The organism is Kitasatospora sp. NPDC056446 (assembly GCF_042796115.1).
GTDB lineage: Bacteria > Actinomycetota > Actinomycetes > Streptomycetales > Streptomycetaceae > Kitasatospora.
This window is the reverse complement of record NZ_JBHTRF010000026.1, coordinates 1-55,781: the sequence shown is the minus strand read 5'-3', so window position 1 is coordinate 55,781 and position 55,781 is coordinate 1. Positions and strand designations below refer to the sequence as shown.

The window sequence follows — 55,781 nt, the reverse complement described above, 5'->3', positions numbered from 1 at the left end:
GAGGTCGAGCAGCTGCGCCGCCGCCTGGCCGCCGCCGGGATCGGCCCGGGCGACCGGGTGGGCGTGCGGGTGCCCTCCGGCACCAACGACCTGTACGTCTCGATCCTCGCCGTGCTCGCCGCCGGCGCCGCGTACGTCCCGGTGGACGCGGAGGACCCGGACGAACGCGCCGAGCTGGTCTTCGGCGAGGCCGGGGTCGCCGCGGTGCTCGGCGCCGAGCGCGCCCTCACCGCTACCGACGGACGCCCGCCCGCCCCGGACCGCCGCCCGGCCCCCGCCGACGACGCCTGGATCATCTTCACCTCCGGCTCCACCGGGAAGCCCAAGGGCGTCGCCGTCACCCACCGCAACGCCGCCGCCTTCGTCGACGCCGAGGCCGCGCTCTTCCTCCAGGACGAGCCGATCGGCCCCGGCGACCGGGTGATGGCCGGCCTGTCGGTGGCCTTCGACGCCTCCTGCGAGGAGATGTGGCTGGCCTGGCGCTACGGCGCCTGCCTGGTGCCGGTCCCCCGCTCCCAGGTGCGCAGCGGCGCCGACCTCGGGCCCTGGCTCGCCGAGCAGGAGATCACCGTGGTCTCCACCGTCCCGACCCTGGCCGCCCTGTGGCCGGCCGAGGCGCTGAACGAGGTGCGGCTGCTGATCTTCGGCGGCGAGGCCTGCCCGCCCGAGCTGGTGCAGCGCCTGGTCACCGAGGGCCGCGAGGTGTGGAACACCTACGGCCCCACCGAGGCCACCGTGGTCGCCTGCGCCGCGCTGCTGACCGGTGACGGGCCGGTGCGGATCGGTCTGCCGCTGGACGGCTGGGACCTCGCCGTGGTGGACGAGGCCGGCGAGCCGGTCGCCGCCGGCGGCACCGGCCAGCTGGTGATCGGCGGCGTCGGCCTGGCCCGCTACCTCGACCCGGAGAAGGACGCCGAGAAGTACGCGCCGCTCACCTCGCTCGGCTGGGAGCGCGCCTACCGCAGCGGCGACCTGGTCCAGGCCGACCCGGCCGGCCTGCTGTTCCTCGGCCGCACCGACGAGCAGATCAAGCTGGGCGGCCGCCGGATCGAACTCGGCGAGGTCGACGCGGCGCTCCAGGCGCTGCCCGGCGTGGCCGGCGCGGCCGCCGCCGTCCGCACCGCACGCGGCGGCAACCAGCTGCTGGTCGGCTACCTGGTGCTCCAGGACGGCTTCGACCGCGAGCAGGCCGTGCAACGGCTGCGCGCCGAGCTGCCCGCCGCCCTCGTCCCGCTGCTCGCGACCGTCGACGCCCTGCCCACCCGCACCTCCGGCAAGGTCGACCGCAACGCCCTGCCCTGGCCGCTGCCCGACCTGGAGACCGCGGGCCCCGGCGAGGAGCTGTACGGCACCGAGGCCTGGCTCGCCGAGCAGTGGTCGGAGATCCTCGGCATCCGGGTCGGCGGCCCGCGCGACGACTTCTTCGCGATCGGCGGCGGCAGCCTGGCCGCCGCCCGGCTGACCACCCTGCTGCGCACCCGCTACCCGAGCGCGGCCGTGCTGGACATCTACCAGCACCCGACGCTGCGCAAGCTCGCCCGGCACCTGGAGCGCACCGCCGTCGGCAGCGCCGAGGCCCGGACCGTCACGCTGGTGCCGACCAGGGCCAAACTGCTGCAGCTGCTCCTGCTGGTGCCGCTGTTCACCGTCGTCGGGCTGCGCTGGACGGTCGCCCTGCTGGCGGCCGGCAACCTGCTCACCCACCTCGGGGACTACCCGTGGGCGCCGACCGCCTCCTGGTGGTGGGTGGGCGCGGGCGCGCTCGTGCTGTACACCCCGGCCGGCCGCTTGGCGGTCTCGGCGGGCGGCGCCCGGCTGCTGCTGCGCGGCCTGCGCCCCGGCAGCCACCCGCGCGGCGGGGCCGTCCACCTGCGGCTCTGGACCGCCGAACGGCTCGCCGAGCTCACCGGCGCGACGACGCTGTCCGGCGCCTGGCTGGTGCGCTACGCCCGTGCGCTGGGCTGCAAGGTCGCGGCCGACGTGGACCTGCACTCGCTGCCGCCCGTCACCGGGATGCTGAAGCTGGGCCGCGGCTGCGCGGTCGAGGCCGAGGTGGACCTGTGCGGCTACTGGCTGGACGGCGACCGGCTGCTGATCGGCCAGGTCAAGGTCGGCTCCGCCGCCGTGGTCGGCACCCGGTCGACGCTGCTGCCCGGCGCCCGGGTCGGCAAGCGCGCCCAGGTGGTGCCCGGCTCCAGCGTCACCGGCCAGGTGCCGACCGGCCAGCGCTGGGGCGGCGCGCCCGCCGTCAAGCTGGGCCGCACCGAGCGCGCCTGGCCCAAGGAGCGCCCCACCCGCCGGGCCCGCTGGGCCTCGCTGTACGGCGCCAGCGGTGCGGTGCTCGGCCTGCTCCCGGCGCTGCCCGCCCTCGCCGCGCTCGCCGTGCTCTCCCGCTTCGTCCACCAGGGCGACGCGCTCGGCCCGGCGCTCGGCGGCGCGCTGCTCGGCCTGCTGCCCGCGACCCTCGCGTACGGCGCGGTGTACGCGGCGCAGCTGCTGGCGCTCGTGCGGCTGCTGAGCATCGGCCTGGTGCCCGGGGTGCACCCGCTGCACGGGCGGGTCGGCTGGCAGGCGTGGACGGTCACCCAGCTGATGGACCGGGCGCGGGAGGTGCTGTTCCCGCTGTACGCGGGACTGGTCACCCCGCTGTGGCTGCGGGCGCTCGGGATGCGGATCGGCCGCGGCGCCGAGGTGTCGACGGTGCTGGCGCTGCCCAGCCTGACGACGGTCGGCGACGGCGCGTTCCTGGCCGACGACACCCTGATCGCCCCGTACGAGCTGGGCGGCGGCTGGGTGCGGCTCGGCGAGGCGAAGGTCGGCGAGCGGGCCTTCCTCGGGAACTCGGGGATGACCGCACCGGGCCGGTCGGTGCCCAAGCGCGGCCTGGTGGGCGTGCTGTCGGCGACGCCGGCGAAGGCCAAGAAGGGCAGCTCGTACCTGGGCATGCCGCCGGTGCGGCTGCCGCGCGCGGCGGACCGGGCCGACCAGAGCCTCACCTACGAGCCGCCGGCCCGGCTGCTCTGGGCGCGCGGGCTGGTCGAGGTCGCCCGGGTGCTTCCGGTGCTGGCCTCCGGGGCACTGGGCCTGCTGACGGTGGCGGCGCTGTCCTGGCTGGCCGCCGGTTCGCCGCTGATCGCCGCCCTGCTGTCGGGCCTGGTGCTGCTGGCCTCCGGCACGGTCGCCTGCCTGGTCGCGGTGGCGGCGAAGTGGCTGCTGGTCGGGCGGTTCCGGGCGGTGGAGCACCCGCTGTGGAGCGGCTTCGTGTGGCGCAACGAGCTGGCGGACACCTTCGTGGAGATGCTGGCGGTGCCCTGGCTGGTCGGCGCGGTGCCGGGCACGCCGGTGCTGAACCTGTGGCTGCGGGCGCTCGGCGCCAAGGTCGGGCACGGCGTCTGGTGCGAGAGCTACTGGCTGCCGGAGGCGGACCTGGTCACCCTCGGCGACGGGGTCACCATCAACCGGGGCTGCGTGGTGCAGACGCACCTCTTCCACGACCGGATCATGCGGATGGATACTGTGGTCCTCCGCGAGGGCGCCACCCTGGGCCCGGGCGGGATCGTGCTGCCCGGCAGCACGGTGGGCGCGCGCAGCACGCTGGGCCCGGCCTCGCTGGTGATGCGCGCCGAGTCCGTCCCCGCCGACACGCGGTGGCTGGGCAACCCCATCGAGGCGTGGCAGACGACGTCATGACCTCCGCTCATGACCCCATGAGCACCGTGAGCAGCGCTCACGGGCACATGAGCGCCGCTCATGAGCAGCGCACGTCCACCCGTCCCGGCCCGCAGGAAGCGCACGTCCCCGTGAAGCCCAAGCACGTCCCGGCCGCCGCCGGCGCCCCGGACCCGTACTTCCCGACCAGCGGTGACCACCGCTACCGGGTGCACCGCTACGAGCTGACGCTGGACTACCGGCCTGGTCCGAACCGGCTGGCCGGCTCCGCCCGGCTGAGCGCGGTGGCCGACGCGGCGCTGGCGGAGTTCGCGCTCGACCTCGCCGAGTTCCGGATCGGGCGGGTGCTGGTCGACGGCCGCGCCGCCCGCTACACCCACCGCGCCGGCAAGCTCCGCATCCGCCCGGCGAAGCCGCTCGCGGCGGGCGCCGCGTTCACCGTCGAGGTGCACTACACCGGCAACCCGCGCCCGGTGCGCAGCCCGTGGGGCGGCCTGGGCTGGGAGGAGCTGACCGAGGGCGCGCTGGTGGCCAGCCAGCCGATCGGCGCACCGTCCTGGTTCCCCTGCAACGACCGGCCCGCCGACAAGGCGACCTACCAGATCGCGGTCACCACGCCGTCCCCGTTCACGGTGGTGGCGAGCGGCCGGCTGCTGACCCGCACCACCCGGGCGTCCAGCACCACCTGGGTGTACGAGCAGAGCGCGCCGACCCCGACGTACCTGGTGACGGTGTCGATCGGGTACTACCGGCCGGTGCCGCTGGCCGCGCGCCCCGCCGTGCCGCAGACCGGGTACGTGCCGGAGCGGCTGGTCACCGGGTTCGCCCGGGACTTCGCCCGGCAGCCCGAGATGACGGCGTACTTCGGCGAGGTCTTCGGGCCGTACCCGTTCGGCGAGTACGCGGTGGTCCTCGCGGACGAGGAACTGGACGTCCCGGTGGAGGCGCAGGGCGTCGCCACCTTCGGCACCAACCACCTCGGCGGCGGCTGGGAGCGCGAGCGGCTGATCGCGCACGAGCTGGCCCACCAGTGGTTCGGCAACAGCGTGACGATCGCGAACTGGCGGCACATCTGGCTCAACGAGGGCTTCGCCAAGTACGCGGAGTGGCTCTGGTCCGAGCACGCCGGCGGCCCCGCCGCGGCGGTGCACGCCGCCGCCGCCCACCACCTGCTGGCCGGTCTGCCGCAGGACCTGCACCTCGGCGACCCCGGCCGGAAGCTGATGTTCGACGACCGGCTGTACCAGCGCGGCGGACTCGTCGTGCACGCGCTGCGGCGGGCGCTCGGCGACGACGCGTTCTTCGCGATGCTGCGGGACTGGACGAGCATCAACCGGCACGGCGTGGTCGACACCGCCGACCTGCGGGCGCACGCCTCCCGCTACACCACCGCCCCGCTCGGGCCGCTCTTCGAGGCCTGGCTGGAACGCCCGGAGCTGCCGCCGCTGCCGGGCTGAGCCCCCGTCGGCCCGGGTGCCCCTCGGTGACGGGCGCCCGGGCCGGCTCCGCCCCGGCGGCGGAGCGGAAGTGGACTACTGTCCGTCCGTATGTCGATGAGTTCAGAAGCCCACATGACCGACCTTCCCGACGAACTGCTGCCGGCCACCCGCCGAGCCCTGCTGCACCGGCTCGCGGTCGCCCAGTCCGAGGGCCGTTCGCCCTCGATGATCGGCGGCGTGGTGCGGAACGGGCGGCCGGTGTGGAGCGGCGCCCGCAGCATGATCGACGGGCACGCGCCGACCCCTGACGTCCAGTACCGGATCGGCTCGATCAGCAAGACCTTCGTCGCCGTGCTGGTGCTACGGCTGCGCGACGAGGGCCTGCTCGACCTCGCCGACCCGCTCGCCCGCCACCTGCCCGGCACCGCGGCCGACGGCGCGACGGTCGCCCAGCTGCTCTCGCACGGTTCGGGGCTCACCGCCGAGACCCCCGGCCCGTGGTGGGAGCGCACCGAGGGCACACTGCGGCCCGGCCTCGACGACATCCTGGAGACCGAGCGCCCGCTCAAGCACCCGGCCGGACGGCTCTTCCACTACTCCAACCCCGGGTACGCGCTGCTCGGCGCGCTGGTCGAGAAGCTGCGCGGCGAGCCCTGGGGCGAGGTGCTGCGCCGCGAGGTGCTGGCGCCGCTCGGCATGGACCGCACCACGCTGCTGCCCGAGCACCCGCACGCCGGGGGCTTCGCCGTCCACCCGTGGGCCGACGTGATGCTGCCGGAGCCGCTCGCCGACACCGGCCTGATGGCAGCGGCCGGCCAACTCTGGTCCACCGGCGCCGACCTGGCCCGCTGGGCGGCCTTCCTCGCGGCCGGCGACGACACGGTGCTGTCCGCCGCCACCCTCGCCGAGATGCGTCGCCCAGCCGTCGCCCCGGACGACGCCGACTGGACCACCGGGTACGGCCTCGGCCTGCAACTGCGCCGCCACGAGGGCCGGTTGCTGTACGGGCACACCGGTTCGATGCCCGGCTTCACGGCATGCCTGTGGGTCAGCGCGGACGACGGCCTGGCCGCGTTCGCCCTCTCCAACGCCACCAGCGGCTACAGCACCGCGCAGCTCGCCGCCGAGCTGATCACCATCACCGCCGGGCACGAGCCCCGGCTGCCCGAGCCCTGGCGCCCGCTGCCCGAGGTCGACCGGGAACTGCTGGAGCTCACCGGCCCCTGGTACTGGGGCGCCGCGCCGAACACCCTGCGGCTGCGGGCCGACCGCGTCCTGGAGCTCGCCCCGCTCGCGGGCGGCGGCCGGGGCTCGCGCTTCCGCCCCGAGCCGGACGGCACCTGGACCGGCCTGGACAACTACTACGCGGGCGAAACGCTGCGGGTGGTCCGCGCCGCCGACGGCACGGTCGGCCACCTGGACGTCGGCTCCTTCGTCTTCACCCGCGAGCCGTACGGCCCGGCCGACGCCGTCCCCGGCGGCGTCGACCCGGAGGGCTGGCGCGCCATGTGAGCCGGTCCGTCCGGGCCGGGCCGGGTGAGGGTTGCCGCGGGGGCGGGCCGGGTGACGGTTGCTGCGGGGGCGTGCGGTTCAGCCGTACGCCCCCGTTGTCCACCCCGTGCGAACGAGCGCCCGGTGCCGAGCAGATGACCGGCAGGCCACGGGTGGTCCCATTCAACAGGTGCACATCTGCGCTCCGCCGTGCCGCAACGTGGATGCCAACCGACTCGGAGAGACATACCGAGACCGGTTCGCGTCCATGCCCAAACCACCTGCGGACCGGGACGGTGCCCTGGCGATCCACGGCACCGCCGATCGTGCTGCCCTGGAGGGTCCGCCATGACCACCGTCCCCACGTACGCTCCGTCCGCAGTCGCCCCCACCCACGACACCCCGGCGGTCCCCGCCCCGCGCCACCGCCCCGCCCCGGCCGCGGCCCCCACCGAAGCCCCGGCCGCCGCCTACACCGTCTCCCTGGCCCGCGACGAGGACGACGTGCGCGCCGCCCAGCGGCTGCGCCACCAGGTGTTCGCCACCGAACTCGGCGCCGTCCTGCACAGCCCGGTCGCGGGCCTGGACGTCGACCCCTTCGACGAGTACTGCGACCACCTGCTGGTCCGCGAGGGCGAGCACGGCGCCGTCGTCGGCACCTACCGGCTGCTGCGCCCCGAGGCCGCCCGACGGGCCGGCCGGCTGTACTCCGACGGCGAGTTCGACCTGTCCGCCCTGGCGCCCGTCCGCCCCGGCCTGGTCGAGCTCGGACGCTCCTGCATCCGCCCCGACCACCGGGGCAACGGCGCCGTCATCAACCTGATGTGGGGCGGCATCGCCCGCTACCTCGCCGACACCGGGAACACCTGGGTCGGCGGCTGCTGCTCGATCGGCCTGGAGGACGGCGGCGCCACCGCGGCCCGGGTCTGGGACACCGTCAGCGCCAAGTACCTGGCCCCCGCCGAGTACCGGGTCGCGCCGCGCCGCCGCTGGGACGCCACCGGCGTGCCCCGCGCCGAGCGGGGCGCGCTGCCGGCCCTCCTCCGCGGCTACCTGCGGCTCGGCGCCTGGGTCTGCGGCGAGCCCGCGTACGACCCGGACTTCGACTGCGCCGACCTGTACGTGCTGCTCTCCCTGGAGCGCACCGACCCGCGCTACCTGCGGCACTTCCTCTCCGGGCTGCCCGGCCTCGGCTCCGCGTCATGAGCGTCTGGCTGCCCACGGCGACCTGCCGGCCCGAGACCTGCCTGGCCGACCCCTCGCCCGAGGTCTCCCACCCCCGCCGGGCGCTGCGGCTGACGGCCTGTCTGGTGGTCGTCGTGGCGGGCGTCGTGCTCAGCCTGCCGGGCCGGCTGCTCCCGTACGGCGGTCGGGACCGGCTGGTCCGGCTCTGGGCGCGGGTGCTGCTGCGCACCCTCGGGGTGACGGTGCACCTCGCCGGGCCCGGGGCGGTGCCCGGCAACCCGGGCGGCGGCGGGGTGCTCGTGGTGGCCAACCACGTGTCCTGGCTGGACATCCCGCTGCTCGCGGCCGGGCGGCCGGGCCGGTCGCTGGCCAAGACCGAGGTCCGGCAGTGGCCGGTGCTCGGCAGACTGGTCGCCTGGGGCGGCACCGTCTTCCTCGACCGCGACCGGCTGCGGACCCTGCCGGACACCGTGGCGACGGTGGCCGAGGTGCTGCGCGCCGGGAACCCGGTGATCGTCTTCCCGGAGGGCTCGACCTGGTGCGGACGAGAGAGCGGACGGTTCCGGCCCGCGCTGTTCCAGGCCGCGGTGGAGGCGGGAGCCTTCGTCCAGCCGGTGACGATCCGCTACCGGCTGGCGGACGGGCGGCCGACCAGCGTCCCCGCCTTCATCGGCGACGACGGGCTGCTCACCTCGCTCGCCCGGGTGGTCGCGGCCCGCGGTCTGGTCGCCGACGTGACGTTCCTGCCGCCGATCCCGCCGCCCGGCCCCCGGCCCACCCGGGCGGGCGCCCGGCGCGATCTGGCCCGGGCGGCCCAGGCGGCGGTCGAAGGAACCGGCTGACCGGCTGACCGGCCACCACCGCGACGGCACCGGCGCAGGCCGCTGGCCGCTGGCCGCTGGCCGCTGGCCGCTGCCGATGGTGACGGCGACGGCGACGGCGACGGCGACGGCGACGGCCGGTCAGGCTCCTCGGGCCTCGGCCGGCTCCGCCGACCGCACCGGTTCCGCCGAGTCCGCCGGTTCCGCCGGCTGCGGGTGCGGCTGCCCCGCGTCGGCCGGGCCGGCCGCAGCGACCGGGCGGGCCCGGCCGAACAGGACGGCCACCAGGACGGCGGTGACGGCGAGCCCGGCCGCTCCGCAGAGCACGGCGAGGTGGATGCCGTCGATGAACGCCCCGTCCACCGCGTCCTGGACCGGCCCGGGCAGGGCCGCCGCCGAGCCGCCGTGCACCGCACCGACGGGGGCGTCCGCGATCGGGCCGACGGCGTCCGGCGGGACACCGAGCCGCTTCAGCGCGGCGGTCAGGGAGTCGGTCAGGCGGTTGGTCAGGACGGCGCCCAGCACGGCGATCCCGAGGACACCGCCGAGTTCGCGCAGCGTGTTGATGGCCGCCGAGGCCATCCCGGTCTGCGCCGGGGAGACCCGGGTCATCACCGAGATCGACACCGGGGTGAAGGTCAGCCCCATCCCCAGGCCCATCGCGAACAGCGTCCACAGGTACTCCGGGTAGCGGGCGTGGTCGCCGTACAGCGCCAGTCCCCCGAGGCCCGCCGCGCACAGCAGGAGGCCGAGCACCAGCGGCAGCCGGGGGCCGGAGCGGGCCGTCAGCCGCTGGGAGAGCGGCGCGCCGACCACCAGCATCGCGGTCATCGGCAGCCCCGCGTAACCGGCGGCGGCCGGGGACCACCCGAGGGTGCCCTGCATCATCAGCGGCAGGAAGAACAGCGCGCCGAACATCCCGAAGCTGACCATGAAGCCGCTGAGCAGCGCGCCGCCCAGCACCCCGTCACGGAACAGCCGAAGCTCCAGCATCGGCTCGGCGAGGCGCAGTTCGACCAGCAGGAAGACGAGCAGCAGGACGACGCCCCCGGCTCCGCAGCCGAGCACGCGCGGGTCGGTCCAGCCCCGGGACGGGCCCTCGATCAGCGCGTAGACCAGCAGGGCCAGTCCGGCGGCGGACAGCGCGAGGCCGGCCAGGTCGATCCGGCGCGGACGCGGCGGGATGTCCGGGAGGACGCGTGCGGCGAGCAGCAGCCCGGCGACACCGATCGGCACGTTGATCCAGAACACGCTGGCCCAGCCGAGGTGTTCGACCATCGGACCGCCGACCACCGGTCCCACCGAGAGGCCGAGCGCGGAGACGCCGGACCAGGTGGCGATCGCCTTGGCCCGTTCGCCCTCGTCGGTGAAGACGTGCCGGAGCAGGGCGAGGCTGCCCGGGGTGAGCAGCGCGGCGCCGACGCCCTGGAGCATCCGGGCGCCGACCAGCACCCCGATCGTCCCGGCGAGCGCGGCGACGACCGAGCCCAGCGTGAACAGGGCGAGGCCGAGGCGGAACACCCGGGTGCGGCCGTGACGGTCGCCGAGCGCGCCACCGGTCAGCACGAGGGCGGCGTAGACCAGGCTGTAGCCCTCGGCGACCCACTGCAGACCGCTGATCCCGGCATCCAGGTCCTGTCCGATGCGGGGCAGGGCGTTGTTGACGATGACGTTGTCCAGCATGGACATGAACATGGTGACGCAGAGCGTGAGCAGCGCGAGCCGCTGTCGGCGGGTACTCGACCCGTCCATGGTTCCCCTCCCGGGCATGGGCACCTAACAGTGTTAGGGATGGATTCGGCAGCCACAGAGTGCCCCTAACGGTGTTAGATTGCAAGTGGGAACTACCCGACACCACCTGGAGACATCCGCACAGCCATGCCGGAGAACGACACCCCCATACCGGCGGACAGCGCCGCGACACCCGCCCTGACCAGGGAAGCCCTCGCCCAGGCCGCACTCCGGGTGCTGGAGCGGGACGGCCTGGCCGGACTGTCGATGCGCAAGGTCGCCGCCGAGGTCGGCGTGAAGGCGGCCTCGCTCTACTGGCACGTCCGCAACAAGGAAGAACTGCTCGACCTGCTCAACGACGCGATCATGGCCTCCGCCGAGCCGCCGCCCCGCGTCGGCAGCTGGCGCGAGCAGCTCCGCGGGTACTGCTGGCGCTACCGCCGGCTGCTGCACGACAACCGCGACGCCGCCAAGGTCGTCGCCGGCCGGCTCGCCCCCGGACCGCACCTGTTCAGACTGCTCGACGACCAGCTCGACCGGCTGCGCGAAGCCGGCTTCTCCGACACGCACGCCGCCCTGACCACCTACCTGCTGAGCTCCTTCGTCCAGGGCTTCGTCCTCCAGGAGCAGTCGCCGCTCTCCGCCGCCGAGACCGGGGGCACCGACCGCCTCGACATCCTCGCCTCGGTCCGCGACCGCTTCCTCGCCCTGCCCGCCGAGACCTTCCCCAACCTGGTCGACCTGGCCGGGGAACTCACCGAACCGAACCTCGACGTCCGGTTCGAGTTCTGCGTCGAACGCATCATCGACGGCCTCGCGGCGCTCCTGCCGCCGGAACAGCGCTGATCCGGGACCGCCCCGGCGGGTAGGCTCGCCGGGCACCCCGTCCGCCCGACCACCGGAGGAGTCCGCCGATGCCCGACCTGCACCCCCCGTACGACCCGTACGCACAGGGCCTGTTGGACGTCGGAGACGGGCAGCGGATCCACTGGAACACCTCCGGCAACCCGGCCGGGACCCCGGCCGCGGTGGTGCACGGCGGGCCCGGCTCCGGCCACAACCCGGGCGCCCGGCGGTACTTCGACCCCGAGCGCTACCGCGTCGTCCAGTTCGACCAGCGCGGCTGCGGACGGAGCCTGCCGCACGCCGCCGACCCGTCGACCGGACTGGAGCACAACACCACCGAGCACCTCGTCGCCGACATGGAACGGCTGCGCGAACACCTCGGCATCGACACCTGGGTGCTGTACGGCGGCTCATGGGGCTCCACCCTGATCCTCGCGTACGCCCAGGCCCACCCGGAACGCGTCTCCGGGATCGTGATCTGCGGGGTCACCACGACCGACGCCGACGAGATCGACTGGCTCTACCGGGGCGTCAGCCGCCTGATCCCCGGGCCGTGGGAGGACTTCCGCGACTTCCTGCCGCCCGCCGACCGGGACGGCGACCTCCTCGCCGCCTACAGCCGGCTGCTCGACAGCCCCGACGAAACGGTCCGCCGGGCCGCCGCCAACGCCTGGGCCACCTGGGAGGACGCGGTCATCGCACACGAGGCCCTGGGCAAGCCGAACGCGTACACCGACCGGCCCTCCGACGCCCTGATGGCCTTCACCCGGATCACCGCGCACTACTTCTCGCAGCGGGCCTTCCTGGAGGACGGCCAACTGCTGCGCGACGCCGGGCGGCTGGCCGGCATCCCGGCCGAACTGATCCACGGCCGGCTGGACCTCGGCGCACCGCTCGGCACCGCCTGGAAGCTGGCCAAGGCCTGGCCGGACGCCCGGCTGACGGTCATCGACGAGTCCGGGCACACCGGGAGCCCCCGGATGGCGGAGGCGGTCCTGGCCGCGATCGCGCGCTTCGCCTGAGCCGTTCGTCCGGACGGCCCATTCCCGCGAACCCCCTACGATACGACGCATGATCGCCTATGCCCCGGCAGCCCTGTTCTTCCTGTTGTTCGGAATCGGGGTCCTCCGCGACCGCCGCCGGTTCAGCAACGCCGTGCTGCTCGGCATCGCCGTCTCCCTCCTGTCCCTCGCCCTGCTCGCCGAACTCCGCAAGGCACCGACCCTGGTGGTGGAGCTCGCGGCGGCGGTGATCATCCTGCTGCCGGCCGTCGGCACGGTGGCCCTGGTCTGGTTCCTGCTCTCCAACGGCATGACCATGATCCGCAAGGAAGGCCGACGGCCCGCCAACCTGCTGTCCCTGCTCGCCGGACTGGGGATCATCGCCGTCATCGGCCTGCTGCTCGCCGCCCTCGTCACCGGCTCCCGGCAACTGGCGATCCTGGCGGGCACCGCCGTCCTGGTGGTCCTCTACATCTCCTTCCTGTTCGTCTGCTTCGTCGGCTACGCCTTCCTCTACGGCCGCCACCGGCCGCGCCGGGACATGGACTTCGTGGTCGTGCTCGGCTCCGGACTGATCGGCGGCGAGCGCGTCCCGCCGCTGCTGGCCAGCCGGCTGAACCGGGGCCGCGAGGTGTACGAGAAGCAGGCCGCGCGCGGCAATCCGCCGGTGCTGATCACCTCGGGCGGCCAGGGACCGGACGAGAAGCTGCCGGAGTCCCACGCGATGGCCGACTACCTGGTCGAACGCGGCTTCCCCGCCGAGCACATCGAACGGGAGGACCGCTCGCGCACCACGGAGGAGAACCTGCTCTTCAGCAAGGCCATCATGGAGCAGGCCAAGCCCGACTACCGCTGCGTCGTGGTCACCAACAACTTCCACGCCTTCCGCGCGGCACTCCTCGCCCGCAAGACCGGGGTGAACGGACACGTCTTCGGCTCGCCCACCGCCCGGTACTACTGGCCGACGGCGACCATCCGCGAGTTCGCCGCGATCTTCCTGTCCCACAAGCTCGTCAACTTCGGGATCTGCGGCCTGCTCGCCCTCTGTGGAGTTCTCGCGGCCCTCTGAGCACCCCGGTCCTCGGGGGCGGAGCGCCGGCGCAGGGCTCCGCCCCCCGAGGCCCCGTCAGAGCCGGGAGCCAGGAGCCGGGTCGGGGTGTCTGGTCGGGGTGTCTGGTCGGGGAGCCTGGTCCGGGAGCCGTCAGCCCCGGGAGCAGCCGGACCGGAGGGCTTCAGGCCGCCGGACGGGGCGTCAGGACCGCACAGGTGGTGGTGGCGTGCGCATAGAGCTTGCCGTTCTCCGTGCCGACCACCCGGGCCTCCGCGGTCGCCATCGTCCGCCCCAGGTGCAGCACCTCGGCCTCGCAGCGCACCGGGGCCGAGTCGGCGAACAGCGGGCGCAGCATGTGGACGTTCAGCTGCGTGGTCGTGTAGCCGAGCCCGGCCGGCAGCCTGCTCAGCACGGCGCAACCGAGCGCCGAGTCGAGCAGGGTGGCCAGGTACCCGCCGTGCACGGTGTTCATCGGATTGTGGAGGTGGTCGCCGGGCCGGCCCTCGAAGACGGCCCTCCCCGGCTTCGCCTCAATGAGGTGGAAGTCCATGGTGCTGCAGATGGAGGGCTCCGGGATCCGCCCGGCGATCCACTCCAGCAGGATCTCCTCTCCGGTCAGGTGGGCGTACTCGGCGATCGGCGGGCCGGGCGTCCACCCGTGGGTCCGGGTACGCGGGGCCTGACCGGCCGGGTGTCGGCACTGCTCGGCGGAGCCGATCTCATCAGTCGTCATGGGATCAACCTGCCTCGTCCGGCGGCGCGACTCAAGTGCCCCCCCGTGGCAGGGAATCCGCGCTCCCCGCGGGGCCCGGCGCGTCCGGGCCATGGCGGTCCACGCCACCCCCGGGCGGTGGACCCCGGCTCCCCGGCACATGGCCTCGGGGCGTGCGCCGCGCCACGCTGCACGGGATCCGCCCCCACTCCTCCCCCACCCAGGAGTACCCATGGCCCTGCGTCCCGCCGCCGCCGCGCTGTTGACGGCCGTCGCGCTCACCGTCACCACCGCCGCCACCACCGCCGCCTCCGCCTCCGCCGTCACCGCTGCCCCGACCGCGCGCGCCGCCACCGACCCGGCGAACGGCACCTACCAGCAGGTCACCGGCTTCGGCCCCAACCCGGGCAACCTCGCGATGTACAGCTACACCCCGGCCGGACTGCCCGGCGGCGCACCCCTGGTGGTCGCCCTGCACGGCTGCCTGCAGAGCGCCACCGACTACTACCGCGACTCCGGCTGGACCAAGTTCGCAGACCGGTACGGCTTCGCGGTGGTGTTCCCGCAGACCGGCAGCACCAACAACAGCCTGTCCTGCTTCAGCTGGTTCGACGCGAGCAAGGATGCCCGGGGCCGCGGGGAGGCGGAGTCGGTCGTGGAGATGGTCGCCAAGGCCGGGACCCTGTACGGCTCGGACGCCCACCGGGTGTTCGTCACCGGGCTCTCGGCCGGCGGCGGGATGGCCGCCGACCTGCTGGCCGACTACCCCGACGTGTTCGCCGGCGGGGCGATCGACTCCGGACTGCCCGCCCACTGCGCCACCGCCCAGGCCGCCGCCTCCGGCTGCCAGAACAGCGACCAGGGACTCACCCCGGCGCAGTGGGGCGACAAGGTCCGGGCCGCGTACCCGGGTTACACCGGTCCGTGGCCCCGGGTGGCGATCTGGCAGGGCAGCGCCGACACCGTCGTCAAGCCGGTGAACGCGACCGAACTGCGCGATCAGTGGACCAACGTCCAGGGCATCGACCCCCGGCCGACCGGCACCCGGAGCCTCCCGGGCGGCACCACCGAGGAGCTCTACGCCGATGCGGCCGGGCGCCCCGCCGTGGCCCTGTTCACCGTCGGCGGGATGGGCCACGGTCTCGCCGTCGCCCCCGGCTCGGGGGACGACCAGTGCGGGGCGACCGCCGCCTACTTCCTCGACACGATCTGCTCCAGCTACCACACCGCGCGGTTCTGGGGCCTGGACGGCGGCTCCGGCCCCACCGCCCCCGGTCTGCCCGCCCCGGCCGGACTGACCGCGACCCCGGCCGGCGCGGGCGCGATCACGCTCGGCTGGCAGGCCGTCAGCGGTGCCGCGTCGTACCTGGTCTACCGCGACGGCGCCCGGACCGGCAGCGCGACCGGACCGTCGTTCAGCGACACCGGCCTCACCCCCGGGACGACGTACGGCTACAGCGTGGCGGCCGTCGACGCCTCGGGCGCGGTGGGCGAGCGGTCGGCGACCGTCTCGGTGACCGCTCCCGGCGGGGCTCCCCAGTGCTTCACGACGGACAACTACCACCAGGTCCTGGCCGGTCGCGCCACCCGGAGCGGCGGACTGGCCTACGCGCTCGGCTCGGGCCAGAGCATGGGGCTCTGGAACACCTTCGTCACCCACACCCTGAAGCAGACCGGCCCGGCCTACTACGTGCTCGCCGACGGCCAGTGCTGACCGCGCGGCAGCCGGCACCGCCACCACCGACGGCGCCCGCACCGGCACGGCGGCCCCCAAGTCGAGGATCATCCCGCCCCGCCTCCTCCCGCCGGCCCGTACGGAACCCCCGACCGGACCCCGGCGAACAGGTCGCTCTCGACCCCGCCCCGGTCGACCCCGCCCCGGTCGGCCGCACCACCGGCCGGGGCCGACAGGCTCCGGGCCAGGTGGTAGTCCTCGGTCGGCCAGACCTCGCGCTCGATGTCCCGGGGGTGGGCCATGAACTCCGCCCCCGGGGTGACCTGGGTGGCGTGCGCCAGCATCGCCGCGTCCCGTACGACGAAGTACTCGGCGCAGGCGATCCGGGTGGTGGTGGCCAGGCCGAGCGGGGCGTCCGGCCAGTCGGCGAGCAGTCCGCCCATCCCGGAGGGGACGCCACGCTCCGTCATGGCGTCGTGCAGGGCCTGGAACCAGGCCCGGGAGAGCGCCAGCTGGTAGTAAAGCTTGGACGCCTGCCAGGGCTCGCCCGCCCCGGGGTGGCGCCCCGGGTCGGCTGCGGCTTCGAAGGCCTCCACGGTGATCCGGTGGGTCATCACATGGTCCGGGTGCGGGTACCCGCCGGTCTCGTCATAGGTGATCACCACGTGCGGGCGGAACTCCCGGATCAGCGCCACCAGCGGAGCCGCCGCCACGTCGACCGGCTGGGCGGCGAAGCAGCCCTCCGGCAGCGGAACGCCCGGCCCCGGCATGCCCGAGTCGACGAAGCCGAGGAACTGCTGGCGCACTCCGAGGATCTCGCGGGCGGCCGCCATCTCCGCACGCCGGATCCGGGCGAGGTCGGCCCGGACCTCGGGGCGGTCCATCACCGGGTTGAGCACCGAGCCGCGCTCTCCGCCGGTACAGGTGGCGACCAGGACATCCACACCCTCGGCGGCGTACCGGGCGAGGGTCGCGGCCCCCTTGCTCGACTCGTCGTCCGGGTGCGCGTGCACGCTGAGCAGGCGCAGGCCTTCGGGGTCGGGGTGCTCGGTGAACATGGCTGCCTCCGTGGTCGTCGGTCGAAGCGCCGGTCGGCGGTCGAGGGGTCGGTGGTCGGTGGTCGGTCGGGTGCCGGTCGTCGCCGGAGGACTGAAGGCTGAGAGGACTGAGAGGGACTGAGAGGACCGAGGGCGGTTCAGACCGGGTCCTTGCGGGTGTTCGGGTAGAGCCAGGCGGGCGCGATGGCGAGCGCGGACAGGGCCAGCACCCACCAGAAGGTCTCCCCGAAGGCCGCGCCCGGCCGGTCCGGGTGGCCGTGCTGCGCCTGCTGGAGGGCCAGGGTCAGCACCGCCGTGCCGAGCGCCCCGCCGACCCGGTTCAGCACGTTGACCGCACCGGCCGCCGCCGGCACCTGGGCCTTCTCGACGCTCCCGTACACCGCCGCCAGACCGGGGATCGCGATGATCCCCATGCCCGCCCCGCGCAGTGCCAACGAGCCGGCGATCAGCCAGTCGGCCGGATCGGAGCCGCTGCCCAGTCGGGTGAACGCCAGCGTGCCGACCAGGGAGCAGGCGATGCCGGTCATGATCAGCGGACGCGGCGCGACGCGGTCGGCTATCCGGGAGGCCAGCATCGCGGTGACCGCCGTGCCGAGGGCTTGTGGCGCCAGCAGCAGGCCGGCCTCCACCGCTCCGACGTGCTTCACCCGCTGGTAGTAGAGCGGCACCAGGAACATCGAGCTGTAGAGCGCGGCGCCCTGGAGGAAGCTGTTCGCGGTCGCCACGCTGAAGCCGCGCCGGGCGAACAGCCGCAGGTCGATCAGCGGTGTCCGGGTGCCGACGCGCCCCACCCGCAGCGCGTACCCCCCGTAGGCCATCACCAGCGCGGCGCCCGCCACGAGAGCCGCCCAGCCTGCCGTGCCGCCGTCCCCGATCGTCGAGAACCCGTAGACCAGCCCCGTCAGACCGGGCGAGAGCAGCAGCAGGCCGGTCGCGTCCAGCCGGGGCCTCGGAGCATCCGACGCCTCGTCAGCCGGAAGCCAGCGGGCGGCCAGCAGTAAGGTCAGCAGCCCGACCGGCACGTTCAGCAGGAACATCCAGCGCCAGTCGAGGTGCTCCAGCACCAGCCCGCCGAGGATCGGCCCCAGGACGGGCGCCAGGCTGATCGGCAGCATCAGGGTGCCCATCACCCGCCCGACCCTGGACGGCCCGGCCGCCTGTACGATGATCGCCTGGCCGAGCGGTTGGATCATGCCGCCGCCGATCCCCTGCAGCACCCGGAAGGCGATCAGACTGCCCGTCGACCAGGCCAGGCCGCACAGTGCCGATCCGAGCACGAACAGGACGACCGAGGCGAGCCACGCCCGCCGGGCCCCGAAGCGGCCGGCGGCCCAGCCCGAGAGCGGCATCGTCAGCGAGATCGCCAGCAGGTACCCCGTGGCCACCCACTGCACCGCCCCGATCGAGCTGTGCAGGTCGCGGCCGACGGAGTCGATGCCGACGTTGACGATCGTGGTGTCCAGCAGCGCGAGCACCGGGCCCAGCGCGAGCACCGCGCCCATCTTCCACAGGCCCGGCGGGACCGGCTCCGGCCCCTCCGCCCCGACTCCCCCTCGCCGGCCGCTCGCGGTGACGGATGTGGTCATGCGTCCTCCCCTGACACGCCTCCGGAGCCGCCCCGCGGCGGCCCCCGGGCGGCCGCTCCGACCGCCCAAGGAGAACTTAGGACGGACCCACTGATTAGGTCAAGCCTAATTTCTGTGCTCGACCCAGCGACCTGCGCTAGGCTCCCGCCATGACCGAGACCGGGACCACCCCGAACCTGCGCGAGCTCAACAAGCGCCGCACCCGCGAGGCGATCTCGCACGCCGCGACGAGGCTCTTCATCGACCAGGGCTTCGAGCGGACGACGATCGCCGAGGTCGCGGCCGCCGCCGGCGTCGCCAAGATGACCGTCACCAACCACTTCCCCCGCAAGGAGGACCTCTTCTTCGACCTGCACGAGGAGCTCGTCGACCGGCTCGCCCGGGCCGTCGCCGAACGCGCGCCGGGCGAGTCCGCCCTCGCCGGGCTGCGCCGCGCCTGCCTGGCCGGCCTCGACCGGCACGACCCCCGGCTGGGCTTCTCCGGCCCGGACTTCGCGCGTACGGTCGCCGAGAGCCCGGCCCTCACCGCCCGGCTGCGCGAGTTGCAGGACCAGGGCGAGGCCGCCCTCGCCGAGGCGCTGGCCGAGGCCGTGCACGAGAGACCCGTCGGCTTCGAGAGCCGGGTCGCCGCCGCGCTGCTCGCCGCCGTCGACCGGGCGGTGTTCGCCGAGGTGTTCCGCCGCACCCTGGCCGACGAAGGCCACGCCGCGGCGGCCGCCGCGGTCCGGCCCTCCGCCGTCCGCGCCTTCGACCGACTGGAGAGCGCCCTGGGCGGCTTCGCCGTGCGGGAGGTGTAGGGGGTGCGCCTGGCAATCCCCGCCGGGCGCGCGGGCCGGAGCGCCTTTGACGAAAGTTGACCTGCTCACGGCAGAAGGTTGACGATCACCGCCTCTATGGTCGGCCCATGCCCTCACAGCCCATCAGGTCCACCGCGCTGCCGGTCCTGCCGTACCGCAAGCCAACCCGTGGCCGGGACTACTGGGTCCTGAACGACGTCCTGCCCGATCCGGACGCCGTCCGCGAGCGCTGCCTGGCCCGCGGCGATTGGACCGAAGGCTATCCGTACCGCCCCGAGACCTGGCCCGGCCTGCGCACCATGCCCGGCCTGGAGCCGGACGAGCTGGCCCGGGTCGAGTCCCAGGTCCGCAAGGCCACCGGCGCCTCCCGGCTCTGGGTGCAGAGCACACCGGGCGGCGGCACCCTCAACCACAACTGCGTCCAGGTCGTCGGCGCCGGCGAGTCCGAGTCCCGCCCGCACACCGACTCCCGCGCCCTCTGCCGCTACGCCGCCGTGCTCTACCTCAGCCCGGGCGCGCCCAAGGACGCCGGCACCGGCTTCTACCGCCAGCAGTTCCCCGGTGGCCGCCTCGGCGGCAACGTGGTCGACGCCCCGCACAACAACCTGGTCGAGGCGCTCGGCACCCGCCGGGTGCCCGCCGACCACTTCGTCGAGGACGTCCGCGTCCCCAACCGCTACAACCAACTGCTGCTCTACAACGCCAACCTGATCCACAGCGCCAGCGGCTACTACGGGACCGAGCTGGCGGAGCGCCGGATGACCGCGGTGTTCTTCTGGATGGCCTGACGGACACCGCCCGGCCCCACCGAGCCGACGGTCAGGCCCGACCCGCCCGGGCCTGACACCGGCTGCCCGCACCTGCGCGGGATTCGCGGTGCCCCCGGCCGGGGACGCTCGCCGCATGGACCAGGACGACCGGAACCGCCCCGCGGTGCCCCCCACCGAGACGATCCGCCCCGACTGGGCCGGGATCGACACCCTGCCCACCGCCGAGCTGCTCCGGCTGATGAACGCCGAGGACCGCACCGTCCCCGCCGTCGTCGCCGGGCAACTGGACCGGATCGCCGCCGTGGTGGACGCGGTGGCGGCCCGGATGGCGCGCGGCGGACGGCTGGTCTACGCCGGGGCGGGAACGGCCGGCCGGCTCGGGGTTCTGGACGCCGCCGAGTGCCCGCCGACCTTCGACACCGATCCGTCGCTGGTCGTGGGCCTGATCGCGGGCGGCCGGACGGCCGTCACGGAGGCCGTCGAGGGTGCCGAGGACCGGCCCGACCTCGCCGGGGCCGATGTGGCCGCGCTCGCCCTCACCCCCGCCGACACCCTGATCGGTGTCTCCGCCTCCGGCCGCACCCCGTACGCGGTGGCGGCCGTCCGGGCCGCCCGGGCCGCCGGCGCGCTGACGGTCGGGCTGGCGTGCAACCGGGGTTCGGCCCTGGTCGCCGCCGCCGACCTGGGCATCGAGGTGGAGGTGGGCCCCGAGGTACTGGCCGGTTCGACCCGGCTCAAGGCGGGCACCGCCCAGAAGCTGGTGCTCAACATGCTGTCGACGTCCGTGATGGTCCGGCTCGGCCGGACGTACGGAAATCTGATGGTCGACGTCCGGGCCACCAACACCAAGCTCCGCGAACGCGCCCGACGGATCGTCGCCGAGGCCACCGGCGCCGACGAGGACGCGGTCCTCCGCGCCCTGACCGCGACCGGCGGACGGGCGAAGGACGCGGTCCTGGTCCTGCTCGCGGACGTCGACGCGCCCGGCGCCGCCCGGCTGCTCGCCGCCGCCGACGGCCGGCTGCGCGAGGCACTGGCCGCCGCCCGCCACGGCTGACGGACCGTGCCGGACACCGGCCGGCCTCACGCCCGGGCACCGACGGGCCACAGGCGTCCTCAGCTCTCCCCGGTGATCGGATCCCCGGCCAGATCGAGCCCGTACGGCCCGATCTGAACCCCTTCCACGCCGATGTCGGCGGCCTCCCGGTGGAGCGCCCGGACCCCTTCACGGTCACCGGCCTTCTCCCGCAGCTCGGCCAGCGCCACCAGGGCCCGGTCGTGGTCGGCGTCGGCAGCCCGCCGGTAGAGGACCTCCGCCCGCCGCGGCTCCCCCATCGACTCCAGCAACTCGGCCAGCCCGATCAGGCTCTTGGAGTGGCCGACCTCGACAGCCCTCAGCAGGAAGCCCTTCGCACCCTCACGGTCCTTCCTCCACTGCCGCGCCCGGACCAGCGCGTACACCGGCCGGACCCGGCCTTCCTCGACGGCCCGCAGGGCGAACGCCTCCGCCTCCGCGTGCTCCCCCGTCTCCTCCCACAACCGGACGAGCTCGCCCTGGGCATCGCGGTGCCCCGCGTCGACGGCGTGCCGGTAGAGCACCTTCGCCGCCTCCCGGTCCCCCGACCGCTCCCGGTACCCGGCCAGTCCGGCCAACGCGCCGGGGTGCCGGACATCGACGGCCTGTCGGACGATCGCCTCGGCGCCGTCCCGGTCCCCCGCCCGCTCCCGCAGGCGGACCAGCATGACCACGGCATGGGAGGAACCGGCCTCCGCAGCCTGCCAGTAGAGCTCCTCCGCGCCCTCCAGCGCCCCCGACTTCTCCCACATCCGGGCCAGCATGAGCACCGCCTTGATGTCGCCGGCGTCGACGGCACGCCGGTAGAGCACCTCCGCGCTCTCCCGGTCCCCCGCCAGCTCCCGCTTCCGGGCCAACGTCGTCACATCCCCGGGGTCGCCGTCCTCCGCCGCCCGAAGAGCGACCGCCTCCGCCTCCGTCCGGTCCCCCGCCTCCTCCAGCAGCCGGACCAGCCGGTAGACGGCGAGCCTGTCGCCCGCCGCGACAGCCCGCCGGTAGGACGCGTCCGCGCCGTCCCGGTCCCCCGCCCGCTCGCGATGCTCGGCAAATTCCGTCAGGGCGCCGGGTTCACCGCCCTCGGCAGCCCGAAGGGCGGCCTTCTCCGCGCCTTCCGAATCCCCCACCCGCACCAGCATCCGAATCAACTCGCGCGCCGCACGCCGCTCACCGGCTTCGGCGGCCTGACGGAAGAGGCTGTCCGCACCGCCCCAGTCCCCCTCGCGCTCCCGCTGCAGCGCCAGATCGAACAGGTCCGGAACATGGCCGGCGTCGAGGGCGCGCCGGTCGAGGTGCCGGGCCCACTGCCGGCGGTACCTGCGATGCGCGGCGCCCGCGAGGTTGTTGAGGTCCTCGGGGCGGGTGAGGTGGGCGTCGGCGGCGTACCAGAACGACGCGGGCGGGAAGATCCGGCGGCGGGCGGTGCGACCGTACTGTTCCAGGTAGTCGGCCAGAACGAACAGCGGACCGGCGGCGGTTGCGGCCGCCGGCCCCTCGGCCGGAGCCGAGCCCGGAGCCGAGCCCGGAGCGGAGTCCGGTCGTCCCGGGGACCGCCGGGCGGGACGGGATCCGCTGCGGCGCAGCGGCGCCTGCTTGCCGTGGACCCGCCGGGCCAGGTCCGCGAAGGCGGCCTCGGCCCAGTCCTCGGTGAGGTCGTCCCAGTCCTGGTCGGTGAGGTAGTCGGCGGCGGCGTCGACCAGGAACCGGTGGGGCAGGTGCAGGCCGACACCGAGACGGCGGGCGTCCATCGCGGCCTCGATCAGCGCCCGCACCGGCGGGGTCCCGGTCTCGTAGCGGCGCAACAACTCCGGTGCGCCGGCCAGGTCCTGGGCGAGGCGCCCGTGGGAACGGGTCCGAGTGAGGGCGTCGGCGAGGAGCCGGTCGCCGCCTTCGGCGAGGACCTCCGCGGCGGCCAGCGCCGTGTCGTCGAAGCACTCCGGAATGGTGAGCGTACGGGCGGCGAGCAGCTCACGGACCCGGCTGTGCGGGTCCGGGTCCTGCGCCGACGCGGGGATGACGGTGTACCGGTCCGCGTACTCGGGCCACAGCGTGCCCAGCACCAGGACCGGTGCACGGCAGGGCTCGGTCAGGAGGGTGTGCAGCGCTGCCGCGATCCGCTCGCCGACCTGCGCGTCGCCGAGGTAGTGCTGCGCCTCGTTCAACCAGACCACCGTGCGTGGCCGGACGCGCTGGAGGTCGGCGAGCGCGGCCTCCGCGCGCGTCGGATCGTAGGGGTGCCACAGCCGCCAGCCGGCGGCGGCGAGCGGCTGCACGGCCTCCCAGCAGGCGCGGGTCTTGCCCGTCGAGGACGACCCGACGAGCACCACCATCCCGCTGCGGCCGCGCTCGGCCGTGGCCACCGTCCTCGCCAGGACCGTGTCGTGGGCGCGGCGCACGTAGGCGGACAGCACCCGCCCGTCCCGGGCACCCGGGGCGGCGGCGGTGCCCGCCGGATGGACCTCCAGCGCGTGCGGGTCCCACTCGTCGATCGGCCTGCCGGGGCCCGCGTCCGAACCCGGCCCCGGCCCCGCACCCACCGCCGGGCCCGAACCCCTCGGACCGGCGGGTACGGACTCCGCGACCGCCCGGCGCCTCAGCTCCAGCAGCTCATGCTGCTCCTCCTCCGACAGGCCGAGCGCCCGGGACAGCGCGGCGACCGTCTCCGCCGAGGCCGGCGGCGCCCCGTCCCGCACGGCTTCGTGGACGGTGGTACGGCTGAGGTCGGCCCGGGAGGCGAGCTGGGTCTTCGTCATCCGCGCATGTGCCACGGCGTCAGCCAGCCGCCCCCGCAGTGCTTCGAGCGCCCCGTTCGGGCTCCCCGGGCCATCCGGCCTCCCACCCACGCGTCCCCCAACCCTCCGTGAACCTTCGGTGTCCGACGGTGTCCGACGGTGTCCATCATCGTCCGCTCCGGACCACAGCGGACCCCGTTTCCGCGAGCTTGGGTCACGTCCGACCCACCGCCAGCTCTCAGGAGTCCGCCGTGACCCGTACCGCCGTCATCCTGCTCACCGTGGCACTCGTCCTCGTGTTCGCGCTCCTCGCGGCCGCCGCCGCGGGCACGCTCGCCCGCCTGGACGGTGCGACCCACCCCGCCGCCCTGGTGCGCGCCGCCACCGCCTTCGCCGCGGTGCTCACCCTGGCCGCCGCCGTCGCCGCCGCGCTCGCCCCGTACCTGGGATGAGCCGGCAGGGGCCTTCTCCTTCGAACAGGCCGTCGCCGATGACGCCGACGAGGACGCCGGCGACCCGCCGGGCCGGTACGCCGCCCTCCGGCTTCCGGCGCGGGCGGGCAGAATCCGATCGGTCGTCACCAGTCCGATCGGTCGTCACCAGGAGGTCCGATGAACATCCCCGGTCCCGAACCCCACCCGGACGGCGGGGCAGGAGCCATCGCCCGGGCGGGCGGACTGCACGCCTACCAACTGTGGCTGCACGCCGAGTTCGGGCCGGTCGTCCGGTTCCAGCTGCCCGGCGCCGAGACCGCCGTGTCGATCGCCGACCCGGTCCTGCTGGAGGCCACGGTCCACCTCGACGAGCGGCCCGAGCGACTGTTCTCCTTCCTGGACCCGCTGTTCGAGGCGGGGAACCTCCAGGTGCTCCCGGCCGAGGAGCACGCCCCGTGGCGCCGGCTGCTGCTCACGGTCCTCGCCGGACGGCCCTCGCACGAACGGCACTTCGCCCGTTTCACGGCCCTGGCGACCGAACTCGCCGACCGCTGGGCCGCCCTGCCCGCCGACGAGCCCGTCGAGCTCCAACGGGAGCTCACCGGGCTCTCCCTCCGGATGATCTGCGCCTACGCCCTGGGCGGCGAGGCCGAGGACCCGGACGGCACGGTCGAGGCCTTCGAGACGGTGCTCACCGACCACCTGGGACGCCTCTACCAAGTACCAGAGGCCGAGGCACCGGGCGCCGAGGCGCGGGCGCAGCGAGCCGAACGCACCGCAGCGGCGCTCGCCCGGCTGCGGGCGACGGTCGACCGGGTGATCGCGGCGCACCGCCCGGGCCTCCCCGCCGGCCCCGACGACCGCAGCGACCGCAGCGACCTGATCGGCGCCCTCGTCGAGGCCGGTCAGAGCCCCGCGAGGATCCGCGACACCGTCCTCGCGACGATGCTCGCCGCCCACCACACCACCGGCGTGGCCGTCTCCTGGACCCTGCACCTGCTCGGCGGGCACCCGGAAGCGGCCGAGCGCGTGACCGAGGAGCTCGACCGCGTCCTCGCCGACCGCGCCGCACCGGACTACGCCGACCTGCCCCGGCTGCCGTACCTGGAGATGGTCCTCCGGGAGTCGCTGCGCCGCTGCCCGCCCGGCCCGTACGGCGCCCGGCGGACCACCGGCCCGCTGACCGTCGGCGGTTACCGGGTCCCCGCCGGAGCGGTGGTCTTCTACCCGATCCAGGCCGTCCACCTGAACCCCGCGTACTGGCCGAACCCGGAACTGTTCCGCCCCGAGCGGTTCACCCCGGAGGAGTCGGCCGGGCGCCCGCGCCTGGCCTGGATCCCGTTCGGCCTGGGCCCGCGCAGCTGCGAGGGGGCAGGCCTGGCCGTGCTGGAGGCCCGGCTGCTGCTGGCCGTCCTGCTCAAACGCTTCCGCTTCCGGCCCGAGCCGGGCCATCGGGTGGTCCCGGTCGAACGGTTCGTCCTCCGGGCCGCCGACGACATCCGCATGCTGGTCGACGCGCGGACCCCGGACGGCGCCCCCTGAAACCGGGTGAACCGAGTGGCCAGGGCCCAGGCCCCGGGGCCGGAACACCCGGACAAGGACGCACGGACCGGGACGCACGGACCGGCACGGACCGGCCGGAACGGAGCCCCCTGATCGGACCTGCCTCCTCTGCCGGCCTGCTCAACCTGCCTGCTCAGGCCGGCCGGCGCGCGTCACGCAACCCGCGGATGTACGTCGCGGTCAGCGCGACGGCGCGGTCCTCGTCCTGCGCCAGGTCCGCGAGGGCGCGGGACGCCGTGGCCCCCGGGACGTCCGCGAGCGCCTGCGCCACCCGTCGGCGTGCGGACGCTCCCGAGGTGCCGGAGGCGAGCCGGTCGACGAAGCCGGTGGCGATCCGCTCCGCCACCACGGGATCGGCTGCCAGTGCGCTCAACGCATCGGCCGCGTCGGCGTCGCTCCTCCCCACGACGACCATGTCGAGGAGCGTCGGCACCGCGTCGGCCGCTCCACGTGCCCCGAGCGCCAGGGCCGCGCACTCGCGGACCACCGGGTCGGGGTCGGCGAGGGCGTCCCGCAACCGTGCGGTCGAGTCGCCGTGCGGAATCTCGGCGATGGCCCGGACGGCACGCTCGCGCACCTCGGCCGAGGGTGAGCCGAGGCCCTCCGCGAGCAGAGCTGACGCGTCCTCGCCCGATCGCACCAGGGCCCAGCGCAGGGCTCCGGCGACGACCGGGTCCGACTCGCCCAGCACGGCCTCGGCCAGGGCGTCCACCGGCACGGGAACGTCCTCGGCCGCGGAGGCCGCGGACAGGGCCGCGCGTTGCCGCGCCCCCGGACTGTTCGACTCCAGCGCCTGGAGGAGCGCGACGATCCGGAGGACGTCCTCCCAGCCTGCGGGCTCCGCGGCACCGATCCGCCGGAGCCGGGTGAGCAGTTCCGTCTCGGCGGCGATCCGCTCCCTGGTCCGGCGGATGAGGTCGTCGACGAGCTCCGGGGGTGCGAAGGCGGGATCGTCCAGGGCGCGTCCGACCTCCTGGAGCGACAGCCCCAGGGACCGCAGGATCTCGATGTGGAGGATCCGCCGGATGTTCTCGTCGGAGTACTCCCGGTACCCGGAGTCGGTGCGGCCCGACGGCCGCACCAGGCCGAGCGACTCGTAGTGCCTGAGCATCCGGGCACTGACCCCGGACTGCCGCGCGACGTCACCGATCAGCACTGCCCGTCGCCCCTCACTCGTCGCCCTCTCCCCGGCCCACTCCCGGCCTTTTCCTCGGGCCCACGCCCCGGCCCACTCCCCCGCTCACTCCTCGGGCGGGCCGAGGGCCACGACACGCTTCGCCTCCTCGATCGCGAACTCGAATCCGGCGTCCGGGTCGTGCCACAGCCGTTCCGTGGCGATCGCGTGCGCGCGCACCCGGGGGTCCGGGTCCATCGTCGCGGCGACCAGTGCCGGCGCCATCACCTCCCCGAGCCCGATCAGCGCCCGGCTGAGGCTCAGCCGCGTCTCCCGTGTGCCGCGCCCGAACTGCGTCGCCAACCCTACGGCCAGCTCGCGCTCCTCACCCTCGGGTACAAGCACGACCGCTGCCCGCCAGGCGCTCCGGGCCACCTCCTCGTCCGCGTCGGCCAGCAGCTCCGGGGTGATCGCCGGCCAGGCCCGCCGGTCCCCGATCTTGGACAGCGTGTGCAGCGCCTGGCTCCGTGCCTGCGCACGCTCCGAGCGGACCTCGCCCAGGAGCAGCGGGACCGTCAACGCCGCCGGGTGGCGGGTGAGCGCCCAGGTGAGCATCTCGCGCACGAAGAACTCGGGCTCGACCGCGCACCGCTCGACGAGCGTGTCGACGTACGCCGGGTCCGGGACCGTCCCCACGGCCAAGGCCGCCTGCAAGCGGACCGACGAGCTGCCGCTCGCCAGCCCCCGGAGCGCCCGCCCCGTGTTCGTTTCCTCCACTGGCCTGGTCATCAGGACCACCTCCTGGACCACAGTGAAAGGCTTGTCACGGTGTCAAGGTCAAGCGGCGCCGGGATCAGGGCCGGTCGTGGCGCCACACCGGCCCGTCCCCCTCCGCCGCCTCCGGCCCGGCGGCCACCACCGGTCCGCCGGCCCCGGCCCCCGCCGCCGTCTCCCGGGCGATCTCCGCCCGGAAGCCCTCGACCAGCACCCGCAGCCCGTACTCGAAGTCGGTGTCGTGGTCGGTCATCCGCAGCACGTCGGCCGCCTCGCGCAGCAGCGGCAGCGTGCGCAGCGCCTCGTCCGGGAAGGGCGCTCCGCCGCGCCCGGCGGCGTCCTGCTGCCAGGCCTGCTCCTCGGTGACCCAGCCCATGATGTACCGGTCGACGGTCAGCAGCAGCCGCAGCGCCGTGCGCGGGCGCAGGCCCGCCCGGCAGAGGGCGCTCAGCTGGGCCTCGACGGCCGGCAGCTCGTCCTCGGTGGGCAGGGTCCCGGCGTGCACCCGGGCGCCGTCGCGGTAGGCGAGCAGGGCGTGGCGCTTGGCCCTGGCATCGGCCGCGATCCAGTCGGGCCAGTGCTCCGGGTCCGGTTCGCGGTCGGGCGGCAGGGCCTCGGCGAGCATCGCCTCGGCCATCAGGTCGAGCAGTTCCCGCTTGCTCTTGAAGTGCCAGTACAACGCCGGCGATTGGACGCCGAGTTCGCGGGCGAGCCGGCGGGTGGTCAGCCCTTCGATGCCCTCCTCGTTGAGCAGGCGCAGCGCGGTGCGCACCACGTCGTCGCGGCTGAGTGCCATCCGTTCGCCCTCCCGGGTTAATCGCTTGCCAGGCCCACCTTATCGCCGATAAGTTCCCGAGCTGGAACTTATCAGCGATAAGGAAGGCCCTCGCGGTGGCGACGGCCATGAGAGGAGCACCTGTATGACCTCGGCCCCCGACCGCCTCCGCTCCAGGCTGCTCCCGAACACCGCGCCCTGGCGCTCCTCCCGGGACTTCCGGCTGGTCTGGACGTCCGGAACGGTCACCCTGTTCGGCTCGATCTTCACCATGACGGCGATCCCGCTGCAGATCGCCGACCTCACCGGCTCGCCGTGGGCCGTGGGCGCGGTCGGCGCGGTCGAGCTGGTGCCCACCCTCGTGTTCGGCCTGTACGGCGGCGTCCTCGCCGACCGCACCGACCGCCGCACCGTGGCCCTGGCCACCGAGGTCGCGCTGGCCGCGCTCAGCGCCCTGCTGCTGGCCCACGCCCTGCTCGGCGCCCCCTCCGTCTGGCCGCTCTACGCCGCCGCCGGGCTGGCCGCGGCCCTCCAGGGCATCCAGCAGCCCTCGCTCGAGGCGATGATCCCCCGGCTGGTCCCGCACGATCAGCTGGTGGCGGCCGGTGCCCTGCTCTCACTGCGCTGGAGCATCGGCGGGGTGGTCGCACCGGCCGCCGCCGGGCTGCTGATCGCCACCGCCGGGGCGCCGGCGGCCTACCTGGTGGACGTCGGCACCTTCCTGGCCTCGATCGTCTTCCTCGCCCGGATGCGCCCGGTCCCCTCGGCCCGGGACGCCGAACGGCCACAGCTGGGCGAGTTCGTCGAGGGCGCCCGGTACGTGGCCCGACGGCCGGACTTGATCGGCACCTACCTGGCCGACCTCGCGGCCACCGTGTTCGCCCTGCCCACCGCGCTGTTCCCGTTCCTGGCCGAGGACCTGGAGGCGGCGTGGGCGCTGGGCCTGCTCTACTCGGCCGGTGCGGCCGGCAGCCTGATCGCCGCGGCGACGGGCGGCTGGACGGAGCGGGTGCACCGGCACGGCCGGGTGGTCGTGCTCTCCGCCGCCCTCGTCGGAGCGGCGACGGCGGCGGCGGCGTTCGCCCCGGGCCTGTGGGCCGTCCTGCTCTGTCTGACCGTCGCCGGGGGCGGGCACTGGATCGGTGACACCTTCCGCGGCGCCATCTGGAACCAGTCCATTCCGGACGGGCTGCGCGGCCGCGCAGCCGGGGTGGAGATGCTGGTCGGCTCCGCCGGGCCCGCCCTGGGCGACCTACGGGCGGGCGGGCTCGCCGCCCGGCAGGGCATCCGGGCCGCGCTGGGCACCGGCGGCCTGCTCTGCCTCGGCAGCGCCGCCGCCCTGTCCGCGGCGATACCCGCACTCTGGCGCTACGACCGGCGCGCGCACCGGGTCGGGCCGGCCATGGAGCCAGCGCCGTGACGGCGGCCCTCCACCCGGGGGCCCGCACCGTGACGGCCGCCCTCCGCTCGGGAGCCCGCGCCGTGACGGCCGCCCTCCACCCGGGAGTCCGGGTCCCCCGCCCGGCACCCCACGTCCTTCGCCCCGCGCCCGGCCCCGGCGCCCACCGCCCGACAACCGAACTCCCACCCCCGACCGCCGACGCCTCACAGCGTCAGTGCCCGCGCCGAGGCCCGGATCGGCGCCGGGAGTTCGGTGCGGCCCCGCAGGTAGCGGTCCACCGCCGCGGCCGCCGCCCGGCCCTCGGCGATCGCCCAGACGATCAGCGACTGGCCCCGGCCGGCGTCGCCCGCGACGAACACGCCCTCCGCCGCGGTGCCGAAGTCGTCGTCCCTGGCCAGGGTGCCCTCCGGCCCGAGGGCGAGGCCGAGTCGGCCGATCAGCCGCTGGTCCGGCTCCGGCCCGGTGAAGCCCGTCGCGAGCAGCGCGAGCTGCGCCGGCAGGCTCCGTTCGGTCCCGGCCCGCGGGCTGCGGTCGGCGGGCTCCGCCTCGGCGCAGCGGACGGCGGCGAGCCGCCCGTCCGGGCCCGCCTCGAAGCCCACGGTGACCGCCGTGAACACCCGGGGCCCGGCCACGGCGGCACCGGACTCCTCGTGCGAAGTGGTCTCCCGGTACACCTTGGGGTGGACGGGCCACGGCTCCCCGGGCGCCCGGTGGTCCGGCGGGCACGGGTTGATGTCCAACTGGGTGACCGAGGCGGCGTGCTGGCGCAGCGCCGTGCCCAGGCAGTCGGCCGCGGTGTCCCCGCCGCCGACGATCACCACGTCGCGACCCTCGGCGGAGACCGGGGAGACGGGGCAGTCGCCCTCGTCCACCCGGTTCGCCCAGGTCAGGTACTCCATCGCCGGGTGCACTCCGGGGAGTCGGCGCCCTGGCACCGGCAGCTCCCGGCAGGCGGTGGCGCCCACGGCGACCACCAGCGCGTCGTATCCGGCCCGCAGTTCCTCGGCCGCCACGTCCCGTCCGACCCACACCCCGGTGCGGAAGACGGTGCCCTCCTCCCGCAGCTGGTCCAGCCGCCGTTCCAGCCGGTGCTTCTCCAGCCGGAACGGCGGGATCCCGTACCGCAGCAGCCCGCCCGGGCGGTCGGCCCGCTCGTACACGGTGGTGGCGTGCCCGGCCCTGGTGAGCTGTTGGGCGGCGGCCAGCCCGGCCGGTCCCGAACCGATCACCGCGACCCGCCGCCCGCTCCCTCCCCCGGCGGCCCGGGCATCACCCCACCCCGCACCGCCTCCCCGTCCCCCCGCACTGCCGCTCCCCTCCGCACTGCCGCCCCCTGTCGCACAACCGCCCCACACGGCCGGGCCGTCACCCCGCCCGGGCGGCCTCGGCGCGTCCCAGCCCTCCTCCCAGGCCCGGTCGGCGATCGCCAGCTCCACGTTCTTGATGGCCACGGCGGCCCCGTCGATCGCCAGCACGCAGGCGCTCTCGCAGGGCGCCGGGCAGAGCCGTCCGGTGAACTCCGGGAAGTTGTTCGTCGCCAGCAGCCGGGCCGCCGCCGCCCGCCAGTCCGCCGCGGCGAGCAGCCGGTTCCACTCCGGCACCAGGTTCCCCAGCGGGCAGGCGCTGTGGCAGAACGGCAGCCCGCAGTCCATGCACCGCTCCGCCTGCCCACCGACGAGTGGCAGCAGCGCCCCCGGCCGGTAGACCTCCCGCCAGTCCCCCAGGCGCTCCTGCGCGTCCCGCCGCTCCCGCTCCGCGCGCGGAGTGGTGAGGAAGGCCATCCGGTCTGCCATCGCGGCCTCCGGCAGGGCGAGTCGACACGGACCCGGCGACCCACCCGGCGGCGCGCCACCGTGTGGCCACCGTACGCCTGCGAAGGAGCGCGCGAAAGCGGCGGCCGTCCGGGCCCGCCCCACTCCTGCCCCGACCCGCCCGGACCCGCCGTGAGCACGCCAGGAGAGAATCCTCCCCATGACCCACACCGTGCTGATCGCCGAGGACGACCGGGCCATCCGCGACTCGCTCACCCGCGCGCTCATGCTGGAGGGCTACCGGGTCCGGATCGCCGCGAACGGCACCCAGACCCTGGCCGTCCTCGCCGAACAGCGCCCGGACGTCCTGCTGCTCGACGTGATGATGCCCGAGCCGGACGGCCTGGAGGTCTGCCGCCGGTTGCGCGCCGCCGGCGACCGCACCCCGGTGCTGATGCTCACCGCCCGGGTCGAGGTCCCGGACCGGATCGCCGGCCTCGACGCGGGGGCCGACGACTACCTGGTCAAGCCCTTCGACGTGGAGGAGTTGTTCGCCCGGCTGCGCGCCCTGCTGCGCCGCAACCCGCCCGCCCCGGACGCCGAGGTCCTGACCGTCGCCGACCTGCGGATGGAACCGCCCGCCCGGCGGGCCTGGCGCGCCGGGCGGGAACTGGAGCTGTCCCGCACCGAGTTCGACCTGCTGGAGCTGCTGACCCGCAACGCCGGGGCCGTCCTCGACCAGGCGACCCTGTACGAGCGGATCTGGGGCTACGACTTCGGCCCGGGCTCCAAGAACCTCGCCGTGTTCATCGGCTACCTGCGCCGCAAGCTCGACCGCGCCGGCCTGCCCCCGCTGATCCACACCGTCCGCGGCGTCGGCTACACGCTGCGCGAGCCGTGACCGGCCCCGCCCGCCGCCGCCCGCACCTGCCGCGTCCGGGCCTGCGCACCACCCTCTCGCTCGCCTTCGCCGCGATCGCCGCCCTGGTCGCCGTGCTGATCGGCGCGCTCGGCTACCACGCCGCCGCCCGGCTGATCCGGGACGACGAGACGGCCGACTTCACCGCGGCCGTCGACTCCGTCGACCGGCAGGTCGAACGGGAGGTGCTCTTCCCGGGGGACTTCGCCGGCCCGAGCGGTCTGAGCAGCGACCTGCTGCGCCCGATCCGGGTGACCGCGCAGGCGCTCGACCCCGATGCCCGGCTGCTCCCCGGCACCGCCCGGCTCGACCTGCCGCTCACCGCGGCCGACCGCGAACTCGCCCGGGCCGTCGAGCCCGGCCGCACCGCGAGCGGCGTGCGCCGGCTGCACGGCGACACCCTGCGGGTGGGGGTGGTCTCGCTCGGCGGCGGCCGCGGCGCGGTCCAGATCATCCAGCAGGTCGGTCCCACCGAGCACCTGCTGGCCGCGCTGCGGATCCGGACGGCGGCGCTGGTGGCGGTCGTCTCGGTGCTCGCGGGCGGGGCCGGCTGGCTGCTGGCCGGCCGGATCACGGGCAGGCTGGTCCGGCTCACCGACGCGGCCGAACTGGTCGCCTCCAGCGGGCGCCTGGACGTCCCGGTGCCCGCCGCCGGCACGGACGAGGTGGGCCGGCTGGGCCGGGCCTTCGACCGGATGCTGGTCCGGCTCGCCACCGCCAAGGAGAACCAGCGCCGGCTCGTCCAGGACGCCGGGCACGAGCTGCGGACCCCGCTGACCAGCCTGCGCACCAATCTCTCGGTGCTCCCCGCCATGGACCGGCTGCCACCGCCCGAGCGCGTCGCGCTGATGGCCGATCTGGCGGAGGAGGCACGGGAGTTGACCCTGCTGGTGGAGGAGCTGGTGGCGCTCGCCGCCGACCGCCGGGCGGACGAGCAGCCGACGGATCTGGTCCTGGCCGAGGTGGTCCGCGGGGCCGTCGCCCAGGCCCGGCGGCGCGGCAACCGGGAGATCCTGGTCGACGCGGACGACACCGTCGTCACCGCCCGCGCGGACGCGCTGGCCCGCGCGGTGGGCAACCTGCTGGACAACGCCGCCAAGTTCGACCCGGCCGGGACGGGTCCGATCGAGGTGGTGGTGCGGGGCACCCGGGTGGAGGTGCGCGACCGCGGCCCGGGCATCGACGAGGCCGATCTCGACCGGCTCTTCGACCGCTTCTACCGGGCCACGGCCGCCCGCAGCCTGCCCGGTTCGGGGCTGGGCCTGGCGATCGTGCACGAGGTGGCCCGCTCGCACGGCGGCGCCGCCTTCGCCGCCAACCGGGAGGGCGGCGGCGCGGTGATCGGCTTCACGCTCGGCGGCTGACGGCACGAAGCGGGCCCGGTGCGCCGAGGCACCGGGCCCGCCCGCAGGACCGCCGTCGGACGGGCCCGTCAGGCCGGGACAGCTGTGGCCGTCAGGCCGGGCCCACCGTCAGGGACCGGGCCCACCGTCAAGACCGGGCCCACCGTCGTCACTGCGGGGAAGCCGTCAGACGGCGGCCAGCAGTCCGCGCCCGAGCCAGTCGGCGTTGTCCTTCACGCCCGGCAGGACGAAGAAGTACCCGCCGCCGGTCGGCGAGATGTAGTCCACCAGCGGCTCGCCGATGAGCCGGGTCTGGGTGGCCTCGAACTGCCGCACCACGTCCTGCTGGTAGCAGCAGAACACCAGGCCCATGTCCAGGTTGCCCGCCTTGTCGATGCCCCGGTCGTAGTTGAAGCCGCGGCGCAGGATGCGCGAGCCGTCGGTGTCGGCGGTCCGCGGGTTGGCGAGCCGGATGTGCGCGTCGAGCGGGATCGCCTTGCCGTCCGGGTCCTTGGCGTAGTCCGGCGCGTCGGTCTCCCGGTGGCCGTCGAGCGGCGCGCCGGTGTCGCGGCGGCGGCCGAACATCTTCTCCTGCTCGCTGAGGGTGACCCGGTCCCAGAACTCGATCAGCATCCGGATGATCCGGATCACCTGGTAGCTGCCGCCGGTCGCCCAGGCGGGCTCGCCGGTCCCGTCGGTGACCCAGACCAGCCGGTCCATCTCCCGCGTGGAGGTGGTGTCCGGGTTGACGATGCCGTCCTTGAAGCCGAGCAGGTTGCGCTGGGCACCGTCCGGGCGGGACTGGTTCTGGAAGCCGTCGATCCGCCAGAGGATCTGCAGTGCGCCCCGGGTGTGCCGGGTGATGTCGCGCAGCGCGTGCAGCACGGTGTCCTGGCGGTCGGCGCAGATCTGGAGCGAGAGGTCGCCGTGCAGTTCGGCGGCCTGGAGGTTGTCGTTGGGGAAGGTCTTCATCGGCGCGAGCTTGACCGGCTTGGCCTTGGCCAGCCCGTAGCGGTCGTCGAAGAGCGAGGCTCCGACGCCGACGGTGACGGTCAGGTTGTCGGTGGGGACGGTCGGGCCGAGGGTGCCGCTGTCCGAGGGCGGCGCGCCGACGCCGAGGTCGGGCGGGGTGCCGCCGGCGGTGAGGAAGCGGATCCGCTCGGTCAGGGTCCGCAGGAGGCCTTCGAGGCCCTTGCGGTCCTGGGCGATCACCTGGCAGGAGACGAAGGCCGCGTAGCCGGGGGCCGGGGTGGTGACGCCGGCCTGGTGGTCGCCGTGGAACGGCACCGCCCCGTTCTTCGCCTGGCTGCCGTCCCCGGCGGCGGCCGGACCGGCGCCGAGGGTGAGGGCGCCGCCCGCCAGTACGGCGGCTCCGGCCCCGGCGCCGAGCGCGGCCCGGACGAAGCTGCGCCGCGCCGGGCCGGCCGGGCACCCGCCCTGCGCCTCGGTGCCGGCGAGCGGCGCGACGGCCTCCACGGTGGGCGCCGTGGCGGGCCCCGCGGCGGCGTGCGGGAACGGGCAGGAGCCGGCGGCTGCGGTGTGGTCGGTCATCAGGCGGCCTTCCGGATCTCGAGCAGGGCGGGGATGGGAGCGAGGTCTTCGAGCAGCTGGCCGGTGGCGCCGTTGAGCTGACGGCGGGTGTCGGCGGGCAGCCGGTCGACCGGGGTCCAGCCGTCCGGCTTCCGGGCGGCCTCGACGAGGTCGCCGACCCGCTTCATGCCCGCGTTCACCCGGACCAGGACCTGCGGGTCGCGCTCGTCGAGCAGCGGCTGCAGCAGGGTCAGCAGTTCCTGGGTGCCCGCGAGGTTGGCCTGGGCGGTGGCGAGGTTGGTGCCGCTGCCCATGTCGGTGTCGCCGGTCAGCTCGAACTGGAGGGTGTTCTCCAGGATCTCGTGGGCGCGCAGCGGCAGGTCGCCGGGGTTGAAGTCCTGGGTCGGGAAGTCGTGCGCCAGCTTGGCGACGTTCTGCGCCAGCTCGTCCGCGACGGGCGTCAGGTCGGCGGCGGACTGGCCGTGCCAGAGGCCGTACTCCAGGCGCAGGAAGCCGGTGAAGCCGGCGTCCTGGGTCTTGTCGGCGAGTCCGTCCGGGCGGCCGTCGATCTTGCCGTCGAGGTCGGCGAAGGTGCCGTAGGCGGCACCGAGCGAGGCGTACCGCAGGTGGGCGGTGAGCCAGTCGGCCCTGGCGGTGGCGAGGTCGCCGGAGTGCACGTCGGCCTGGAGCTTCTGGGTCTGCGTCATGAGGGTCGCGAGGCCCTGGTCGACGTACTCCTTGTAGCTGTCGAGCGGGCCCTTGAGGTCGTCCTCGGAGACCGGCTTGACGGCCTTGACCCCGCTGCTTCCGCCGGTGATGTGCACGGCCTGGGAGGTGACGGACTTCCCGCCGGTGGGCACGCAGCGCCAGGCGTAGTCGCCGGAGCCGATGGTGGCGGTCAGGGCCCGGGTGGTGCCGGGGGCCAGGCCCTCGATCTCGCCGTAGACCGCGCCGCTGGCCGGGTCGACCAGGTACACCTCGGAGACCTTGTCGCCGGCGTTGTGCATCTGGAACACCTGCTGGCCGGGCTGCGGGGTGCCGAAGCCCTTGCCGCAGTCCTGCTCGGAGACGGTGACGGTGGCGGAGCTGTCCTGCTTGCCGTCGCTGACCGCGATCACGGCGCCGGCCACCACCACCGGGACCGCGACCAGCGCGGTCGGCAGCACCCAGCGCGGCCGCCCGGAGCGCACCGGCCCGGCACCCGCGGCCGGGGCCGCCGGGGCCGCAGACGAAGCCGGAGCCGCGGCCGGCGTCGAAGCCGAAGCCGAAGCCTGGGCCGAGGACGACGAAGCAGCCGGGGCAGCCGCGCCGCCCCGGATGCCCTCGATGAACATGGTCATCACGACGCCCAGGTACGCGACGTAGCCGACGACCTGCAGCACCGTCATGGTGACGGTCAGATTGAGGGTGCCCTGGACGAGCGTGGCGTACCAGGACGAGGCGTCCAGGTGCCCGCTCAGGTCGAAGGCGTACGAGCCGGCGCCGCCGACCAGTCCGGACTCCTGGAGGTCGCGCAGTCCGTAGCCGAGGACGCCCGCGGCGACGACGATCAGCCCGGCGCCGGTGATGGTGAAGAACCGGGTGAGGTTCATCTTCAGCGCCCGCCGGTACAGGCCCCAGCACAGCCCGGCGGAGAGCAGCAGGCCGACGGCCGCGCCGAGCAGCGGCCCGGTGGACTCGCCGGCGGTGCGCACGTTGGTCCACAGGAAGAGCGAGGTCTCCAGGCCCTCGCGGGCGACCGCGAGGAAGCTGGTGAGGACCAGCGCGCCGGCGCCCATCGCCAGGGAGGCCTGGACCTTCTCCTTCAGGTCGGCGGAGAGGGTGCGCGCCGAGCGGCGCATCCAGAACACCATCGCGGTGACGAAGCCGACGGCGATCAGGCTGAGCACCCCGCCGAAGGCCTCCTGGGCGTGGCCGGAGAGGTTGGCGGCGGTGAAGGTGAGCACCGCGCCGAAGCTCAGGCTGAGTGCGAGGGCCGCCGCGACGCCCGTCCAGACCTGGGGCAACCGGGCCTTCTGGCCCGCCCGGACCAGCGTGGCGACCAGGATCGACACGATCAGTCCGGCTTCCAGGCCTTCACGTAGCCCGATCAGGAAGCTGGGAAACGCTTCATCCCACATGCGGCGGGCTCCTCCCCCGGGGCCACCCCGGGCCGTCACCTGTTCTCGCCCCGTCACGGGTGGCGGCGGAGCGGCACAGCCGAACGCCCCGGACGTCGTGGTCCAGGGCGCTTCGGCTTAGCTTAGGCAAACCTTAGAGCCGGGCCGGTCAACTGCACCCCCGCTTCAGGTAAGGGTTCGGTATGAGAACCCCCGGGCGTTCCCCAAACCGGCACGTCGGAGCGGTCCGCGGCCGACGCCGCGGGGGCCGTGCGGGGCCCTCGTCACCCCCACCACTGCTCCGGCACCGGCTCCGGCTCGGCCGGGACCGTCACCGGTTCGGCCGAACGCACCAGCAGATCACCCGACTCCGTCTCGGCGACCAGGAAGCCGCACTCGCGCAGCACGAGCGTGAGCGCGCCGCTCACCGCCGCGCGGGCCTCCCGGCCGGGCGGCCGGTCCGGTTCGCCCCCCGGCGTCCAGCCGACCACCACGCCCTCGGGATGGCGGTCGATCGACAGCGGTGAGGGGCCCGGCGCGGTGTCGAACCCGGCGCGGGCCAGGGCCCCGGTGACGTCCTCGAAGAGTTCACGGTGATCCACCATTGGCGCAGCGTAGGCCGCCGGGCGCGCGACCCCCGGACGCGGCACGCGCCGAAACGGTTCAGCGGCACCCGACCGCAGCATCGGCGCCCCTTGGGCCGACCGGCGGCCAGCCGATCGGGCGTCAGGCCCCCCGTCCGGCCCGACACGAGCGGCCGGACGGACCGATGGACGTGCACAGTCGGCCCCCTGCCGACAGCATGTCAGAGTAAGCGCTCCATCACCCTGAGCAACGGGTCCAGCGGTCCGGCCCGGTCCGCGCGCCGGTCCGACCGGCGGGCCCGTATCGAGAGGTCCCATGATCACAACACTTCGCCGGCCTGCGTTCCCGCCGACGGGGCTCCAGCACGGCACGCCGAGGACGCCGGGGAGCCCGTCGTGAGAACCGACCAGCAGTCACAGCCGGGACCGGAGACCAGCACGCGCGACGAGCCCGCGAACAAGGCCGAGGCCCTCGCCGACTGGGCCGACGGCCGGCTCGGCATCTACTCCCTGGCCAAGGCCAACCTGCGCAAGATCTTCCCGGACCACTGGTCCTTCATGCTGGGCGAGATCGCGCTCTACACCTTCGTCATCATCATCCTGACCGGCGTCTGGCTGACCCTCTTCTTCAAGCCGAGCATGGCCGAGGTCGTCTACGACGGCCGCTACGTCCCGCTCAAGGGCATCCCGATGTCCGAGGCCTACGCCTCGACGATCGACATCAGCTTCGAGGTGCGCGGCGGCCTGCTGATGCGCCAGATCCACCACTGGGCCGCGATCGTCTTCGTCGCCTCGATGCTGACGCACATGCTGCGGGTGTTCTTCACCGGCGCGTTCCGCAAGCCGCGCGAGGTCAACTGGCTGTTCGGCGCGCTGCTGCTGTTCCTCGGCATGTTCGACGGCTTCATGGGCTACTCGCTCCCGGACGACCTGCTCTCCGGCACCGGCATCCGCTTCATGCAGGGCGCGATCCTGTCCGTCCCGATCGTCGGCACCTACCTGCAGTTCTTCATCTTCGGCGGCGAGTTCCCCGGCACCGACATCGTGCCGCGGCTGTTCACCGTCCACATCCTGCTGATCCCTGGGATCATGGTGGGCCTGCTCGCGGCGCACCTGATCCTGGTCTTCTACCACAAGCACACCCAGTTCGCCGGGCCCGGCCGGACCAACGAGAACGTGGTCGGCATGCCGCTGCTGCCGGTCTACACGGCCAAGGCGGGCGGCTTCTTCTTCCTGGTCTTCGGCACGGTCTCGGTCATGTCGGCGATCGCCACCGTCAACCCGATCTGGGCGTACGGCCCGTACCGGCCCGACCAGGTGTCCACGGACGCCCAGCCGGACTGGTACATGGGCTTCTCCGAGGGCCTGGTCCGCGTGATGCCGGGCTGGGAGATCAGCGTCTGGGGCGGCCACACCCTCAACCTCGGGGTGTTCATCCCGCTGGTGGTCTTCCCGAGCATCCTGATGGCCATCTGGGCCTGGCCGTTCCTGGAGGCCTGGGTCACCGGGGACCGGGGCGAGCACCACATCGCCGACCGGCCGCGCAACGCCCCGGTCCGTACCGCCTTCGGCGCGGCCTGGATGAGCCTCTACCTGATCCTGCTCGCCGGCGGCGGCAACGACCTGCTCGCCACCCACTTCCACCTGTCGATCAACGCGATCACCTACGCGGTGCGCATCGGCTTCTTCACCGTGCCGGTGGTCGTCTTCGTGATCACCAAGCGGTGGTGCCTGGGCCTGCAGCGCCGGGACAGGGAGAAGGTGCTGCACGGCCGGGAGACCGGCGTCATCAAGCGCCTCCAGCACGGCGAGTTCGTCGAGATCCACGCGCCGCTGCCGCAGGGCCGCCTCTACACGCTGACGGCGCACGAGCAGCCGCAGCCGACGGTCCTGCCGCCGGAGGTGGACGAGAACGGGGTGGTCCGCAAGGCCGGCCTGTGGACCCGTACCCGGACCAAGCTGTCCCGCGGGTTCTACGGCGAGGGCAGCCAGATCGCCAAGCCCACCGCCGAGGAGCACCAGGAGATCAGCAGCGGCCACGGCCACCACTGATCCGGGCTCCCCGACGGACGAGGGCCCGCTGCGCCGGGAACGGCGCGGCGGGCCCTCGTCGTCCGTACCGGCCGGTCAGCCCCGCAGGGCCGCCGGGACCACGGCGAACAGCGCCGCCGCCAGGGTGACGGAGAGGCAGAGCGCCGCCCAGCGGGTGCAGATCCGGTGGCACTCGGCGCGGTAGCGCGCGGCGAGGTGGCGGCAGCGCTCGACGGCCCGGTCCACGACCTCCTCGGCGTAACGCAGCCGGTCGGCCGCGTAGGCCTGTTCGAGGCTCTCCCGTTCGGCGGGCGGCAGCCAGGGGAACTGCTCGGCGAAGACCCGGGCGTCCCGCTCGGCGGCCGCGACCTCCGCCTCCCAGGCCAGGAAGCCCTCGATCCGGGCGAACTCCACCCGCGAGACCGCCCGGCCGCCGCTGCCGGCGGGCCTGCCCCGGCGAGGGTTCCGCGCCCGCGGCGGACGCTGCCTGCCACCCATGACCGCTCCTGGTGTCGAGTTCGTCCCGCCCGGTCGGCGCGCGGGGCCCGGCTCTGCGGCGGACCGCTCCGCAGCCAGGCAACTACTACCAGTGACCGTCCGGGGGTGCGGGGCGACTCGCCGGGCCTCCCCGCAACCGGGCGTCGTCACCGGGGCGGGAGAACCGGGGACCGGGCGCCGGCGGCGCGCCGCGGTGAGGAAGAATGGACCGCATGTCCCGACGTCGCCACGAGCCCCGCCCGGCCGCTCCCCGACTGCTGCCCTCCTCGCCCTGCCCGTGCGGCCTGCCCGCCGCCTACGGCGACTGCTGCGGGCGGCTGCACCGCGGCCAGGCGGCGGCCACCACCGCAGAGTCGCTGATGCGCTCCCGGTTCAGCGCCTTCGCCGCGCAGGACGAGGCGTACCTGCTGCGGACCTGGCACCCGGACACCCGGCCCGACGAGGTCGACTTCGACCCGGCGCTGCGCTGGACGCGGCTGGAAGTGGTCTCGACCAGCGAGGGCGGCGCGTTCCACGCGGAGGGCACGGTCGCCTTCCGGGCGCACTGGACCGAGGGCCGCGAGGAGGGGGTGCTCGCCGAGCACAGCCGCTTCGTGCGGCACGAGGGCGCCTGGGTGTACCTCGACGCCCTCTCGCTCGGCTGAGCCGCACCGCACCGGCGGCCGTCCCCGTCGGCGGCCGCCCCTGCGGGTGGTCGTCCCCGCAGGCAGTCGGCCCCTACAGGTAGTCGTCCAGCCGGCCCAGGGTGAAGCCGGCCGCGGTGACGTCGTTGACGACCTTGCGCAGCAGGTCCGGCATGGACGCCTTCCAGATGTCGGCGCCCCGGAAGTGGGTGAGGATGATGTCCCCCGGGTGCAGCGCCCGGTCGTCGTAGCGCCACTCCATGTGGTCCGGGAAGGCCTCCTCGTTCCACAGCGGCACGGCCTGCACGCCGCAGGAGGCCGCCGCGCGCAGCGTGTCGTCGTTGTACTCGCCGTACGGCGGCCGGAACAGCCGGGGGCGGACGCCGATCTGCTGCTCCAGCTGGTCCTGCTGGTCGCAGATCTCCCGGCGCTGGGTCTCGTAGTCCAGGACCTTCAGGTTGCGGTGGTTGATCGTGTGGTTGTTGATCTCCACGCCCTGGGCGTGCATGTCGCGGAAGTACCCGTAGTTGTCGCGGACGAGGTAGTCGGACACGAAGGCGCTGATCGGGATTCCCAGTTCGTCGGCCATCCGGGAGAACTCGGGGTCCTTCTCGGCGCCGTCGTCGACGGTCAGGAAGACGACCTTGTCGTCGGTCGGCACCCGGTAGACCACGGGCGGACGGCCCTCCGCGAGCTTGACGCCCTGGACCGGGGTGAGCGGGGTCCTGGTCGCCGGGCGCGCCAGGGGCTTCAGTGGCGGGCGGTCCAGGCCCCAGCGCTGCGCGGTCTCCAGCGCGGTCCGCACGGCCGCCTCCTGGCGGGCGACCGCCTCGCCGCTGGTCTCCTCCTCCTTGCGGGCCACGCCCGGCAGCAGCGGCGGCGCCGCGGCCGGGCGGGCCGCGCCCCGGTCGACGGCCTCGACGGCGGCTCCGGGCGCCTCGGCGGCTTCGACGGCGGCTCCGGGCGCCTCGGCGGCTTCGACGGCGGGGGGCGCGCCGGTCCGGGCCGGGGCGGCCTTCGGCCCGCTGTGACCGGCCGGAGCGGCGCAGCCGGCGACGACGGCGGAGAGGCAGACGGTCGCCAGCAGGCCGGTCCGCACTGCGCTCCGGCGCTTCTGACGCCCCCTCAAATCCGTACTATTCAGACAATCTGATGGTCTGTCCATAGCTGCACTGCTCCCCCGCCCCGCACCCCCGTCAACCCCCTCATCACCCGTGCGGGGCAACGGCGCGCCGGTCGGCTTGCCGTTCCTTTGCCGTCCGCCGCCGTACCGAAGGGGCGCCGCCGAAAACGGATTGCGAGGAAGGAGCCGGAAAGCGGATCATGCGGACATGAACGACACCGCGCTCCGCCGCTCCGACTCCTGGACCGTCACCACGGCCGACGTGACCGCACCCGAGGCCCTGGAGCTGCTGCGCGACTACTACTACGAGGTGGCCAACCGCTACTACCGGCTGCACCTCGGCCGGGACGGCACCCCCGAGCAGCTGGAGTCCGGCCTGGCCGACACCCCCAGCGACGACCTCGCCGCCCCGGACGGCCTGTTCCTGATCGGCCGCCACGACGGCGTCGCCCACTCCTGCGCCGGCCTGCGACGGCTCGACCCCGCCACCGTCGAACTGACCCGCGTCTACGTCCGCCCCGGGCTGCGCGGCACCGGCGGCGGCGGCCGTCTGCTCGCCGCCGTCGACGAGGCCGCCCGCTCACTCGGCGCCGAGCGGATCGTCCTCGACACCCGGCTCGACCTCGTCGAGGCCCGGGCGCTCTACGTCCGGCACGGCTACCGGGAGATCCCGGCCTACGGCAGCAGCCCGTACGCCCAGATCTGGTACGGCAAGGACCTCGGCTGACCGGGGTCTACACCGGGCCCGCGGCGGTGCGGGGCTCCGGCCCGTCCGCCAGGGCGGCCGCCAGTTCGGCCGCCGAGGGCGGGACGGCACCCGGGCGGGCCACGGTCAGGGCCGCAGCCGTCACCGCGTGGACGAGACAGGTCGGGAGGTCCGCGCCGCCCGCGCGGGTGTGCAGGAAGGCGGACATGAAGGAGTCCCCGGCGCCGACCGTGTCCGCCACCGCCACCGGGACGGCCGCGGCCTCGACGCGCACCCCCTCGGCGGTACGGGCGAACGCGCCGTCCGCGCCGAGGGTCACCGCCACCACCGAGGGGCCGAGGGCCAGCCAGTGCTCCACGACCGCCTCGGGCCGCTCGCCCGGGTACAGCCAGGCCAGGTCCTCGTCACTCGCCTTGACCAGGTCGCTCAGCGCCACGCAGCGCTCGACCCGGCGGACCGCCCCGGCCCGCCCACCCATCAGCGCCGGGCGCACATTGGGGTCGTAGCTGACCTGGGCCCGTCCTCGCCACCGCTCCACCAGCGCCAGGACCGAGGCCGCACCGGGCTCGGTGACCGCGCCGATGGACCCGAGGTGGATCGCGGCGGGCGGCCCCGCCGCGTCGCCCGGGTCCGCAGGGTCCGCGTCGTCCCGGGCACCCGGGCCGCCGGGCGGGAGCGTCCAGCCGATGTCGAAGGTGTAGCGGGCCCGCCCCTGCCCGTCCAGCCGGACCACCGCCGAGGGCGTCCGGGCGACCTCCGCCGCCCGTACCCGTACGCCGGCCGACTCCAGGTGCGCCCGGATCAGCCGGCCGTTGGCGTCCGGCCCCAGCTCGGTGAGCAGCGTGGCCGGGCGGCCCAGCCGCGCCAGTCCGTACGCGACGTTCGCGGGGCTGCCGCCGGGGTGCACCCGGTCCGGGGCGCCGTCCGTCCGGACGATGTCGGCGACGCACTCCCCGATCACCAGGACGTACGGGGCTGGGCTGGTCACGGCGGCTCCTGGCATCCGGTTCGCCGGCGTCGTCTCGGCGGCGCGTCAGGCCGCCAGCCTACGGGGTGGGCCCGGACATGGAAGTACGGCCGCCGGACCTGGCCAGGCGCTCCGGCGGCCGTGGCTCCGTCCGTCAGGGGACGAAGCACCTCTGACGTTAGACGGCGGCCGGGGGCTCCGCCATCACCGTGAGCCGTCCGGGGGACGGCGGAGTGTCGTCGCGCCCCCGGTCCCGCCCCGGCCCCCCGGTGCTGCCCCGGTGCTGCTCCGGATCGCGCCCGCTCCGGCCCGCCGGTGCACTAGCATCCGTGCGCGGTCCACCTGTTCCGGCGGATTCCGTGTCCGCTCCCGCTGCCGAAGTGCGGTGATCACTCTTGTCCAGGCCCCGTGCCGGTCTCGTCCTGTCGCTCGTGCTCAGTGCGGCCCTGCTGTCCGCGAGCGTTCCGTCGGCCGGTGCCGCCGACGGCTTGGGCGATCCGGTGTTCCCCTCGCTCGGGAACACCGGGTACCGGGCCCTCGCCTACGACCTGTCCTTCGACTACCGGGCCGACCGCCGCACGGTGGACGCCACCGCCGTCATCACCGTCCGGCCCGACCGCCCGCTCGCCCGGCTGGAGTTGGACGCGCTCGGGCTGGCCGTGCGCGCCGTCCGGGTCGACGGGCGCCCGGCGGCGTTCGCGACGCGGGACGAGAAGCTGACCGTCACCCCGGCCCGGCCGTTCCACCGCGGCGCCGACAGCGAGGTGACGGTCGAGTACACCGCCGATCCGCGGGCCGCGCTGCCGCACACGGGCTGGGTGCCGACCGCCGACGGCTTCGCGGTGGCCGGCCAGCCGGACAGCGCGCACACCGTCTTCCCGTGCAACGACCACCCGAGCGACAAGGCCCGGTTCACCATCGCGGTGACCGCCCCGGACGCCCTCCTGGGCGTCGCCAACGGCGAGTTGACACGGACCGAGCACCTCGGTGACGGCCGCACCACCCGCCGGTACGTCTCCCGCGAGCCGATGGCCACCGAGCTGGTGCAGGTCTCGGTCGGCGACTACACCGTCCGCGAACGCACCGGCCCGCACGGCCTGCCGCTGCGCGACGTCGTCCCGACCTCCCGCGCGGCCGACCTGGAACCCGCGCTGGCCCTGACCGCCGACCAACTCGTCTGGGCCGAGGGCCACCTGGGGCGCTTCCCGTTCGAGACCTACGGCCTCCTGCCCGTCGACACCGACGCCCCGGACGCGTTCGCGTTCACCGGTCTGGAGACCCAGACCCTGACCCTCTACAAGCCGAACTTCCTGCGCCGGCCCGAACCGGAGATCGGCTCGCACATGATGCACGAGCTGGTCCACTCCTGGTTCGGCGACAGCGTCTCGCCGGCCAGGTGGTCCGACCTCTGGCTCAACGAGGGCCACGCGGACTACTACGGCCTGCTGTACCGCTACGAGCGCGGCTGGCCCGACGACGGGGGCCTCACCACCCTGGCCGACCGGATGCGCCGGGTCTACGGCCTCGGCGACCAGTGGCGGCACGACTCGGGGCCGGTCGCCCTCCCGACCGCCGACCACCTCTTCGACAGCCAGCGGTACCTGGGCGGCGCGCTGGTGCTGTTCGCGCTGCGCGAGAAGGTCGGCGGGGACACCTTCGACCGGATCGAGCGCGCCTTCCTCAGCGAGCACCGGTACGGGAACGCCAGCACCGCCGACTACGTGCGCACCGCCTCCGCGGTGTCCGGGTCGGACCTGGGCGGGTTCCTCGACGACTGGCTGTACGGGCTGCGGACACCGCCGATGCCGGGGCACCCGGACTGGACGGTAGCGGCGGTGACGGCGGCGGGAGCGGCAGGGGCCGCGGCCCGGCAGGACGGGGCGTCGGTGGCGGGCGGGGCGGGGGTGGCCCGGGGCTCCGGGACGCTCTGACGGCGCCGCTGGGGCTGCTGTTCCACGCCCGGCGCACCGGTGTGCGTCCGGACACCCCGCGCGCGCCCCTGACCGTCCGGGGCGGGTGGGGCCATGGTGGTTCCCACGGCCCGCCCGCCGTCCGGCTGAGTCCCGGCCGGCGCGCGGGCCGTCCAACGCGCCCGGGAGCAGCGCCGGCGCGTCCGGCCCGGCGCCGGCGCCCCCAGTGCGGGCCGACCCGCGTAACCCTTCCGGCCCAGCCTCGTTGGACCGGCCATGAAGAAGCGCAGCATGCTCGCCGTTGCCTCGATCGCCGTGGGTGTCGTGGCCTCCCTCACCGCACCGAGTGCGCACGCCAGTGCCGTGGGCGGACAGCAGGGGCTGCCCGGGCCGCTCAGCAGCGCACCTGACGTGGTGCCCGGTCAGGTCGGTGACGCGGGTGGCGTCGTCGGCGATGCCACGGGCTATGTGACCGGGTCCGCGAGCGGGCTGGTCGGGGTCACCCCCGCGTAGTGGCACCGCGGGCGGCCGCGGTGCCAGGACCTCTGGACCCAGGGCCTCAGGGCATCGGTGCCCCGAGGTCCTGGGTCCAGTAGGGGGTGCCGGTCGGGCCGGTGGCGACGCCGACGCCGATGTCCTTGAATCCGCAGTCGAGCATGTTGGACTGGTGGATCCCGCCGTCCATCCAGTGGGCGAAGACGGCGGCCGGGGTGGTCGGGCCCCGGTCGAGGTTCTCGCCCCACTGGGACCAGCGGTAGCCGGCGGCGGTGATCCGGGCGTCGGCGCGGACACCGTCGGGGTTGACGTGGTCGAAGAAGCCCCGGGTGGCCATGTCGTCCGCGTGCTTCTGGGCGGAGGTGTGCAGCCGGGGGTCGATCCGCAGCGGCGCGCAACCGGCCTTGAGGCGTTCGGCGTTGACCAGGTCCACCAGGGCACGCTCCGGGTTGGGTACCGGGGCCGCGGTGATGCTGCGGGTCGGGGTAGGCGTCGGTGTGGGCGTCGGGGTCGGGGTGTCCGTCGGCGTCGGCGTGGCCAGGGGTGTCGGGACGGTCGCCACGGGTGCGGCGGCGACGGTCGGGACGTCCTGGGCGGCGGCGGGAGCGGTCGGCTCCGGTGCGGTCGCCTGCGGCGGCTCGCCGGGCTGCGGCCAGACCAGCGCGAGGGTGGTCACGGCCACCGCCGCGGCCGCGCCGCTCGCCAGGACGGCCTTGCGCGCGGCGGTGCCGGCCCAGCCGCCGGGGCCTCCCGCACCGGCGTGCGCACCACCGGCGTGCGCACCGGGCCCCGCTCCCGAACCGGCTCCGGCGGCGGCGCTCTGGGCCGCCGCGTTCTGGGCGGCGGCCGCCGCGGTGTGCTGGAAGTGGAGCAGCACGGGCGAGTCGAGCGGGATCGGCACCAGGGCCATGCCCGCCAGCAGTCCTTCGGCCGGGAAGAGGTCGCGGCCGAGGCCGTCGCAGCCGGCGCAGCCGCGGATGTGGCGGGCGATGCGCTTGCGCCACACCGAGTCCGGCGTGCCGTCGAACCCCGCGGTGAGCTCGGTCAGTTCGGGGCAGCGAGGGTAGGCGCCGAGGGCCCGGACGACGATCCGGCCGGCTTCCAGCTGCTTCTTCATCCGCTGGACGCGGACGGCGGTGTGCTGCGGGCTCAGGTCGAGGGTGTCGGCCAGTTCGGCGCGGGTCAGTTCACCGGCCGCCTCCAGCCACCACAGGGCGAGCAGTTCGCGGTCGTCGGGGTCGAGCCAGCGGGTCGCTTCGGCGACCTCGCGCCGCTGGCCGGAGAGGCCGAGCCGCAGGATGGTGAGGTCGGTGAAGTCGCCCCTGGGGTCGGCGACCTCCCAGGTCTCGTCCAGCCCGCCGACGGTCGGCTGCTGCCGGCCGGCCGCGTGGCGGCGCCGGACCTGGTTCATGGTGATGGCGACCAGCCAGGAGCGGAAGGAGTCCGGGTCGCGGAGCCCGTCCAGCCCGTCCAGGGCGCGGATCATGGTCTCCTGTGCGACGTCGTCCACGTCGGCGTGGCCGCCGAGGGCGCGGCCGGCCACGTTGTAGACGAGCGGCAGCCAGGCGGCGACCAGCGCCTCCTGGGCCTGCCGGTCGCCGGCCTGCGCCGCGAGCACCAGGGTGCTCCCGGTCCTGTTCTGCACATCAGCGTTCATGGTCCGCACTCCGTCTTGCCGTGTATCCGTCCGCCGCTGCCTCCTCGGAGACCTGCGGGGAGTGATCAGATAACAACAATGTGCGCGGAATCGGAAAATCGGCCCGGCTCGGAGTCCGGGCGGACCGGGCCCGGTCCCGGGCTGAGCGGGCCCGCCCGGGCCGGGCCTCAACGGAGCCGCCCCGGGCGGATCAGCCCTGGGCGGCGAACACCTGGGTCCACCACGGCCCGCCGGAGCCGGTCCGCACACCCACGCCGAGCTGCTTGAACGAGCAGTTCAGGATGTTCGCCCGGTGGCCGGGGCTGTTCATCCAGGCGTCCATCACGGCGGCCGGGTCCTTCTGGCCCCGGGCGATGTTCTCGCCCCAGGTGCTCCAGCGGTAGCCGGTGGCCTCGATCCGGTGGTCGGCGTGGAAGCCCTCGGGGCTGGCGTGGTCGAAGTAGTTGCGGTCGGCCATGTCGTCGCTGTGCACCTGGGCCGCGGTGGCCAGCCGGGGTTCGGCGGTGACCGGCCCGCAACCGGCCTTGGCGCGTTCGGCGTTGACCAGGTCCACGACCTGCTGGGCGTCCGAAGGGGCGGCGCCGCCGCCGACCGGGGCGGGCGGCGCGGTGGCGGGGCGCCGGGCGGCGCCGGCCGCGCCGGCGGCCGTGGTCCGGTCGGTGCCCGGGGTCGCCTTGGCGGCGGTGGCCGAGGCGGTGGGGACCGGGGCCGTGGTGGCCGGCGCCGTCGGGGACGGCGTGCCGGTGGCGGTCGGCGTGGCCGGGGCGCTCGGGGTGGCGGGCGCGGTGGTGGCGGCCGGGCCGGTGGTGGGCGGCAGCGGCGCGGCCTGGTCGGCCATCCCGGCGCCGGGGACCTGGATGCCCTCGTGCGTGCCGATCTCGGCGGCGATCAGCGCGTCGGCCGCCATCGCCTGGCCCGCGGCGTCCCGGTCGGTCTGCTTGCCGCCGTACGCCGCGTACCCGGCGCCCGCCAGCGCGGCGATCAGGCCGGTCCCGGCCACGGCCGTCACGACCGCGACGACCGGCACCAGCCCGCCGCGCCGGCGCGCCCGACGGCCCTCGCCGCCGTGCCGCCGGGCGGCCCGCCGCGCCGCCCGGCCACCCGACCGGCCGTGGGCGCCGCCCGCGTCCGCGTCGCCGCCGCTCGCCGGGAGGATGGTCGTCCTGTCGTCGCTGTTCACGTGGTCACGCTTTCTGTTCCGGGTCGGCTGGTCGGGTGCCGACACCTGGGAGACCCCCCGGCGACGCGCCGATAACAGAAAGTCCGAACGAATGTCCGGCAGTGCGGTCACGTTTTCAGCGCGTCGGGGTGTCCGGGGCCATGTCGTAGGTGAGGAACGCGGTCCGAGTTGCGACCTGGTCGTATTTTGCACGGGCCCGGTAGTTGGTCTCGGAAGTGATCCACCGGACCGTGTTCCAGCCGCGCTCGGCGGCGATCTCCCGCAGCCGGGCCAGCAGCCGGTCCACTGCCCCGCCGCCGCGCTCCTCGGGCGCGACGAACAGGTCGTCCAGGAAGCAGCCGACGGCACCGTGCAGCGGCCGGGCGAACGGCCGGTAGTGGGCGAGGCCGACGGGCCGGCCGTTGCCGTCCCGGACCAGCAGCCCGTTCAGCTCGTGGTCCGGGTCGGTGAGCCAGGACCACACCAGCTCCGCCTTCTCGTCCGGGCACGGCACCCGGTAGAACTCGCAGTAGCCGCGGAAGAGGTCGCGCCAGGCGGCGAACTCGCCGGCCTCGGGCGCGCCCACGGTCCAGCGGGCGGTGGGGGTGTCGCTCATGTCGGTCTCCCTCAAGGTCAGGGCGCGGTGGGAGCCCTCAGCATGACGCCCGGTCGGCCCGGGACCGATCACCACCCCGGCCAAGATCGACAGCCCCGCAGTCCACTCCGGCACTGGAAGGCCGCCGCGCACCGCCGACCGCGCGAGGCGACGGCACGAGGCGACGGCGCCGAGGGCCACGGGCACCGCCGGACCGGCCGCGGGCCGCCCTCGGCCGTGCGGGGGCCGGGGCCGGGGCGGATGCTGAGGACGGAGGAGGTGGCGAGGTGACGGGGTTGCGGCGGTTGGCCCTGGCGTCGCGAGCGGTCGCGGCGGAACCGGGGCGGCGGGCGAAGACCGCGTTGCTGGCCGGGTGCCTGCGGGAGGCGGGGGCGGTGGAGGCCCCGGCGGCGGTGGCGCTGCTGTCCGGCGAGTCGCAGCGGTTGCGGACCGGGATCGGACCGGCGGCGCTGCGGGGCCTGCCGGGGCCCGCGCCGGAGGCCTCGCTCGGGGTGCGCGAGGTGGAGCGGGAGCTGGAGCGGATCGCCGGGGTGCACGGGGCCGGGGCGCAGGCGGAGCGGCGGCGGCTGCTGCACGGGCTGTTCGCCCGGGCGACCGGGGTTGAGCAGGACTTCCTGCGGGCGGTGCTGGTCGGGGACCTGCGGCAGGGCGCGTCGGACGCGGTGGTCGGGGACGCCGTGGCACAGGCGGCGGGGGTGCCGGCGGCGGCGGTGCGGCGGGCGCTGATGTTCCGGGGGTCGGCCCGCGCGGTGGCGGAGGCGGCACTGGCCGGCGGGGAGCCGGCGCTGGCCGCGTTCCGGCTGGAGGTGGGGCGGCCGGTCCGGCCGATGCTGGCCGCCGCCGCGCCGGACGTGGCCTCGGCGCTGGAACGCACCGGACCGGCCGCGCTGGAGTGGAAGCTGGACGGGATCCGGGTGCAGGTGCACCGGGACGGTGCCGGGGTCGCGGTGTTCACCCGGAGCCTGGACGACATCACCGCGCGCGTCCCCGAGGTGGTCGAGGCCGCGCTGGCGCTGCCGCTGCGGTCGGCGGTGCTGGACGGCGAGGCGATCGCGCTCGGCCCCCACGGGCGGCCGCGTCCGTTCCAGGAGACCGCCGCGCGCACCGCCTCCCACCGGGATCCCGAACGTCTGCGGGCCGAAGTCCCGCTGAGCGTCCGCTTCTTCGACCTGCTGCACCGGGACGGCGAGGACCTGGTGGACCGGCCGGGCCGGGAGCGCTGGGCCGCGCTGACCGACGCGGTGCCGCCGGACCTGCGGGTGGTGCGCACCGAGACCGGGGACCGTGCACACGCGCTGGCCTTCTTCCGCGACGCCCTCGCTCGCGGCCAGGAGGGCGTGCTGGTCAAGGACCCCGCGGCCCCGTACGCGGCCGGGCGGCGCGGTATCGGCTGGATCAAGGTGAAGCCCCGGCACACCCTCGACCTGGTGGTGCTGGCCGCCGAGTGGGGCAGCGGGCGCCGGCGCGGGTTCCTCAGCAACCTGCACCTGGGCGCCCGGGCGGCGGGCGATCCGGGGCTCGGCCCGTGGGTGATGCTCGGCAAGACCTTCAAGGGGCTCACCGACGTGACGCTCGCCTGGCAGACCGCCGAACTGCTGGCCCGGGAGACCGGGCGGGACGAGCGGACGGTACGGGTCCGCCCCGACCTGGTGGTCGAGATCGCCTTCGACGGTCTGCAGCGCAGCTCCCGCTACCCGGCCGGCCTGGCCCTGCGGTTCGCCCGGGTGGTGCGCTACCGGCCGGACAAGGACGCCGCCGAGGCCGACACCGTGGCGACCGTCCGGGAGCTCGCCGCCGGCGAAGGGCTGTGAGTCCGGCTCCAGCCGGAGTAACGTCGATTCAAACCTCCTGTGCCGCAAGGGCGTTGCGGCGCGCACCGAATCGGCCATTCTCGACGATCCCGGTACCGCACCCTCCGTGGACGGAGCAGCGGCGGTTAGGTTGGCAATGGCAACGAGAGGCGGCCGCCGGGCAGCCGGCGGCACTGGCGAAAGGTGCCCGACCATGCGGGTGAACGTCGACCGGGACCGCTGCTGCAGCTCCGGAATGTGCGTCCTGAACGTCCCCGAGGTATTCGACCAGGACGACCAGGACAGTCTTGTGAGACTCCGTCAGACCAGCTACCGGCCCGACCAGTTCGCCGACCTGCGGCTGGCCGCCCAGCTCTGCCCGGGCGGCGCGATCACCGTCAGCGAGGACGGGCCCGCCAGCGACGGGGACGGGGCCGCCGGGGCCGGCGGGGAGGAAGCCGTCGGAAGGGCCGGCGCCTGACCGCCCCGCTCTCAGGCCCTCCCGGTCGACCGACCGTCGATCACGCACGCCCCCACCGGAGAACAACGCCACGTAAGGAGACCCCACCGTGACCAGCACGCCCACCGCCCCCGCCGTCCCGGTGCCGGCCCCGCACTCCGCCGGCTGCCCGTTCGGCCCGCCGCCCGCGTACACCGAGGCCGCCGCCACCGCTCCCCTCGTCCGCGCCGACCTGCCCGGGGGCGAGCCCTGCTGGCTGGCCACCGGCTACGCGGACGTCCGCACCATCCTGTCCGACCGCCGGTTCAGCGCGGACGTGCGTCACCCGAACTTCCCGCTGCTGGTCGCCGGCCGGCGGGAGCTGATCGCCAAGAACCCGAGCTTCCTGCGGCTGGACGACCCCGAGCACGCCCGGCTGCGCCGGATGGTCACCGGGGACTTCCTGGTCAAGCGGGTCGAGGCGATCCGCCCGGCCGTCCAGCAGATCGTCGACGAGGCGCTGGACCGGATGACCGACGGCCGCACGGAGGCCGACCTGGTCGCCGACTTCGCACTGCCGGTGCCCTCCCTGGTCATCTGCCAGCTGCTCGGCGTCCCGTACGAGGACCGCGACTTCTTCCAGAGCGTCAGCCGGACACTGCTCACCAACACGAGCACCCTGGAGCAGCTCACCGAGGCCCAGGACGAGCTGCTGGACTACCTGCGCGGGCTGGCGACCCGCAAGCGCGACCAGCCGGAGGACGACATCCTCAGCCGGCTCGCCGTCCGGGACGACCTGACCCCGCACGACGTCGCCAGCACCGGCATCCTGCTGCTGATAGCCGGGCACGAGACCACCGCGAACATGATCTCGCTCTCCGCCGCCATGCTCCTGGACCGGCCCGAGCAGGCCGCCAGGCTGGCCGACCCGGCCGCGGTGCCCGGCGCGGTGGAGGAACTGCTGCGCCACCTCACCATCGTGCACACCGGGCTGCCCCGGGTGGCGCTGGAGGACGTGGAGCTGAGCGGCACGACCATCAGGGCCGGGGAGGGCGTGATCGCGATGATCTCCACCGCCAACCGGGACGAGTCCGTGTTCGGCGACGCCGACCGGCTCCCCGTCGACGACCTGGACCTGGACCGGGACGCCCGGCGCCACATGGCCTTCGGCTTCGGCGTGCACCAGTGCCTCGGCCAGCCGCTGGCCCGCGCCGAACTCCAGATCGCCCTGGCCACCCTGTTCCGCCGGCTGCCCGGGCTGCGGCTGACCGTCCCGCGCGGCGAGCTGGCGTTCCGCACGGAATCGTTCATCTACGGCATGCGGTCACTGCCCGTGACCTGGTAGCCGCGCTCGGTCGGTCATCCGGGCACCGGCCCGGCCCCAGGGCCTGCGGGCAGGTCACCCGACTGGCCCCGGGGCCGGGGCCGGGGCAGGCTGGAGGGGCGACAGACACCCGGTCCCGCCGCGCCGCAGACCCGGCGCGCCCGGGCCGGCCGAGGAGACGGAGCCCGCGATGACCGACATGAGCGAACGGTCCGAGGTGAGCGCCGACCGCGACGAGGACGTCCGCGCCGCGGATCCCGAGGAGGGCATCACCTCGATGCAGAACCTGCACGCACAGGACACCTCACAGGCGGAGGGCGACCCCATGCTGGACGAATCCGGCCGGCTCGACTGACCGTCCGCCGTACCGACTCGACCGCCCGGTGGAACCGGGCGGTCGCCGCGACCGCAGGTGTCGCTGCCCGGGTGGCGACTCACCGGCGGGGGAGGATAGGCGCATGACCGAACACGACCAAGGCCATCAGCAGGCCCGGCCGCCCGCGGACCCGCGCGCGTCGTGGGCGACCTGGACCACGCAGTCGATCATCAGCGGCCCCGGAGGGGTCACCACCACCGAGGTCGGCCCGATCTCCGGCGACCTCACCGTGCACACCACGTGGGTGGACGGCGAGACACGGCTGACCGTGCAGTACACCGGCGCGCTGGACTGGTACACCGTGTCCGGCAGTCCGGTGCCGGCCGCCGACGAGACCACCGCCCGGGCGATCCACCAGGCGATGGTGAACGGTGTGAAGGCGGGCCGGGGCGCGGTCGCCCCGCCGGCGGCTCCGTAAGAGCTCAGGAGGGAGACCCGTCCTCCCGCGACGGTCCGCCCTTCGTCACCGCCTCGCCCTTCAGCACCGGCGCGGCCGCGGCCCAGTAGGCGCGGTCCGCCGGGCGGCGGGAGCGCAGGTCCTCCCGGACCTCCCCGGCCAGTCGGCGGGTGTCGCGCCGGTTCATGGTGGCGCCGAGGCCCGCGCCGATCAGCAGCGGGGTCACCGACGGCAGGTGGCGCAGCGAGCTGCGGGTGAGGCGGCGGCGCACCTGCTGGCGCACCTCCGCGCTGATCGCCAGCGCGGCGAAGCCGGCCGGCCGCACCAGCAGCGAGGCGTCGATCCCGCGCCGGTTGGCCCAGGCGCCGAGGTAGGCCCCGGCCCGCCGGCCGGCGGTGCCCTGCGCCGGGGTGCCGTAGACCTCGTGCAACTCGGCGATCAGCTTGATCTCCACGGCCGCCACGGCGAGCGTCTCGGCCGCGATCTCCACCGGCATCGCGGGCGGCACCGGCATCATGGCCGCCGCGCCCACGCCCGCGCCCAGCGCGCCGGAGGCCCGGACGGCGCCGGTGACCAGCAGGTCCGCCAGCTGCTCCGGGGAGGCCGCGCCCGGGTGCTGGGCCCGCAGGGTGGCGAGGTCGCGCACCGGGATCCGCGGGGCCGCCTGCACCAGCTGCTCGGTGAGGGCCTTGCCGCCGTACGCGGCGCCCCGGGCCGCTCCCCGGGCGGCGGCCCGCCCGCCGTTGCCGAGCAGCCGGGCGGCGTGCACCACCACGGCCCGGCCGCGACCGCCCTGCTTCGCCGCGTAGGCGGCGAGCGGGCCCCTGCCGACGGGCTGCTCGGACTCCTCGACCAGTTCGGCGAGCTGTGCGCCCAGGTCCGGTTCGGGGGCCGGTCCGGAGCGCCCCGGCCTGCGGAAGACTGCCATGGGGGACTCGTACCCCTTCGGCCCGGTCGCTAGTCGGTGACCTCCGCCGGCTCGGTGACCTCCGCCGGCTCGGTGACCTCCACCCCGTGCCAGAACGCCACCCGGCCGCGCACCTGCTCGGCCTCGGGCTTCGGGTCCGCGTAGAACCAGGCGGCGTCGGGGTTGGTCCGCCCGTCGACCTCCAGGCTGTAGTAGCCCGCGGTGCCCTTCCAGCCGCACACCGTGGTGGTCGCGGAGGGCCGCAGGTACTCCGTCCGGACCGACTCGGCCGGGAAGTAGTGGTTGCCCTCGACGACGACGGTGTCCGCGCTCTCGGCGATCACGACGCCCTGCCAACTCGCTGTGGTCATGGGGTGATTGTGCCCGACGGACGATCGCCGCGGCCAGCACTACGAGCGGTGACGGCGGTACACCGCTCCGTCACGGCGGCGCGGAGCGGCGCCACGCCGGTGCGGGGCCGCGTCACGGCAGCGGGTGGGCGTGGACCGGCAGGTGCGGGGACTGGTGGCCTCCGCTGGCGAGCATCCGGACCTCGCCCGCGTCACTGATCTCGGCCCGGACGATGCCGCTCTCGTCCTCGTACACCGGGTGGCCGCCCGGGCCGGTCGCGCTGGTCCGGGTCACCACGACGACGTCCTGCGGGGCCTGGGTGCCGGGGGTGCCGGGGAAGGTGAGGGCGTAACGGTTGGCGGGGTTCATCACCTGCTCCTGCTCCCTGTCGGGGGGGGCCCCCCGCCCCCCCCCGGGCGGCCCCCGCGGGCCCAGCCCGACACCCCACGGGTCGTGTTGGGTGGCGAAGTTTGGCGCGACACCAGAGG

The 55,781-nt window shown here is 75.0% G+C and carries 48 protein-coding genes (1 of these 48 running past the window's edge); 27 read left to right on the top strand and 21 right to left on the bottom strand.

The annotated features are described in order from the left end of the window. The 5 genes from ACFQ6N_RS18380 to ACFQ6N_RS18360 all read left to right on the top strand — a co-directional run. Positions 1-3,690: the 3' portion of a Pls/PosA family non-ribosomal peptide synthetase gene (locus tag ACFQ6N_RS18380; protein WP_380650136.1), read on the top strand. 201 nt of this gene lie to the left of the window's left edge; 3,690 of the gene's 3,891 nt are visible here — the last part of the coding sequence; its start codon lies off the left edge, out of view; it ends in the stop codon at positions 3,688-3,690. A gap of 17 nt (positions 3,691-3,707) precedes the next feature. Further along, positions 3,708-5,126 (top strand): M1 family metallopeptidase, encoded by a 1,419-nt coding sequence (locus ACFQ6N_RS18375; protein ID WP_380650135.1) that lies wholly within the window; start codon positions 3,708-3,710, stop codon positions 5,124-5,126. A 114-nt stretch (positions 5,127-5,240) separates the two neighbouring features. After that, positions 5,241-6,620 carry a serine hydrolase domain-containing protein gene (locus ACFQ6N_RS18370; protein WP_380650134.1) on the top strand — a complete coding sequence of 460 codons (1,380 nt, stop codon included), beginning with the start codon at positions 5,241-5,243 and terminating at the stop codon, positions 6,618-6,620. A gap of 327 nt (positions 6,621-6,947) precedes the next feature. Then, complete coding sequence (locus ACFQ6N_RS18365; RefSeq protein WP_380650133.1) at positions 6,948-7,805, top strand: GNAT family N-acetyltransferase; 858 nt, start codon at positions 6,948-6,950, stop codon at positions 7,803-7,805. Next, positions 7,802-8,626, top strand: a complete 825-nt coding sequence (locus ACFQ6N_RS18360; protein WP_380650132.1) for a lysophospholipid acyltransferase family protein — start codon at positions 7,802-7,804, stop codon at positions 8,624-8,626. Before ACFQ6N_RS18365 ends, ACFQ6N_RS18360 begins: the two co-directional genes overlap by 4 nt. Positions 8,627-8,746: 120 nt before the next feature. Here the strand turns inward: ACFQ6N_RS18360 and ACFQ6N_RS18355 are convergent, their stop codons facing one another. Beyond that, positions 8,747-10,357 carry an MFS transporter gene (locus ACFQ6N_RS18355; RefSeq protein WP_380650131.1) on the bottom strand — a complete coding sequence of 537 codons (1,611 nt, stop codon included), beginning with the start codon at positions 10,355-10,357 and terminating at the stop codon, positions 8,747-8,749. 126 nt (positions 10,358-10,483) lie between these two features. On the opposite strand from ACFQ6N_RS18355, the gene ACFQ6N_RS18350 reads away from it, so the two are divergent. The 3 genes from ACFQ6N_RS18350 to ACFQ6N_RS18340 all read left to right on the top strand — a co-directional run bounded on the left by ACFQ6N_RS18350 (position 10,484) and on the right by ACFQ6N_RS18340 (position 13,252). Next, complete coding sequence (locus ACFQ6N_RS18350) at positions 10,484-11,182, top strand: TetR/AcrR family transcriptional regulator (protein WP_380650130.1); 699 nt, start codon at positions 10,484-10,486, stop codon at positions 11,180-11,182. A gap of 68 nt (positions 11,183-11,250) precedes the next feature. Further along, a complete protein-coding gene (gene pip, locus ACFQ6N_RS18345; RefSeq protein ID WP_380650129.1) occupies positions 11,251-12,204 on the top strand; it encodes a prolyl aminopeptidase in 954 nt (317 codons plus the stop codon). Positions 12,205-12,253: 49 nt separating this feature from the next. Further along, entirely contained in the window at positions 12,254-13,252 is a 999-nt protein-coding gene (locus tag ACFQ6N_RS18340; protein WP_380650128.1) for a YdcF family protein, read from the top strand. Between the two features lie 163 nt (positions 13,253-13,415). Here the strand turns inward: ACFQ6N_RS18340 and ACFQ6N_RS18335 are convergent, their stop codons facing one another. Then, a complete protein-coding gene (locus ACFQ6N_RS18335) occupies positions 13,416-13,967 on the bottom strand; it encodes a PaaI family thioesterase (protein ID WP_380650127.1) in 552 nt (183 codons plus the stop codon). 211 nt (positions 13,968-14,178) lie between these two features. Here ACFQ6N_RS18335 and ACFQ6N_RS18330 point away from each other — a divergent pair, with 211 nt between their 5' ends. Continuing rightward, positions 14,179-15,660, top strand: a complete 1,482-nt coding sequence (locus ACFQ6N_RS18330) for a PHB depolymerase family esterase (protein ID WP_380650126.1) — start codon at positions 14,179-14,181, stop codon at positions 15,658-15,660. A 68-nt stretch (positions 15,661-15,728) separates the two neighbouring features. Here the strand turns inward: ACFQ6N_RS18330 and mca are convergent, their stop codons facing one another. After that, complete coding sequence (gene mca / locus ACFQ6N_RS18325; RefSeq protein WP_380650125.1) at positions 15,729-16,679, bottom strand: mycothiol conjugate amidase Mca; 951 nt, start codon at positions 16,677-16,679, stop codon at positions 15,729-15,731. Between the two features lie 137 nt (positions 16,680-16,816). Then, positions 16,817-18,265 carry an MDR family MFS transporter gene (locus tag ACFQ6N_RS18320; protein ID WP_380650124.1) on the bottom strand — a complete coding sequence of 483 codons (1,449 nt, stop codon included), beginning with the start codon at positions 18,263-18,265 and terminating at the stop codon, positions 16,817-16,819. A gap of 149 nt (positions 18,266-18,414) precedes the next feature. Here ACFQ6N_RS18320 and ACFQ6N_RS18315 point away from each other — a divergent pair, with 149 nt between their 5' ends. The 3 genes from ACFQ6N_RS18315 (at position 18,415) to murQ (ending at position 20,889) form a co-directional block, all read left to right on the top strand. Continuing rightward, a complete protein-coding gene (locus ACFQ6N_RS18315; RefSeq protein ID WP_380650123.1) occupies positions 18,415-19,062 on the top strand; it encodes a TetR/AcrR family transcriptional regulator in 648 nt (215 codons plus the stop codon). A 107-nt stretch (positions 19,063-19,169) separates the two neighbouring features. After that, positions 19,170-19,850 (top strand): DUF6445 family protein, encoded by a 681-nt coding sequence (locus ACFQ6N_RS18310; protein WP_380650122.1) that lies wholly within the window; start codon positions 19,170-19,172, stop codon positions 19,848-19,850. Positions 19,851-19,965: 115 nt separating this feature from the next. Further along, positions 19,966-20,889: an N-acetylmuramic acid 6-phosphate etherase gene (gene murQ / locus ACFQ6N_RS18305; RefSeq protein ID WP_380650121.1), complete on the top strand. Its 924-nt coding sequence runs from the start codon at positions 19,966-19,968 to the stop codon at positions 20,887-20,889. Positions 20,890-20,948: 59 nt separating this feature from the next. On the opposite strand, the gene ACFQ6N_RS18300 is transcribed toward murQ, so the two are convergent. Beyond that, the gene (locus tag ACFQ6N_RS18300) at positions 20,949-23,657 is read right to left on the bottom strand and encodes a hypothetical protein (protein ID WP_380650120.1); all 2,709 of its coding nucleotides are present in this window, start codon (positions 23,655-23,657) and stop codon (positions 20,949-20,951) included. A gap of 230 nt (positions 23,658-23,887) precedes the next feature. Between ACFQ6N_RS18300 and ACFQ6N_RS18295 the strand changes: the two genes are divergently transcribed. Beyond that, positions 23,888-24,088, top strand: coding sequence for a hypothetical protein (locus ACFQ6N_RS18295; RefSeq protein ID WP_380650119.1), 201 nt, complete (start codon positions 23,888-23,890; stop codon positions 24,086-24,088). Positions 24,089-24,247: 159 nt separating this feature from the next. Further along, positions 24,248-25,612, top strand: coding sequence for a cytochrome P450 (locus ACFQ6N_RS18290; RefSeq protein ID WP_380650118.1), 1,365 nt, complete (start codon positions 24,248-24,250; stop codon positions 25,610-25,612). 154 nt (positions 25,613-25,766) lie between these two features. Here the strand turns inward: ACFQ6N_RS18290 and ACFQ6N_RS18285 are convergent, their stop codons facing one another. The 3 genes from ACFQ6N_RS18285 to ACFQ6N_RS18275 all read right to left on the bottom strand — a co-directional run bounded on the left by ACFQ6N_RS18285 (position 25,767) and on the right by ACFQ6N_RS18275 (position 28,317). Then, the gene (locus ACFQ6N_RS18285; protein WP_380650117.1) at positions 25,767-26,789 is read right to left on the bottom strand and encodes a HEAT repeat domain-containing protein; all 1,023 of its coding nucleotides are present in this window, start codon (positions 26,787-26,789) and stop codon (positions 25,767-25,769) included. 84 nt (positions 26,790-26,873) lie between these two features. Continuing rightward, a complete protein-coding gene (locus ACFQ6N_RS18280; protein ID WP_380650116.1) occupies positions 26,874-27,536 on the bottom strand; it encodes a HEAT repeat domain-containing protein in 663 nt (220 codons plus the stop codon). A gap of 64 nt (positions 27,537-27,600) precedes the next feature. Next, a complete protein-coding gene (locus ACFQ6N_RS18275) occupies positions 27,601-28,317 on the bottom strand; it encodes a TetR/AcrR family transcriptional regulator C-terminal domain-containing protein (protein ID WP_380650115.1) in 717 nt (238 codons plus the stop codon). 124 nt (positions 28,318-28,441) lie between these two features. Between ACFQ6N_RS18275 and ACFQ6N_RS18270 the strand changes: the two genes are divergently transcribed. Beyond that, positions 28,442-29,716, top strand: a complete 1,275-nt coding sequence (locus ACFQ6N_RS18270) for an MFS transporter (RefSeq protein ID WP_380650114.1) — start codon at positions 28,442-28,444, stop codon at positions 29,714-29,716. A gap of 185 nt (positions 29,717-29,901) precedes the next feature. On the opposite strand, the gene ACFQ6N_RS18265 is transcribed toward ACFQ6N_RS18270, so the two are convergent. After that, positions 29,902-31,491 (bottom strand): glutamate synthase subunit beta, encoded by a 1,590-nt coding sequence (locus ACFQ6N_RS18265; protein ID WP_380650113.1) that lies wholly within the window; start codon positions 31,489-31,491, stop codon positions 29,902-29,904. A 178-nt stretch (positions 31,492-31,669) separates the two neighbouring features. On the opposite strand from ACFQ6N_RS18265, the gene ACFQ6N_RS18260 reads away from it, so the two are divergent. Beyond that, positions 31,670-32,350: a response regulator transcription factor gene (locus ACFQ6N_RS18260; RefSeq protein WP_380650112.1), complete on the top strand. Its 681-nt coding sequence runs from the start codon at positions 31,670-31,672 to the stop codon at positions 32,348-32,350. Then, complete coding sequence (locus ACFQ6N_RS18255) at positions 32,347-33,732, top strand: ATP-binding protein (RefSeq protein WP_380650111.1); 1,386 nt, start codon at positions 32,347-32,349, stop codon at positions 33,730-33,732. The genes ACFQ6N_RS18260 and ACFQ6N_RS18255 overlap by 4 nt, the downstream gene beginning before the upstream one ends. Before the next feature lie 165 nt (positions 33,733-33,897). Here the strand turns inward: ACFQ6N_RS18255 and efeB are convergent, their stop codons facing one another. The 3 genes from efeB to ACFQ6N_RS18240 form a co-directional block, all read right to left on the bottom strand. Then, complete coding sequence (gene efeB / locus ACFQ6N_RS18250; protein WP_380650110.1) at positions 33,898-35,262, bottom strand: iron uptake transporter deferrochelatase/peroxidase subunit; 1,365 nt, start codon at positions 35,260-35,262, stop codon at positions 33,898-33,900. Beyond that, on the bottom strand, positions 35,262-37,361 hold the full coding sequence (gene efeU / locus ACFQ6N_RS18245) for an iron uptake transporter permease EfeU (protein WP_380650109.1): 2,100 nt from the start codon (positions 37,359-37,361) through the stop codon (positions 35,262-35,264). The genes efeB and efeU overlap by 1 nt, the downstream gene beginning before the upstream one ends. A gap of 263 nt (positions 37,362-37,624) precedes the next feature. After that, positions 37,625-37,945, bottom strand: a complete 321-nt coding sequence (locus ACFQ6N_RS18240; protein WP_380650108.1) for a hypothetical protein — start codon at positions 37,943-37,945, stop codon at positions 37,625-37,627. A gap of 375 nt (positions 37,946-38,320) precedes the next feature. Here ACFQ6N_RS18240 and ACFQ6N_RS18235 point away from each other — a divergent pair, with 375 nt between their 5' ends. Then, the gene (locus ACFQ6N_RS18235) at positions 38,321-39,976 is read left to right on the top strand and encodes a cytochrome bc complex cytochrome b subunit (protein WP_380650107.1); all 1,656 of its coding nucleotides are present in this window, start codon (positions 38,321-38,323) and stop codon (positions 39,974-39,976) included. A gap of 75 nt (positions 39,977-40,051) precedes the next feature. On the opposite strand, the gene ACFQ6N_RS18230 is transcribed toward ACFQ6N_RS18235, so the two are convergent. Further along, positions 40,052-40,453 (bottom strand): hypothetical protein, encoded by a 402-nt coding sequence (locus tag ACFQ6N_RS18230; RefSeq protein ID WP_380650106.1) that lies wholly within the window; start codon positions 40,451-40,453, stop codon positions 40,052-40,054. A gap of 212 nt (positions 40,454-40,665) precedes the next feature. Here ACFQ6N_RS18230 and ACFQ6N_RS18225 point away from each other — a divergent pair, with 212 nt between their 5' ends. Next, on the top strand, positions 40,666-41,097 hold the full coding sequence (locus tag ACFQ6N_RS18225; protein WP_380650105.1) for a YchJ family protein: 432 nt from the start codon (positions 40,666-40,668) through the stop codon (positions 41,095-41,097). 73 nt (positions 41,098-41,170) lie between these two features. On the opposite strand, the gene ACFQ6N_RS18220 is transcribed toward ACFQ6N_RS18225, so the two are convergent. After that, on the bottom strand, positions 41,171-42,205 hold the full coding sequence (locus ACFQ6N_RS18220) for a polysaccharide deacetylase family protein (protein ID WP_380650104.1): 1,035 nt from the start codon (positions 42,203-42,205) through the stop codon (positions 41,171-41,173). A gap of 202 nt (positions 42,206-42,407) precedes the next feature. On the opposite strand from ACFQ6N_RS18220, the gene ACFQ6N_RS18215 reads away from it, so the two are divergent. Continuing rightward, a complete protein-coding gene (locus ACFQ6N_RS18215) occupies positions 42,408-42,926 on the top strand; it encodes a GNAT family N-acetyltransferase (RefSeq protein WP_380650103.1) in 519 nt (172 codons plus the stop codon). A gap of 7 nt (positions 42,927-42,933) precedes the next feature. Here ACFQ6N_RS18215 and ACFQ6N_RS18210 read toward each other — a convergent pair whose 3' ends face one another. Further along, positions 42,934-43,893 (bottom strand): carbohydrate kinase, encoded by a 960-nt coding sequence (locus ACFQ6N_RS18210; RefSeq protein ID WP_380650102.1) that lies wholly within the window; start codon positions 43,891-43,893, stop codon positions 42,934-42,936. A 374-nt stretch (positions 43,894-44,267) separates the two neighbouring features. On the opposite strand from ACFQ6N_RS18210, the gene ACFQ6N_RS18205 reads away from it, so the two are divergent. Both ACFQ6N_RS18205 and ACFQ6N_RS18200 read left to right on the top strand, forming a co-directional pair. Further along, positions 44,268-45,803, top strand: coding sequence for a M1 family metallopeptidase (locus ACFQ6N_RS18205; RefSeq protein ID WP_380650101.1), 1,536 nt, complete (start codon positions 44,268-44,270; stop codon positions 45,801-45,803). A gap of 255 nt (positions 45,804-46,058) precedes the next feature. Next, entirely contained in the window at positions 46,059-46,295 is a 237-nt protein-coding gene (locus tag ACFQ6N_RS18200; RefSeq protein WP_380650100.1) for a hypothetical protein, read from the top strand. A 46-nt stretch (positions 46,296-46,341) separates the two neighbouring features. Here the strand turns inward: ACFQ6N_RS18200 and ACFQ6N_RS18195 are convergent, their stop codons facing one another. From ACFQ6N_RS18195 to ACFQ6N_RS18185, 3 genes are all read right to left on the bottom strand, one after another. Next, positions 46,342-47,934: a sigma-70 family RNA polymerase sigma factor gene (locus ACFQ6N_RS18195; protein WP_380650099.1), complete on the bottom strand. Its 1,593-nt coding sequence runs from the start codon at positions 47,932-47,934 to the stop codon at positions 46,342-46,344. A 190-nt stretch (positions 47,935-48,124) separates the two neighbouring features. Beyond that, positions 48,125-49,114, bottom strand: coding sequence for a CAP domain-containing protein (locus tag ACFQ6N_RS18190; RefSeq protein ID WP_380650098.1), 990 nt, complete (start codon positions 49,112-49,114; stop codon positions 48,125-48,127). Positions 49,115-49,229: 115 nt separating this feature from the next. Then, positions 49,230-49,709, bottom strand: coding sequence for a GNAT family N-acetyltransferase (locus ACFQ6N_RS18185; protein WP_380650097.1), 480 nt, complete (start codon positions 49,707-49,709; stop codon positions 49,230-49,232). A 266-nt stretch (positions 49,710-49,975) separates the two neighbouring features. Between ACFQ6N_RS18185 and ACFQ6N_RS18180 the strand changes: the two genes are divergently transcribed. From ACFQ6N_RS18180 to ACFQ6N_RS18160, 5 genes are all read left to right on the top strand, one after another. Next, complete coding sequence (locus tag ACFQ6N_RS18180) at positions 49,976-51,520, top strand: ATP-dependent DNA ligase (protein ID WP_380650096.1); 1,545 nt, start codon at positions 49,976-49,978, stop codon at positions 51,518-51,520. 193 nt (positions 51,521-51,713) lie between these two features. Further along, positions 51,714-51,980 (top strand): ferredoxin, encoded by a 267-nt coding sequence (locus ACFQ6N_RS18175; RefSeq protein ID WP_380650095.1) that lies wholly within the window; start codon positions 51,714-51,716, stop codon positions 51,978-51,980. Between the two features lie 88 nt (positions 51,981-52,068). After that, on the top strand, positions 52,069-53,283 hold the full coding sequence (locus tag ACFQ6N_RS18170; RefSeq protein WP_380650094.1) for a cytochrome P450: 1,215 nt from the start codon (positions 52,069-52,071) through the stop codon (positions 53,281-53,283). 169 nt (positions 53,284-53,452) lie between these two features. Next, positions 53,453-53,617, top strand: a complete 165-nt coding sequence (locus ACFQ6N_RS18165; protein WP_380650093.1) for a hypothetical protein — start codon at positions 53,453-53,455, stop codon at positions 53,615-53,617. A gap of 103 nt (positions 53,618-53,720) precedes the next feature. Continuing rightward, positions 53,721-54,056 (top strand): hypothetical protein, encoded by a 336-nt coding sequence (locus ACFQ6N_RS18160; protein ID WP_380650092.1) that lies wholly within the window; start codon positions 53,721-53,723, stop codon positions 54,054-54,056. A gap of 4 nt (positions 54,057-54,060) precedes the next feature. Here the strand turns inward: ACFQ6N_RS18160 and ACFQ6N_RS18155 are convergent, their stop codons facing one another. From ACFQ6N_RS18155 to ACFQ6N_RS18145, 3 genes are all read right to left on the bottom strand, one after another. Further along, entirely contained in the window at positions 54,061-54,963 is a 903-nt protein-coding gene (locus tag ACFQ6N_RS18155; RefSeq protein WP_380650091.1) for a hypothetical protein, read from the bottom strand. 29 nt (positions 54,964-54,992) lie between these two features. Continuing rightward, positions 54,993-55,313, bottom strand: a complete 321-nt coding sequence (locus tag ACFQ6N_RS18150) for a DUF427 domain-containing protein (protein WP_380650090.1) — start codon at positions 55,311-55,313, stop codon at positions 54,993-54,995. Positions 55,314-55,425: 112 nt separating this feature from the next. Beyond that, complete coding sequence (locus ACFQ6N_RS18145) at positions 55,426-55,662, bottom strand: DUF6296 family protein (RefSeq protein WP_380650089.1); 237 nt, start codon at positions 55,660-55,662, stop codon at positions 55,426-55,428. Between the last annotated feature and the right edge of the window lie 119 nt (positions 55,663-55,781).

Excerpts from the sequence above, each read along its gene's own strand:
- ACFQ6N_RS18375 (WP_380650135.1), top strand. The coding sequence starts at position 3,708 with ATGAGCACCGTGAGCAGCGCTCACGGGCACATGAGCGCCGCTCATGAG.
- ACFQ6N_RS18370 (WP_380650134.1), top strand. The coding sequence starts at position 5,241 with ATGACCGACCTTCCCGACGAACTGCTGCCGGCCACCCGCCGAGCCCTG.
- ACFQ6N_RS18365 (WP_380650133.1), top strand. The coding sequence starts at position 6,948 with ATGACCACCGTCCCCACGTACGCTCCGTCCGCAGTCGCCCCCACCCAC.
- ACFQ6N_RS18360 (WP_380650132.1), top strand. The coding sequence starts at position 7,802 with ATGAGCGTCTGGCTGCCCACGGCGACCTGCCGGCCCGAGACCTGCCTG.
- ACFQ6N_RS18355 (WP_380650131.1), bottom strand. The coding sequence starts at position 10,357 with ATGGACGGGTCGAGTACCCGCCGACAGCGGCTCGCGCTGCTCACGCTC.
- ACFQ6N_RS18350 (WP_380650130.1), top strand. The coding sequence starts at position 10,484 with ATGCCGGAGAACGACACCCCCATACCGGCGGACAGCGCCGCGACACCC.
- pip (WP_380650129.1), top strand. The coding sequence starts at position 11,251 with ATGCCCGACCTGCACCCCCCGTACGACCCGTACGCACAGGGCCTGTTG.
- ACFQ6N_RS18340 (WP_380650128.1), top strand. The coding sequence starts at position 12,254 with ATGATCGCCTATGCCCCGGCAGCCCTGTTCTTCCTGTTGTTCGGAATC.
- ACFQ6N_RS18335 (WP_380650127.1), bottom strand. The coding sequence starts at position 13,967 with ATGACGACTGATGAGATCGGCTCCGCCGAGCAGTGCCGACACCCGGCC.
- ACFQ6N_RS18330 (WP_380650126.1), top strand. The coding sequence starts at position 14,179 with ATGGCCCTGCGTCCCGCCGCCGCCGCGCTGTTGACGGCCGTCGCGCTC.
- mca (WP_380650125.1), bottom strand. The coding sequence starts at position 16,679 with ATGTTCACCGAGCACCCCGACCCCGAAGGCCTGCGCCTGCTCAGCGTG.
- ACFQ6N_RS18320 (WP_380650124.1), bottom strand. The coding sequence starts at position 18,265 with ATGACCACATCCGTCACCGCGAGCGGCCGGCGAGGGGGAGTCGGGGCG.
- ACFQ6N_RS18315 (WP_380650123.1), top strand. The coding sequence starts at position 18,415 with ATGACCGAGACCGGGACCACCCCGAACCTGCGCGAGCTCAACAAGCGC.
- ACFQ6N_RS18310 (WP_380650122.1), top strand. The coding sequence starts at position 19,170 with ATGCCCTCACAGCCCATCAGGTCCACCGCGCTGCCGGTCCTGCCGTAC.
- murQ (WP_380650121.1), top strand. The coding sequence starts at position 19,966 with ATGGACCAGGACGACCGGAACCGCCCCGCGGTGCCCCCCACCGAGACG.
- ACFQ6N_RS18300 (WP_380650120.1), bottom strand. The coding sequence starts at position 23,657 with ATGACGAAGACCCAGCTCGCCTCCCGGGCCGACCTCAGCCGTACCACC.
- ACFQ6N_RS18290 (WP_380650118.1), top strand. The coding sequence starts at position 24,248 with ATGAACATCCCCGGTCCCGAACCCCACCCGGACGGCGGGGCAGGAGCC.
- ACFQ6N_RS18280 (WP_380650116.1), bottom strand. The coding sequence starts at position 27,536 with ATGACCAGGCCAGTGGAGGAAACGAACACGGGGCGGGCGCTCCGGGGG.
- ACFQ6N_RS18275 (WP_380650115.1), bottom strand. The coding sequence starts at position 28,317 with ATGGCACTCAGCCGCGACGACGTGGTGCGCACCGCGCTGCGCCTGCTC.
- ACFQ6N_RS18270 (WP_380650114.1), top strand. The coding sequence starts at position 28,442 with ATGACCTCGGCCCCCGACCGCCTCCGCTCCAGGCTGCTCCCGAACACC.
- ACFQ6N_RS18265 (WP_380650113.1), bottom strand. The coding sequence starts at position 31,491 with ATGGCAGACCGGATGGCCTTCCTCACCACTCCGCGCGCGGAGCGGGAG.
- ACFQ6N_RS18260 (WP_380650112.1), top strand. The coding sequence starts at position 31,670 with ATGACCCACACCGTGCTGATCGCCGAGGACGACCGGGCCATCCGCGAC.
- efeB (WP_380650110.1), bottom strand. The coding sequence starts at position 35,262 with ATGACCGACCACACCGCAGCCGCCGGCTCCTGCCCGTTCCCGCACGCC.
- efeU (WP_380650109.1), bottom strand. The coding sequence starts at position 37,361 with ATGTGGGATGAAGCGTTTCCCAGCTTCCTGATCGGGCTACGTGAAGGC.
- ACFQ6N_RS18240 (WP_380650108.1), bottom strand. The coding sequence starts at position 37,945 with ATGGTGGATCACCGTGAACTCTTCGAGGACGTCACCGGGGCCCTGGCC.
- ACFQ6N_RS18230 (WP_380650106.1), bottom strand. The coding sequence starts at position 40,453 with ATGGGTGGCAGGCAGCGTCCGCCGCGGGCGCGGAACCCTCGCCGGGGC.
- ACFQ6N_RS18225 (WP_380650105.1), top strand. The coding sequence starts at position 40,666 with ATGTCCCGACGTCGCCACGAGCCCCGCCCGGCCGCTCCCCGACTGCTG.
- ACFQ6N_RS18215 (WP_380650103.1), top strand. The coding sequence starts at position 42,408 with ATGAACGACACCGCGCTCCGCCGCTCCGACTCCTGGACCGTCACCACG.
- ACFQ6N_RS18200 (WP_380650100.1), top strand. The coding sequence starts at position 46,059 with ATGAAGAAGCGCAGCATGCTCGCCGTTGCCTCGATCGCCGTGGGTGTC.
- ACFQ6N_RS18195 (WP_380650099.1), bottom strand. The coding sequence starts at position 47,934 with ATGAACGCTGATGTGCAGAACAGGACCGGGAGCACCCTGGTGCTCGCG.
- ACFQ6N_RS18185 (WP_380650097.1), bottom strand. The coding sequence starts at position 49,709 with ATGAGCGACACCCCCACCGCCCGCTGGACCGTGGGCGCGCCCGAGGCC.
- ACFQ6N_RS18175 (WP_380650095.1), top strand. The coding sequence starts at position 51,714 with ATGCGGGTGAACGTCGACCGGGACCGCTGCTGCAGCTCCGGAATGTGC.
- ACFQ6N_RS18165 (WP_380650093.1), top strand. The coding sequence starts at position 53,453 with ATGACCGACATGAGCGAACGGTCCGAGGTGAGCGCCGACCGCGACGAG.
- ACFQ6N_RS18160 (WP_380650092.1), top strand. The coding sequence starts at position 53,721 with ATGACCGAACACGACCAAGGCCATCAGCAGGCCCGGCCGCCCGCGGAC.
- ACFQ6N_RS18155 (WP_380650091.1), bottom strand. The coding sequence starts at position 54,963 with ATGGCAGTCTTCCGCAGGCCGGGGCGCTCCGGACCGGCCCCCGAACCG.
- ACFQ6N_RS18150 (WP_380650090.1), bottom strand. The coding sequence starts at position 55,313 with ATGACCACAGCGAGTTGGCAGGGCGTCGTGATCGCCGAGAGCGCGGAC.
- ACFQ6N_RS18145 (WP_380650089.1), bottom strand. The coding sequence starts at position 55,662 with ATGAACCCCGCCAACCGTTACGCCCTCACCTTCCCCGGCACCCCCGGC.